The following is a 48,121-nucleotide window of genomic DNA, read 5'->3' on the forward strand; positions in this document are numbered from 1 at the left end:
GCCGAAAAGGTCGTTGTCGATGGTGCCCGGCGCGCCAACTGTCGGGATGCCGAACTCGTCGTAGAACAGTTTGGCCCCGGTAAAGGATCCGTTGCCGCCTATGGCCACGAGCCCTTCTATGCCGAAGTTCTGCAGTTGCTGAAAGGCTTTTTCCCTTCCTTCGCGTGTCATGAACTCTTTGCTTCTGGCAGACTTCAGAATGGTGCCGCCCCGCTGTACTATATTGCTGACAGAGGAAGACTCCATTTTGAAAATCTCCCCCTTGATCATGCCATTGTAGCCACGTCTGATGCCGTAAACCTCTATGCCTTTGTATACAGCTGCACGCACTACCGCCCTGATGCAGGCGTTCATGCCGGGCGCGTCGCCTCCAGATGTAAAAACTCCTATTCTTTTCATGGGAGAAACGATTTAGTATTTAATAAATATGGTTGGTGAAGAGGAGGTGGTCTCTTTAAGTTAAGACAGCAATTTGGTGAAAAATATTAACAGAAGTAAATATCGCAAGCTTTTTTTAAATCTACCCAAAAAAGGTGCGGGCAGGGAGCTCCAAAAATCAATAATCGCCGTATGAGAAGGCTGTCAGGACTTATTGACAACAGCTTATCCGGATAACAGGTTTCCTGGCAGCTACTAAATCAGTGATTATTCTCGGTGTTAAATAAATTGGGTGACATGATTGTCGTGTCATTTTTGTATACTAGTAGCCTGAAACACCACTAAAGGAGCGAGATATGTTTGGTTTTTTTGAAAGCGATGAAACAAAACGGTTAAAGAGCCACATTAAAAATCTGGGTGCTCTGGCAAAAGTCGACGGGCATGTAGACCCCGACGAAATGAACTACATCGTCGCCATCGGAACAAGGCACGGGCTGAAGGCGCACGATGTAAAGCAGATCCTCTCGAACCTGGACCGGATAGAAGTAAAACCACCTGCCAACGACACCGAGCGGTTCGACCAGATTTACGACCTGGTGGAGATGATGCTGGCCGACGGCATCATAGACGAGAAGGAGATGGAGTTTTGCACCAGCATGGCACTCAAGCTGGGCTTCCGGAAATCAATTGTGGGGGTGCTGGTGCGCAAGATCTCTATTGGTGTAAAAGATGGCATGCCGCGCGAGATGATCCGGGAAGAGGCGCAGGCATTCTTTTATTAATCCGAAGCGTAATGAAAAAAGTCCGTATCCCTATCTCCGTCATTATTTCGACCTATGCAGTTGTGCTGCTGCTGCTTGCGGCCGGGTTCCTGATGCGCGACCAGGGCATACACCGTTTGCAAAGTACGGTGCCGGTTTATTTTCTGTTGAGGTTCTGCACCTTCTGGTTCATCAGTTTTATTCTTGCGGTTATTTTTTACCTGGCTAACCTGAATCTCAATTACCTGGGCACCACCGAAACCGAAAAGAAGTACAGCCTGCAGGTGGGTTTCCTGGCCCTTGGAGCAGGCACGCTGTTGCTGCTGCTGGCGCTTCTGCTGATTATGTACCTTAACCTGTAAAGCCCGGAGGCACGGCTCTGAAGGAACAAGAACCTGTTGTGTTTTTCCACTTCTTGGTTAGTGGCGGCAGAATGTCAGGCGTGCAATGTAGTGCCGGGCGACCGTTTTTTATTAGGCTCTGATCATCTGTTTCCCCATCAACATATCCATCCTTAAATCAATTGTTTAACAGGTCGCCGCCAGATTCTTCTAATGAAAAAGGCCCTCCGGAGCCTGCTGCCGCCTGTCTCTACTCTGCCTCTTCGTAAGCCGTAAAGGCCCCCGACTCATAAACATAAATGGTGGCACGGTCGTCTATGGCTACCGCAATGGCATCGGCTCTTGTCTGTTCCGGCTGATAATCCTCGGTGTTGCGCACGGTGGTGCCTGCCTCTGCCAGATAAAGATAATAGAGGCTCTTCAGGTTGCCACGGTCGTTAAACAAAATATCTCTCTGGAGTTCATGCAGCTGCCAGGCAGCGTCCTGCTGCGTAAAGGCTAGCATGAGGACCTGCTCCCTGTACCGTAACTGCAGGGCCAGGTCCTGGTTGTTGTCGCCGTCAAAATCGGCTTTTACCAGAAACGGGCCCTGTTGCTTCTCGCGGGCATGCTCGTGTGCCTCCTCCGCCAGCACAGGCTGCTGCCAGCCAGGGTATTGCTGCGTTAACAGCGAGATCACCGCCTGTGGCAGCACCAGTTCCGGGTTCTCGTCTGTCCGGGAGGTGGCCGTGCCATCTGTGGGGGTAGTCAGTAAGGTGTCTGCCGGCAGGTTACCGGGGTTTATGCGCTCCGCTGTCACCTCATCTGATTTAGGGGTGCAGGCAAAGACGAGCAGCAGCGCGGCAGGAATTATTTTCTGTAGAAACGGCATGGCAGATCTGGTTTGAGATTACATACTTCTGTTTCCGGGTTGGTGTTACAAAGGCCAGAACACCGGCACCAGCACAATAATGGCGGCCAGCAGCAGGAGGGTAAGCGGAGAACCTATTTTGATGAAGTCCATGAACCTGTACTTGCCGGGGGTATACACCAGGATGCAGGCCGGCTCAAAAGGTGTGACAAGCGAAACCGAGGCCGCCAGCATAATAGCGATAGCGAAGGAGCGCGGATCTGCATCCATCTCTAATGCCGTGCGTATGGCAACTGGCACAATTACGAGGGCTGCGGCCGCATTAGACATGGGCTGGGTGAGTATGACCGTGAGCAGCACAAAACCGGCAAGCACCGCTATCTTGCCCCAGGAGCCAAGCAGATCCACAATGCCTGTAGCCAGAAAATCGGCTGCACCAGAGTTTTCCATGGCTGTTCCGAAAGCCGACATGCCCCCGATCAGGATGAGCAGGCGCCAATCTATGGCCTGGTAGGCTTTGCTGCTGCTGATGCAGTTGAGCAGGATGCTGATGATGGCCGCCGACAGAAAGGCGATGGAGAGAGGCAGCAGCTCCAGCGTGCCAGCCAGAATGGCCAGTACAAAGCAGGCAATAGCCAGGATGCCTTTTCGTTTCTTAAAAAGAACAGGTGCGAAGGAATTGAGCATGGCCAGGTTGCGTGAGCCGCGAATATTCTCCAGCCGGTCTGTGGCGCCCTGCACCAGCAGCACATCTCCCAGTTTCAGGTGTATGCTCCCGATCTTGCTTCGCAGGGTTTCGCCGTAGCGCGAAACCGCCAGCACTACCAGGCCATAGCGGCGCAGAAACTCCGACTCCTTCACCGTTTTCCCTATCAGGTCCGACTGCCGGGTGATCATGGCCTCCGCCAGGTTGACATCGTCCGTCACCAGGTCTCTTTCCAGTATCACATCCGCCATAATGTCTATGCCCTTGGTTTCCTTCACCTTCATCAGGTTCTCGATTTCTCCTTCTACCAGCAGGATGTCGTTCTCATTGATGCGGGTACGGAAGTCTGGCAGGAAATTGTCTTCGCCCCGTATCACGTTTATGATCCTGAAGTTGAGCGAAGCAAGATCGGAGGCATAGATCAGCTGGCCTACCAGCGGCGAGTAGGGCCTTACAACGATTTCCGTCATGTATTTCTGCAGCATGTACTCCTCGGTAAGTTGCTGGTCGGCATGGTCGGGGAGCATGCGTTGCCCTATGGTCATCATATAAACCACCCCGATCAGAAAAATAACAGAGCCGATAGCGGTAATTTCGAACAGCCCCACTGGTTCCAGGCCAGCCTTTACGATATAGCCGCTCACCGCCACGTTGGTGGAAGTGCCGATAAGGGTACAGGTGCCCCCCAGAATGGCCGCGTAGGCCAGAGGCATCAGCAGCTTGGAAGGGCTCATGTTTATTTTTTTCGACAAGCCGGTGAGGGGAGTCACGAACATGGCCGTAACCGTGGTGTTGTTCATAAAAGCAGACACGAGGCCAGTTACCATCATAATTACGAAGAGCATCAGGTTGGTGCTCCTGGTAGCCAGCCGCACCAGCTTTACCACCACAAAATCCAGGATGCCAGTCTCCTCCAGGGCGGCACTCAGGATAAAGATAGCGGCAATGATAATGATGAAGTCGCTGCTGAAGCCGGCAAAGGCCTCTTCCGGCGTCACGATGCGGGCAGCCGTGAGCACAACCAGCATCAGGAGGGTCACAATTTCCACCGGCAGCTTTTCGGTGGCAAACAAGATCACCGCAATCAGGAGCAGTGAGAGCACAAGGGCTATTTCCATAAAAGCGATAAAAGTATGGCGATGCTAGGGTTTACCCATACAGGTGTAGCTTGGGCTTTTACGTACACTTGCGCCACAAGATTGCCTTCTGCCGCAAATTTATCCAAAGGTCATGCTGCCAGGTGCAGCAGCACCGGCCTGTTAGCCTTTTTGAATGGAAGATTTGGTTCATGTGCTGATGTGCCAATTGTTAAATGGTTAAATAGTTGATTTGGAAATTTGAAGCTGAATGACAAGAGAAGGCTAGCAATTGCATTTAACCTCTCACTCCACTAAAACTAAACGCTGAAAAAGTCCTGTGTTCTGCGTCCTTTTTATGCAGCACCAACAACAGCAGATACTCTGGAGGGCCGTTTTCATTAGAATAATTCAATAAAAGAGACCTCCTGCACGAGCCGCGCAGCTAAAGGGCTCCGTCAATTAATTTTTGGAAAATTCAGGTGACGTTACAAAAGTTTCAAACAGGCCAGAGGCCTTGGGAATAGTCGTCATGGCGCGAGGACGCCCACGCCATGACAATTTCTAATTTGAAGCGCCCTGGTAAGGTTCTCGGAACCTGGCCAGGGTGCTATCCTACTGCTTCTTGTACTGATTGGAGAATAAGGGTGCAGGCGTCTTTTATCTGGTCTTCTGTAATGGTGAGGGGCGGGGCAATGCGCATGGAGTTGTCGCAGAACAGGAACCAGTCGGTGAGCACACCGTTCAGGATAGCCTGGTCTATCACGGCTTTCAGCACCTCAAACGACTCAAACTCTGCCGCCATCAGCAAACCGCAGTTCCGGACCTCTTTTATGCGCGGGTGCACCAGCAGGCTTTTAAAGAGCTCTGCTTTCTGCTGCACACCAGTCGTTAGCTGCTCTTCCAGCACCACCCGGATGGTGGCCAGCGAAGCCGCGCAGCTAACCGGATGACCGCCAAAGGTGGTGCAATGGCCCAGGATGGGGTTGGTTTTAAAGGCTTCCATAATTTCCTGCGGCGCAATAAAGGCGCTGATCGGCATGCCGCCCCCCATGCCTTTGGCGCACACCAATATGTCCGGCTCAATGCCGAACTGCTCGAAGGCCCAGAAGGTGCCGGTGCGGCCAAAGCCACACTGGATCTCGTCCAGGATCAGCAGGGTGCCGGTTTGGTTGCATCGCTCGCGCAGGTGCCGGAGGTACTCGTTTTGTGGCACCCTAACGCCAGCCTCGCCCTGCACGGTTTCTATGAGCACGGCGGCGGTGCGCTCCGTAATGTGCTGCAGGTCCTCCAGCGCGTTATACCGTATGTGGCGCACATCTGGCAGCAGCGGCCGGAAAGCGTTCTTAAAACTCTCGCTGCCGTTCATGGAGAGGGAGCCCTGGGTGGAGCCGTGGTAGGCGTTGTAGCACGAGATAAGCTCTGTGCGGCCGGTATGGCGCTTGGCCAGCTTCAGGGCTCCCTCCACGGCCTCAGATCCTGAGTTCAGGAAATAGGTGTTGTTGAGCCGCGCCGGCAAAGTCTGGCTCAACGCCTGCGCCAGCTGCGCCTGAGGCCCCTGCACAAACTCGCCGTACACCATCAGGTGCATGTATTTGTCGAGCTGGTCTTGTATGGCGCGCACCACGCGCGGGTGCCGGTGCCCCACGTTGCTCACGCCTATACCCGAAATCAGGTCCAGGTACCGTTGCCCCTCAGAGCCGTACATGTACACGCCCTCTGCCTTTTCTATCTCTATCATCAGGGGGAAGTCTGATGTCTGCGCTACATGCTGCAGAAACAATTGCCGCTGTGAAACCATGCCGCAAAGATACTTAATTGCAATGACATACAGGAGCCGGTGCTGCGCAAGGGATGTACGACAAAGTGCCCGGTGGCTTAGTTACTTTCCTGCTTGGCTCAGAATGTAATTATTCTAATGAAAAAGCCCCTCCAGAGGCTTTTTAGAAGGTAGCTGGCAGATGCTGAATATAGTTAGTGACACATTATATAGGCATTTGTTTCACCTATCCTTTTGATACAATCAATAAAATGTCGTGTGTCGTTTAGCGCGAGGTGATGCCATGCACGGTTCCGGAAAGTTAAGTCGATGTCTATAATGGATGTTAGATTTTTTTGACAGAGGCTTATAGAATTCCTGCCGCAGGTTTACAGGATGTAGGGATTCTCATGCTGGTCGCAGCATGAGAGGTACCATGCTTTTGTAAAGATCATTTTCTGGGATGAGGTTTGTCATTTGCAAAATGATAAGAACCTTTCAAATTGCGTACGCTACATTGGGCGCAGTGCAGGGGCAAATGCTGCCTATTACCAGAGTGGCTGTAGCACCAGCCACCTGGTTCACCTCCTATAACCACGGGTTCCGCAAATGGCAGTTACGCTGCTTTAATTCAGGGTTAAAATCTTCAACGTAGCCTCAGAATTCAGGCAACAAAATTCCAACGTTAAATTATTATATAATGAATGTAACAGAAGAAAAGCGAACGGGTAACAAGATCATGCACAAGGAAAAGCAATACGACTGGCATCATCTGGAAGTTGCCCAAGCCCTGGATCTGCTACAGGTTTCTCCTGACAAAGGGTTGGACCAGGGCGAGGCGGAGGGGCGGATAGCAGCGTACGGCCGCAATGTTATGACTCCCAAAAAGAAGCAGAGCGCTTTTATCCGGTTTCTGCTGCAGTTCCATCAGCCACTGATTTATATCTTGCTGGCTGCCACCGCGATCACACTTTTCATGCAGGAGTATATCGATGCCGCTGTCATTTTCGGGGTGGTGCTCCTCAATTCCATTATCGGCTATATACAGGAGTCGAAGGCCCTGGAGGCAATAGATGCCCTGGCTAATAGCATGACGGCCAGAGCGCATGTGATCAGAGCCGGCAGAAAGCAGAACATCGATGCGCAGGAACTGGTGCCGGGCGACGTGGTCCTCATTCAGTCGGGCGATAAGTTCCCGGCAGACGTGCGCCTGGTGCAGCAGCGCGACCTGAAAGTAGATGAGTCGGCCTTGACTGGGGAGTCGGTGGCAGTGGAGAAAAATACCGATACGGTGCCTGCCGATGTCGTGCTCGGTGACCGGCTGTGTATAGGCTTTTCATCTACGGTAGTAACCTATGGCCACGCCAAAGGCGTGGTGGTGGCTACCGGCGATCATACAGAGGTTGGTAAAATCCAGCAGTCGATCGCCAGCGCCCAGGATCTGGAAACACCGCTTGCCCTTAAGATTAAAGCTTTCAGTAACCTGCTGTTGTGGGTAATCTTAAGCCTGTCGGCTATTGTTTTGGTAATAGGGCTGATGCGGGGCATTCCATTCGAAGAAACATTTATGATAGCCATAGCGCTGGCAGTGAGTGCCATACCCGAGGGGCTTCCGGTTGTTGTGACCATTATGCTGGCCTTGGGCGTTTCTAAAATGGCCAAGCGGAAAGCCATTATCCGCAAGTTGGTGGCTGTGGAAACCTTGGGAAGCACCAGTGTGATATGCTCTGACAAAACAGGCACGCTTACTGAAAACCAGATGACGGTGCAGCAGGTCGTAGCCGGGGGCAAGTTTTACGAAGTGAACGGGCTAGGGTATCGCCCTCAAGGGCAGGTACTGGAAAACGGAAAAGCAGCAGACCTGGCCAATAACAGAGCGCTAGAATTTTGCCTGAAAGCCGGGATGCTCTGCAGCAACAGTGCCATTCTGGAAAAAGATGGCCAATGGATAACGGAGGGCGACCCTACAGAAGGCGCCATGATCGTCACAGCACGCAAAGCAGGCTTCGAAGAGAAACAGCTGGAGCGGGAGTACCCGCGGCAGGATACGATCCCGTTTGAGTCGGAGTACCAGTACATGGCAACCCTGCACAGAGGCGATGACCCGGTGATTTTCCTGAAAGGCTCGCTGGAAGCGGTGCTGGAGCGTTGTTCTGAGGCCCTGCAGCCTGACGGCAGTACCACCAGCCTGGAGAAAGAAATAATCCAGACACAGGTGGAGGAAATGGCGGCAGAAGGCCTTCGTGTGTTGGCTTTTGCTATGGCAGAAGCACCGGAAGGGAAAGATAGCATCGAACATGGCGACACTAAAGCGGGCATGTTTTTCCTGGGAGTGCAGGGCATGATTGACCCGCCGCGCAAGGAAGCTGTGGAGGCCGTAAAGCTGTGTCAGAAGGCAGGCATAGAGGTGAAGATGATTACAGGCGACCATGCCACCACAGCCTCTGCCATTGCCAGCCAGATAGGCCTGAAGGGCCGGAAGGAGAATGGGAAACTAGTGGCCGTAGCCGGGCGGGTGCTGCAGCAGATCGAAGACAAGGAATTAGAGGAAGTAGCCGAAACCACCTCTGTTTTTGCCCGCGTATCGCCCGACCAGAAGCTCCGGCTCGTGAAGGCGCTGCAGGCCCGCGGCAAAATAGTGGCCATGACCGGCGACGGAGTGAACGACGGCCCGGCGCTGAAGCAGGCCAACATCGGCATCGCCATGGGTATTACTGGCACAGACGTGGCCAAAGATGCCTCAGACATGATCCTTACCGACGATAACTTTTCCTCTATAGAAGGGGCGGTGGAAGAAGGCAGAAGCGTGTTCGACAACCTGATTAAGTTTATTGTCTGGACCTTGCCAACCAACCTCGGCGAGTCGCTCATTATTATTGTAGCCGTTATACTGGCTTCGCAGCTTCCGGTGCAGCCAGTACAGATACTCTGGATAAACATGACTACCTCTACGTTGCTGGGCCTTACGCTTGCTTTTGAGCCCAAGGAGCCCGGCATTATGGATCGCCCGCCCCGCCCTGCCAACAGACCTATTCTCACACAAGGGCTCATCATGCGCTCGCTCCTGGTAGGCGTGGTAATGCTGACAGCCGCCTTTGGTTTGTATCTTTACGAATTGGACAGGGGGGCCACGTTGGCAGAGGCCCAGACCGTAGCAACCACTGTGTTTGTGGTATTAGAATCTTTTTACCTGCTAAACTGCCGCTCTCTTGTAAAATCTATACGGGCCATAGGGTTCTTCTCCAACATGTGGGTTTATTATGGTATCGCCGCCATGTTTTTGGTGCAAGCCCTCTTTATTTATGTACCTGGCATGAACACGCTGTTTCACTCCAGCCCACTGGATGCCATGCAGCTGCTCCGGATATTCGGTGCCGGGGCGGTCTTGTTCATCATCGTGTCGGTAGAGAAATATATTCGGTCCAGGATCAAAACGCGCAGATAGAGCAAATGAAATTACAAAATGCCTAGCGCAGGCTGAAGTTAGTAGAATAATTAGAAGAGGCTGCCCAAAAGTGGAGCAGCCTCTTCTTTTATGGAATAATACCACTATTGCTTCATTTGTTCGTCTCTATCCACAGAGCTGTCCCCTGACAGACCTTTCTTTGTATGCACCAGACCATAGTCGTCAGGCTAAGCAAAATGCTTTCATACTGTTATTCCAGAAAAAGCCGCACCACTGGCCTTTTTGGGGCATTTTTCAACAACAAGCACAGCGGCTGCTCAATATGCAAAAATAATATATAAGCGCCTGACGGCCTTTCTCCTACTTAGCCTGACCGGTATGATGAACAGGCCAATTGCTGACTCACCCCAAGTACACTGTCAGGGGGGGCAGCGCACGAAAATTTAAAGCCCAGAATCCAAATGAGAATGGCAGAAGCAAGAAAATAAAAAGTCCTGTGCAGCCTCAAACACTGATAGTGCCCGTAATTACTCCCTTTTAGAGTGTGCCCTTGCAACTCGTATTTTCATCCCTCTGACTTTTCAGAACTGGCGATAGCAGCTTGTCAAGGATTGGCTTTTGAAACTCTGTAATCAGCAACAAATGGCTCCAGCTGCAGTCCCGCACCAGCGCGTCCATTTTATCGAGTTCTCTTCCTGAAATTATTCTAATGAATAAGCCCCTCCGGAGATTCTTTCTGCTGATGCTGCATCTCTTATGAGTAAATTGACATTTAAGCCCCGATAAATAACAATATCTGGCATATATATTGCAGCTCTAATATCCATTGGCTAAGTCCTACATCATAATCATATAAAACTATGAAACTACGCTTTACCCTATTGCTGCTGCTCAGCAGTGCAGGGGCGCTGTTTGCTCAAAGCAGGCATACCATCAGCGGGTACGTGCGGGAGAAGGGGAGTGGCGAAACGCTGCTCGGGGTGGTGGTGTACCAGCCGGGCACCAGCGTTAGCACCACCACCAACACCTACGGCTTTTACTCCCTTACCTTGCCCGCCACAGACTCTCTGGCACTAACCTATGCAATGGTTGGCTACCTGCCCGAGGTACGGAAGGTAAGCCTGAAACAAAGCGTGGAACTGAACATAGCGCTGCAGTCAGGCGCCTCCCTCAAAGAGGTGGAAGTGGTGGGGAACCGGGTGCAGCGGGTAAGTGAGTCGGTGCAGATGAGCTCGATCGACATCCCGATATCGCAGATCAAGGATATCCCGATGCTGCTCGGTGAGAAGGACGTGATGAAGGTGCTGCAGCTCATGCCGGGTGTGCAGAAGGGCAGCGAAGGCAACAGCGGCATTTATGTGCGCGGTGGCGGCCCAGACCAGAACCTGATCATCCTTGACGATGCCACTGTATACAACGCCTCGCACCTGTTCGGTTTCTTCTCGCTTTTCAACGGCGATGCGCTGAAGAGTGTGGAGCTGACAAAAGGCGGCTTCCCGGCGCGCTATGGCGGGCGGCTTTCTTCTGTAATAGAGCTCAACATGAAAGAAGGGAACAAGGAGGAACTGCACGGCGAAGGCGGCATCGGGCTGATCTCATCGCGACTGATGCTGGAGGGGCCGATCAAAAAAGGCAAATCTTCTTTCCTGATCAGCGGCCGCCGCACCTATGCCGATGTGATCGCCCGGCCTTTTATGAAACTGGAAGATGGCACGGCCGGCTACTACTTCTACGACCTCAACACCAAACTAAACTACGATTTCGGGCAGAAGAACAAGCTCTACTTAAGCGGCTACTTCGGGCAGGACCGCTTTTATTACAACGACAAGTACGAGGACAGCAAGATGCGCGGCGGCCTTGATTGGGGCAACGCCACCGGTACCCTACGGTGGAACCACCTTTTCAACGACAAGCTCTTTGCAAACACCTCCCTTATCTTTAGCCGCTACCGTTTTAACATCGCAATAAAGGAGGAGCATACAGGAGGAGACAAATATGAGCTGCAGTACTTCTCGGGCATCCAGGACCTGTCTTTAAAGTACGATGTGGACTATATGCCCAACCCGCAACATGCAATCCGGGTTGGCTTTCAGTCTACGCTCCACCGGTTCCAGCCGAGTGCGCTGGTGGTAAAGGATACAGAGCTGGCGCAGAACGACCGCCGTGTCAAGAACATAGATGGTGTGCAGTCGGCGGTGTATATCGAAGATACGTTTAAACCGATGCCGGGGCTGCGACTGAATGCCGGTTTCCGCCTGAGCCATTTTGCTGCTAAAAGCAAAACTTACCTGATGCCGGAGCCGCGCTTATCGGCCGCCTATAACATTCGTGACGATTTTGCCATGAAAGCCTCTTACGCCCAGATGAACCAGTACGTGCACCTGCTCAGCAATACCGGCATCGGGCTGCCAACCGACTTGTGGGTGCCTACCACCGACCTGGTGGCGCCACAGCAGTCGCGGCAGGTGGCAGTGGGATTTGCCAAAGATTTTAAGGAAAAGGATATTGCCCTGACAGTGGAAGGCTACTACAAAAAGTCGCGGAACATTATCGGCTACAAAGAGGGCGCCAGCTTTATGACGATAGATGACCCGGAAACGGCCGAGGAGGTGAAGTGGGAAGATAACGTGACCAGTGGCCAGGCCTGGTCTTATGGGGCAGAGTTCCTGCTGCAGAAGAAGGTGGGGCGCTTCTCAGGCTGGATCGGCTACACCCTCTCCTGGACCCAACTGCAGTTCGACTCCCTGAACTTCGGCCAGAAATTCTACGCCCGCTACGACCGCCGCCACGATTTGTCTTTGGTAGGCATCTATAAACTCAGTGATGCCATTACCCTGTCGGGCACCTGGGTGTATGGTACCGGCAACGCGATTACGCTACCGGTGGGGCATTTTAACAGTGACCCCAATCATCCTTCTAGAAACAGCCATGGGGGCGGTATGTACTGGCAGCAGGCAACGGAGTATGGTGAGCGGAATGGGTACCGCATGGCACCATACCACCGCATGGATGTGGGCGTACAGTTCCACAAGGCCAAGCGTTGGGGCGAGCGCACCTGGGAGGTAAGCTTCTACAATCTTTACAGCCGCAAAAACCCCTTCTTCTATTACCTGTCTGAAGAATACAACGGGGGACAGACCTCTGAGACCAAGCTGAAACAGGTATCGCTGTTTCCGATTATTCCATCAGTTAGTTACGGATTTAAATTTTAGTGGCCGCACCTTATCCTGTACCTCATGAAGACTAATTATTTAAACAGAAACCGTATTCCGCAGCTCGTGCTGCTCCTGCTCACGCTGTTTGTGCTGCCAGCCTGCGAAGACGATGTGACCAACATCAGGAACCTCGACGTAAGTCCGAAGCTAGTGGTAACCTCATTCATCTCGCCGCAAGACACTTTTCTGGTAGCAAAGCTCCAGACCTCCCAGCCAGCCATAGGCAAGATGCTGAGCGAAGAACAACGCAAGGTGAAAGATGCTGCCGTTACCATATCGGATGGCTTAACAACCGTGACGCTGCCGTACAATGCCGACCTTAACAGCTACCAGACAGAAGCCGTTAACCTGCCTCCTGTGGCGGGCAAAACCTATACACTTAAAGTATCCACGCCTGCCGGCGCTAAAGCCGAAGCCTCCTGTGTAGTGCCTGCTGTCGACAACATCGAAATTACGGAGATCAACTATACCGCCACCCGGGATGATGAGGAATATCACCACAACTTCTGGCGCTATGACCTCAGCTATAAATGGATAGATGCCCCCGGCGTAACCAACTATTACCATGCCCTTGCTTATATGAAGTACCAGGTAGAGGTTTGGCCGAACAAACTAACCATGTTCAATGATATCTATCCTACGCTGGATAAGGGGAACCTGGTTAAAGATGAGAGTGCCGTTAATAATGTGCTGCAGTCTCCCAAATTTACACAATATGGCAACGACCTGGGGCCGGTGCCCAGGCCGTACACCTTGTATGCTTACCTGATGGTAACAGAAAAGCACTATTACCTGTACCACCGGTCTGTGCTGGAGCAGCAGGAGGTAAGCGGCAACCCTTTTGCTGAGCCGAAATTCATTTACTCTAATATGGCAGGTGCGCTGGGGGCTTTTGGCGCCTACAACCGGCTGGAGGCGGTAAAGGAGATAAAGTAGGGAATAATGTTCCGAAAGCAGGAGCTGGGCCTGTTTTGGTAAGAGCCATGCACATAGTTTCGCTGCTTAAGATCATCTGGGAAATTTGTTCTCGGGGAAGATTCATGGGCAGGACTCTGCTATTTTTAAAAAATAATTGTAATGATGCGGTCAATTAATGCGTAATAGCTTATTGGTACTCACCTGCTGGTCCGGAACATGGAGGCAAAAGCAGGAAGCAGCATACTGGTTTAAGGTATTATTAAAATCTAAATTAACGAAATATGGCAACCGGCACCTCATACAACGACTTACTAAACACCAGGCAGAAGAAACTGGCTTTCTTCCAGAACATTGTTTTACTAGCCATAGCCGACAGGCATGTGGATGAGCAGGAAAGTGATTTTCTGGTAACGATAGGAGACCAGTTAGGGCTTACGGAGAAGGATACACAGCCAATCACGGATAATTTGTCGGTGCTCAGTTTTATAATGCCCGAAGATGGGATGCAAAAAACCATGGAACTGCAGACGCTGGTTTTGATGATGTTGCAGGATGGCGAGCTGGAAGAACGGGAATACAACCTCTGCCTGGAGTACACCCGCCGGATCGGCTACAGCAAAGAAATATTAGATGACCTTATTACGCAACTTACGAAGAGCTGAAAGGGAAAAGCAGGAGGGGGACATCAGGATGTCCCCCTCCTGCTTTTCCTGCTAATGTGCAGCCGTGTGTATTAAGCAGGCAGCAAATCCTGAAACCAGAATCCTGTGTCGTACCCTGCTGTTTCATCAGCAGATACACCATACTGCTTCAGCACCCGCTCCCCAAGCGAGTAATTGACAGGAGCTTTAAAAATCGGCCCATCGAACACGAAAGAATGGAACTCTCCATTTTCGCCGCAGGGATCTACGCCGGCAGGTAAATCATCAAGGAACGACTCGTCCAGCAGACGACCTGCAAAAGAAGCATTCAGGAGGCGGGCGTTTACGCTAACCACCACCGCCTTAAAACCAAGTGCGATAAACTCCCGCACCAACTCATCGGTAGGCTGCTCCCACAAGGGGAAGACGGCTTTTAGCCCCACCTTTGCCAGCTGCTGCTCCCGGTAATCGCGTAGGTCCTGCAGGTTTATGTCGCCGAAAATGGCATGGCTGATGCCTTCCTGCTGTAGCTGTTGCATGGTGGTGGCCATCAGGTGGTTGTAGGCTTCCATGCCGGTATTGTCTGGCAGGAGCATTTGCTGCAGCGGCAAACCGATTTGCAGGGCCTGTTGTTCGAGCAGTTCCTGCCGCACACCATGCATGGTAATGCGCCGGGTGGCATTGCTCAGGGTTGTCAGTAATCTGTCTATTATATAAGTGCTATCCTGCTGTGTGCGGTGCAGGCAAAGAGCCGAGTCTTTTCCGCCGCTCCAGTTAAACACGCTTTTCATGCCGTGGACGTTTAGTTTCTGTTCAGGAATTAGGAACTCAAATTTACCTTATTAATTCGGGCGGCAGCCATAGAAGCGGAGATACTTTTACCGATTTAGTACCCTGCGTGGCACCATATTCGTAAATAGAGAAGGAGCCGAAGGTCGGCTTGCAAAGAAAAATACGCAACTTAACGAAAGGAGATACTATGCCACAAGGAGATAAATCGGCTTATACAGACAAGCAAAAGCGCAAAGCCGAGCACATAGAAGAAAGTTACGAGAAGAAAGGCGTCAGCCACGAAGAAGCTGAGAAACGAGCCTGGGCCACTGTGAATAAACAAGATGGCGGTGGCAAAAAAAGTGGCTCCGGCAGAGCCAATCATAAGAAAGACTAATTGAAGTCAGAAAGTTGGGGTATTGTTATAAAAGTAAGGAGTTTAGTATTAGCCATATTTGTGTCCTGAACCTTTTATCTATTTATTGGTACTCCTTAAATGATAACGGGGCCTGAAGGTTGATTTCAGGCCCCGTTATTTTATGGGTAATTATTTGTGTAAGCATTCGGGTTATCCTCTTCTATCGTGACAGCAAAAGGAGCACCAGAGGTTGGCCTGTTATGGTAAAGAACTTTTTTGCGGGCCTCAGCCTTGTTTCGCTGCTTGTTCCAGAGCAGTAGGGCAATACCCGTCGCTGATAAAATCCCGGCGGCCAGCAGGGGGGTGGCAACGGGGTTCTTAACGGGAGGCGGCACCATGACCACGCCCTGCTCATTGGCAATAGCGGGTTGTGCCACATAACGTCCGTGTGCGGGCACAGCCATTTCCCTGAAATTGCGGGTAAGGGCGTTAAGCTGTTCCCTCAGTTCCCGGCCCTGCATGGGCAGGCCATGACCTGTGGCGGCCACATTTGGTTGGAGGTTCGCCAGTTTCTCGACCGAGCGCTGGGCCCTGGTCCAGTCTGGTGTAAAATAGGCTGGTGGCCCATGCACCTCCTGCTTCTGCGTTATCACCGCCAGCATAGACTCGCCGTGCCGGGTAACAAAGGCATCGCCTGCCAGCAGCACCCTGTCCCGCTCCCTGAAAAAAGAGACATGGCCTGGCGTGTGCCCAGGGGTTTCGAGCCAGTGCCAGTCCGGCAGTCCGGGTATGGTGCCGTCGTCGGGCAACAGCTCAATGTTAGAGGTAATATCGATCGGCTTCTTGGGGTACATAAACGACAGGTAAGACATGCCCCCTCCGCCCACACTGGGGTCTGGCGGCGGGTAGCTCGAGAGCCCGGTCAGGTATGGCAGTTCCATGCGGTGGGTATATACAGGCACATCCCATTCAATGGCCAGTTCTTTCAGAGCGCCAACATGGTCGAAGTGGCCGTGCGTGAGCAGAATAGCTTTGGGCCAGTTATATTTCCCAAAGAGCTCTTCGGCGGCCTGCTTTATTTTTCCGGCGGAGCCGTAAAGACCTGCATCCACCAGTACCCAGGGAGTAGTTTCGTCTGCAACCGCCTCGCCCGCAATAAAATAGAGGTTAACTAATACAGTTTTTAATCCCCATACGCCCGGGGCCACATAGAAGGTGTGTTTGCTACCTGTAGGAGTCAATTCTTCGTTAGTTTGCATGAGAATTTGTCTTTTAATAATTAATTTATTGAACCGCAGCGGCTTTTTATTACGGTTATGGAGCGAAAGTGGCTACGTCTTTGGCAGGTTCTGACCTAAAAGAGCCAGGAATATTTTTTAGTGTAGGTACTTTTATATGTAATTAATTTTTCGTAAATATCAGTTGTAAATCAAATTAAAGCATAAAAGCCCGCCAGCAGATCAGGTTCCAACGTCAGGATCTTTTATCGAGGCACAGTATTTGAGCGGTTTATTTCTACAGGACTTACAATTTAATCCGGCAACATTTCCTGCCTTGCAGGAATTTTTTATCTTTCTGAAAAGTTGAATAGACATGGTAAACTTATTTGTACCCCCAAGCTATATGATGGTTTACGCAAAATGCGTAGATGCGTCGCGACCAACATTCGAACCAGAGGAGTGGATTGAGGAAGGCAAAGTATACCCGGTAAAGCATTTTACGGAACCAATTAACCAGGGCGAAGGATTTGCTGTAACTATACTGGATGAAGATGGCGTAGAAATTCACCCGTCATCGTCTCACTGGAGTTTTGCTTCGCACCGGTTCGAGCTATACACCCTACACCTGAACTAAATCAAAATCAGGATATCATCGTTTAACCTAAAAGGCTGCTCCGGCAGCCTTTTTTGATATAGACAGGGAAGAGCCTGCCCGGACCATTGGCAAGCCAACTGAGGCGGGTGCCTTGTCAGCATGTTTTTTCACTTTGTTTTTAACTGATACGGGCAAGCCTATAGAAAATTTTATACTTATGTTTAATGCAGAAGATTTTAACAACCTGCCCCCTTTGGTGCAGGCAGAGCTGGTGTTGAATGAGGGACATTATCTGCATCACCGCATTAAAGGCTGGTGCAAAATAGATTTGTACTGGCTTTATGACTTTTATGTGGAGCTATGGTTTTTCTATGACCTGAAGAGCATCGGCCTGGTTCGCGCCCTCACCAGCCACCAGGCCCTGGAGCCCTACCTGGAGACCATCCACTTAAAGGTGAAGACATAGTTCTTCGTGCGCCAGACGCGGGGGGATGGCTTTTTGGCTTAATGGTTAAATGGTTGATTTGGAGATGTGAAAATGGATTCCGGCCTCATTTCAACCAGAGGAGTTCTGGCGGGGTGGTATTAGAAGAAGCGTTAGGGCAGATGATCAAATTATTCAAATCAAAACTGCCCTCCGGAGTTATTTTCTGCTCCTGTTCCGGCTTTTAGCCTACAAAAGTGTTGATAATTGCACTTCTTGCAGCATATGCGGTTTTTGTCGGTTCTCGGGTAATTATTCCAATGAAAATGCCCCTCCAGAGAAATTTCTGCTGCCAAAGACCCGGCCGATTACTCTTTATACTACACGAAGCTCTAATTATGGATCAACTCATAACGCATAACTCATAACCCCCTCATCCTGATTCAGCCAAAAAAAGCTAACTTGCGGCATTATTATATTTTAGAGCATGAGCAGAAATTTATTGTTGGTAAGCACCTCTACTACCCACGGCACCGGTTATCTGGAGCATTGTGAGGAAGAGATGAAGCAGCTTTTTGAAAGTAAAACGACCGTCCTGTTTATTCCGTTTGCCCGGCCCGGCGGCATTTCGCACAGCGCCTACACGGCCAAAGGCAAAGAGGCTTTTGCCCGGATCGGCATAGAGCTGAAAGGAATTCATGAGTTTAATGATCCTGTAGCGGCCGTGCAGCAGGCAGAGGCCATGTTTATCGGAGGTGGTAATACATTTTTGCTGCTCAGGCAGCTTTACGCCCAGCAGCTGATAAAACCGATACAGGAGCGCGTACTGAAGGGGATGCCTTATATGGGCACCAGTGCGGGTACCAACGTGGCAGGCCGCACCATCGGCACCACCAACGATATGCCCATTGTGTTCCCTAAAACCTTCGATGCCCTGCAACTCGTGCCGTTCAACCTCAACCCGCACTACCAGGATCCGGAACCAGACTCCACGCATATGGGTGAGACGCGCGAAACACGCATCCAGGAGTTTCATGTGCACAACACCCAGCCAGTGGTTGGGCTGCGGGAGGGGAGCATGCTGCAGGTGAAAGGAGATAAGATGAAACTGCTCGGACCTCTAAGCGCCCGCGTTTTTCTGCAGGGCCAGAAGCCACAGGAGTTTAAACCCTCCCACGATGTTAATTTTCTGCTGGATTCCGTATAGCCGTTCCATCTGAAACCAGAAACGGCTGCCTTTTTAAGAAGGCAGCCGTTTCTGGTTTCAGATGAATCCGAATTACGGATTGTGCGGTTTGTGGTCGAGCTTGCGGAGCAGCATTTTAGTGAATTCCCGCTCGCCCCGGTAAAGCTGGGCCAGCTGCCTGGGCGAGATGATGCGCTGGTATTTGGCTGCATACTCCTGCTCCAGGTTCAGTTCCTTCTGCTTCAGCACAAATATGCCGTCCAACATGGCTTTTACTTCCGGGTCGCTCAACTCATCTATCTTTTTGCGATAGCTCCCTTTGTGGGCAGCATAAATTTCACGACGTTTCGTTTCAAATTCGTGGTATATCGGCCAGAATTTTTGCGCCTGGTCGGGTGTCAGGGCCATTTTATCTGTCAGGAAAGCGACTTTGGCGCTCTCCACATTTTCCCGCCGGCTTTTCTCTTTGTCTGTTTGGGCCATGGCCGTGCCAGTGGCCAGGCAACAGATAAAGAGAAGTAAAAGGGTGATGTAATGTCTCATGGGTGTACTAATATGTTAAATTGCTTAGTTGGTAGTACTCTAGTTCCTCTTCTGCCACTTCCGGGCTAATATTCATAAAGTCGGAGGTTATTTCCTGCTCCGTCAGATTCAGTTCCTCAAAGTCTGATGGCTCCAGGTGCACATGGGAGGCGCTAAGGTAGGTGAGGATCTCGGTTTCGCCGAGGCGGGAGGCGTATGATTGGAAGTCACTCTGCTGTGGCTGCTCTTTTACATTCAGGAAATAGACGCCTACAAACACGAGCAACAATACCAGCGGAGCAAACGCCAGCCGCACAGGTTTCCAGATAGAAAACCCGGAGCTCGCAGCGCTTGTTCCCCGCGAAGCTGTCCGCTCCATTATCTGCCTAGGCAGGCGGTCGAAGTAGCCATCAGGGGCCTTGTAAATGTTCTTTTTTGGTATCTCGTTTAGCTTCATCTCTCCTCACGTTATCATGCTCTGTTAGTTAGATAGAAAAAGGTTGTAAAAGTTTAATCATTTTTTAAGAATTCCTCTATTTTTTTTGCAGCTAGGTGATAAGAGGCTTTCAGAGCGCCTACTGAAGTGCCCAGAATCTCAGATATTTCTTCGTACTTGAGCTCATCGTAATAGCGCATGTTAAATACCAGGCGCTGCTTGTCGGGCAAACGGAGCAATGCTTTCTGAAGTTTTATTTGGATCTCCTCTCCGGATATATCGGAGGAACTGTCTATTTTATCGGCAAGCTCTGCCGTGATATCGCCGATGGGCAGAAAGAACTTTCTTCTTTTACTGGATAAAAAAGTAAGGCACTCGTTAGTGGCTATCCGGTACACCCAGGTGTAGAGCTGTGCATCCTGCCGGAAGTTCTCCAGGTTTTTCCAGACCTTGATAAAAACCTCTTGCGTGAGGTCATCGGCATCGTCGTGGTCAATAACCATTTTCCGGATGTGCCAGTAAATTTTCTGCTGGTACTTCCGGATAAGCTGGTTAAAGGCCAGATTGCGGCTATCGGGGCTGGCGAACTTCTCTAAGATCTCTTTGTCTTCCACGGGGCGGCAATTCTACGAAGAATACAGTAGGTTTTTCTGTTTTAATGGATTTAGTAATAATCTTTCTTTTATCCTGATTTCGGGAAGCATTAATCTTACTCCGGTTGTGTGGTAGTATGTAGCCTTCTAACCACGCTTTCCTCCTGCAAAGATCTTGTGGGCGAGAGGCAACAGCAGAAGCTATGGGCAATTTTTGTCTGAGTTAGCATAGCTGCTGGTACAGCTGTGACAGCGGAGTAAAGCTGTTTCATTGCCGGAGTCTTTGTTTTTTTTGTCTTGATACAAAAAGAACCAAAAAAATCAAGACGCGAAAAACTCGCTGAACGCTCAGACAGTTTAGCGTCAATTGGTGCACCGGGCAACCGATTTCTGCTTTGTTGCTACCTGCCGCAATACATAATTTCAGATGGCTGCTACCGCACAACTGAAATTATTCTAATCAAAACAGCCCTCCTGAGCATTCTGCGCTTGCTGATGCTGCTCAAATATATGCCTAAGCAGGTCCTTAGGCTTTTATTCATGCTCGAAGAACAAAAAAAGGCTGCACTTGTTAGGGTACAGCCTTTTTCTGCTTACGCTTGTATTGTCTATGCCTTTTTGCGCGCTATCACACGCTCTGCAGCTGCTACAATATCATTCTCAGATAAGCCGTATTTTTCCATCAGTTGCTCTGGCGTGCCGCTTTCACCGAAGGTATCGTCGGTGGCAACGTACTCCATTGGCAGCGGCGTGTTGCGCACGAGCAGCTGCGCGATGCTATCGCCCAGCCCGCCCAGGCGGTTGTGCTCCTCAGCCGATACCACGCAGCCTGTTTTAGCCACTGAAGCTAAGACTGCGGCTTCGTCGAGAGGTTTAATGGTGTGGATATTTATAATTTCGGCATTGATACCTTTCTCTGCCAGAATATGGCCTGCCAGAATCGCTTTCCATACCAGGTGACCGGTGGCGAAAATACTTACATCAGTACCTTCGTTCAGCATCACGGCCTTGCCAATTTCAAACTTCTGGTCGGCAGGGGTGAATACCGGAATAACCGGGCGGCCAAAGCGCAGGTATACCGGGCCTTCGTAGTCGGCAATGGCAATGGTGGCGGCTTTGGTCTGGTTGTAGTCGCAAGGGTTGATCACGGTCATGTGCGGCAGCATCTTCATCATGCCGATGTCTTCCAGGATCTGGTGCGTGGCACCGTCTTCACCCAGGGTAAGGCCGGCATGCGAGGCGCAGATTTTTACGTTCTTGCCGGAGTAAGCGATAGACTGGCGGATCTGGTCGTACACGCGGCCGGTGGAGAAATTGGCAAAGGTTCCGGTGAACGGAATTTTACCGCCTATGGTAAGGCCGGCTGCAATGCCCATCATGTTGGCTTCTGCAATACCGATCTGGAAAAAGCGCTCCGGGTTCTCCTTGATGAAGTCGGCCATTTTAAGGGAGCCAACCAGGTCGGCGCAAAGGGCTACTACATTCGGGTTCTTCCGGCCGAGCTCCAGCAAACCTGCCCCAAATCCGGAACGGGTGTCTTTTTTCTCTGAATAAGAATACTCTTTCATCTGTATGATTTTTCTTAAAGGTCAGATGGAATTTGCATGTCGTCGTGGCTCATCTTTTTACAGCTGATGTTCAGAACATGCGCCTTTCATTTATCTGTTGAAAATTTTTACGGTTGTTGTTGCGCCTGATCTAATCGTGAAGTCTTTCACATCGGTAAATTTACTCGCATGGGCGGACTTCATACGGTAAACCAGTCTATAGTTTCCCGGCTGTAGGGCCAGGGTTATTCTGCTGCTCTGCTCCGGCAGGTTGTGCAGCCAGCGTTGCGTGCCGTCTTCCTCCAGGCTATAGATGCTTCCGTAGCCCTGCAGGTCCGATGGTATGTTCAGCTGGCCTGGTTGCGGTATGGTGATCGGCGTAGGCTGTCCCTGCTTTATCTCCACACCTTTCATATAAATGCGGGGCAGGGTCAGCAACTCCAGATCGTATTTGCCAACCAGATACTTGTGCCTGCTGCCAAAATTCTGCACCTGCAGCGTTTGCTCTGAGCCCTGCTGCCTTACAATGGCGGCCAACTGCCCATAAGGTGACGGGCCGTCCTGGCGCAGGTGCAGCTCACCCTGCGGGGCCGTTACCGGAAACACATTGTGCCGGCCAGGCTTGATACCGAGGCTGCGGGCCACTACCGGGGGTGTGGTATGCACCACCAGGTCGTAGGGCAGGAGCGCATCGATATCCAGTTTGTCGGCCTTGCCGCTGGCATCTTTGTAATGCACAAAGTTGTACTCCGGCTGTCCGGTGAGCGCGTTCAGGAACGTCATGTTCACGTTGCTCTCTACGGGTTTGCCACTGCCATCCACCAGTTCCACGGATACCGTGGTAGGGGAGAGCGTCTGGAGCACAATCTCCGTGAGCACCTTCTGAAAAGTGCGCACATCGGCTGCGTTAAAATATTGCCCGATACAGTTCAGTTCTTCCACCTGCCCCGCCTCTATACCAATACCGATCACGAACGGGCGCAGAAAGATACGCTTGCGCTGCAGGGCCAGGGAAGTGGCACAAGGATCGCCTTTGCACGACTCCAACCCATCGGTAATCAGAATGATGACATTGCGGGCACCTTTCTCATCCGGAAAATCGTTCGCCGACTGCTCCAGCGAATAGGTAATGGGGGTGTTGCCCCGCGGCACGATCTGCTCCAGTTTTTTCTGGATCGCCTCCTTGTTATTGGCGGCGAAGGGTACTTCGAGCCGGGTGTCTTTACACTCGTTTCGCTCCCGCCCGAACTGGTGTCCATATACCCGCAGGGCCACCTCCAGGTGCTGGTACTGCTCCAGCGAGTCTGTGAGCCCGGCCAGGAGCTTTTTGGCTACTGCCATGCGGTCGCTTTCTTCCCATTTGGCCAGCATGCTGCCAGAGGCATCGAGCAGGAACAGAATGCGCGTAACAGGCTGCTTTTGCCTGGCCTCCTGGGCAACAGCAAGCCTTCCTGCTGCGAATAGGAGCAGAAAGCAAATCAGAGCGGTTATGCTGCACCAGTGTTTCATGCTGCCATTTCAGGACAAGTAAAGCATGGTAAGCCAAGCGGCCCAGAGGCGCAACTGGCTCGGCAACTTGAATCTAGTAATCAGAGGCTGCCTCTACAGAGAGTTGCTGCAAGGCGATCTGCAACTGCTCGTCGTTAGGAGCAATGCCATGCCATTTGTGCGAACCCATCATAAAGTCAACGCCGAAACCCATTTCAGTATTCATCAGAATAAGCACGGGTTTCCCTTTGCCGGTGGCTGCTTTCGCTTCTTCCAGCGCTGGTAACAACGTTTCGAAGTTGTTGCCGTCTGCTTCCAGCACATGCCAGCCAAAGGCATCAAATTTCTTGCGCAGGTCGCCATGTGCTAACACTTCATCGGTGGAGCCGTCGATCTGCTGGCCGTTCAGGTCTACCGTAGCGATAAGGTTATCTACTTTGTTGTGCGGGGCAAACATAATGGCTTCCCACACCTGACCTTCGTCCAGCTCGCCATCTCCCATCAGCACGTATACCAGGTTGGGATCGTTGTTGAGTTTTTTGGCAAGTGCGGCACCAATGGCAACCGATAAACCCTGGCCCAGTGAGCCGGAAGCTACGCGAATGCCTGGCAGGCCTTCTTCGGTGGCCGGGTGGCCCTGCAACCTGGAGTTCAATTTACGGAATGTGGCCAGTTCGCTTACTTCAAAGAAGCCGGCTCGTGCCAGGGTGCTGTAAAATACAGGCGAGATATGGCCGTTGGAGAGGAAGAAGAGGTCTTCGCCCTGGCCGTCCATCTTAAAATCGGTGCTGTAGTTCATTACCTTAAAGTACAGCGACACGAAATAGTCTGTGCAGCCGAGCGAGCCGCCCGGGTGGCCGGAGTTCACGGCATGTACCATTCGCACGATATCACGACGCACCTGTGACGCAATCTGCTTTAGTTCTTCAGTGCTTTTGTTGTGTGGATTCACTTCGTTAGATTTCGTTAAAGATTATTAGTGTCTAAAATACAAATAATATTGTAAAGTGCTAGAGATGTATATTAAAAAGAGTTGCTGGCAGGCCCATGTCTCTATCCTTTACCGATAGCTGCGCTAACCTGCGTTAGGGTGGTAAGCTTGCGCAGCTATTTATATTGCCGGTTAAATATCTGAATAACTTTGATTACCCACAATCATAAATACAAAACTCTTCAAAACTTTATAGGCTAACCGCTAAAATATCTTCCAGGTATTCAGGTTGTTTCCGGAAATACGGCGTTGTGCAGGTAAGTTCGGTGTTCTGCGGAGAGGCCTGCCGCACTACCCCCAAATTATGTGAATGAAAATGCCCCTCCGGAGGTAAAAAGAGACGCAAGGCACTGGACTCTTCTAAAGTTAAGAGTTGGTTTGTGTTTTCCGGTTTACCTTTAAAGCTCCCCATTAACCATTCAACAAACAGCAAGCAGCAATTATTTGAATGAAAATGGCCTTCCGGAGGCTTATAGGATCATGAAAGGTTAGACCCCATAAGCCGTGGAAACCCAGGAGTTACTTGTTCAGGATCTGGGCGGCGTGCTCGGCCGTTTTTACTTTGGTGATGATGTCCTGGATCGTGCCCTGCTCATCAATTACAAACGTGTAGCGCATGGTGCCCATGTATTTGCGGCCGTACATCGACTTCTCCTGCCAAACGCCATAAGCCTCCACAATTTTCTTGTCGGTATCGGCAATTAGGGTAAAGGGCAGATCGAATTTTTTGATGAACTTCTGGTGCGATGCCTCATCGTCTACACTCACGCCCAGCACTTCGTAGCCTTCGCGCTGCAGGTCGCTGTAATTGTCGCGCAGGTTGCAGGATTGGGCGGTGCAGCCGGGGGTGTCGTCTTTCGGGTAGAAGTACAAAATCACTTTTTTGCCCCGGTAGTTGCTGAGCCTTACGGTGTTGCCGTTCTGGTCTCTGCTTTCGAAGTCGGGGGCCTGGTCTCCTGTTTTCAGTTCCATAGTCTGGGTTAAATAGTTGTTTTATAAATAGCTTCGTTTCCGGCGTTATCTCTTACGGTCAGAATTACCTCGCCCGACAAAGGTATGCTTTTGTCGAGCTTCTCGGAGTAAATGGTGGCCGTTTTATGCTCGTACTTCATCAGCAGCCATTCTCCGTTTATGTAGGCATTAAATGAGCTGAGTCCGGAAAGATCGTCTGATATTTTGAACTTGATCTGCACTTTGCTCTTGCTCAGAAGCCTGATAACCGGCGGCTTTTTGTCTTCGAGTACTTTGAATTTGCCCATGTTGCGGGTAGTAAAGGTGATGGCGTTGCCATCCCAGGTGCCGCCTGCCAGGCCTCTGCCGCGGCCAAGCCCCAGGTAATACACAAAGGCCTTCGACTTGTCTATAACAGGGGTAGAAGGCGTGATGGTCACCTTAACTGGCTGGTGCAGGGGCGTGAAATAATCGCCGATGGTATATACATCATCTTCCAGGTTCGTTTCCAGATACAGCGTGTCGTAGAGCGACTCTTTCGCAAATTCTATTTTAGCGTAATCGTTTTTAAAGTCTACTGCTTTGCCGGACGGAATTACCTGCTGGAAACCAAACGGATATGCAGTGCCGCAGAAGTTCATAGAATCAGGGACGCCAGCCCGCAGGTCGTAGAGGTTCACCGATACGGAGTTGCGGGTATAGCTCGGCACCAGCACCAGTTTGCGGTTGCCTTTGTAAAGCTCCACATTGCGGGGCGTGGCCGAGGTGTCGGTGGCGCTAATCTTCAGGATATTGCCGATAACCTCATAGTCTACTTTAGGCTGTTTTACCTGCTTCGACAGCGTTTGGGAGAATTCCGGCTTCTGGCCTTTCAGCACAAAGCTCAGGGTAGAGGTGTTGTCGTAAGAGTCTTTGGCTACTAGGCGGACCTGGTACGTGGAGTCGGGGTGCACGTTTATACGGCCACGGTTTTGGAGGGCGGTATAAATAGGCAGTTCGTTGCCATAGTCTACAAATATTTTCTGAAACGAGCGTCCGTTGCGCCGGAATACGTGGTAGTTGATGTGCTGCGACAACTGCCGGTTCAGCGCAAAGGGAACCTGGTCGATGTGGTGTTGATAGGTCAGTTTGTTGTTGATATACACTGTTACTTCCTGGGTGCCGTTCCTGTTATCGGCCCCGTCGAGCCGGTCGATCGTCTGCAGTTCCAGCCCCAGCAGGCCATGGCCATACACGGTATCCTGCAGCACAAAGTTGCTGCCTGTTTTCTTTGTCCGGAACTCCGCTCTGCCAAACTCCTGGTTTACGCGGGCATAAATATTAAGGGTATTAATACCTAGGGTGTAGATTTCCGGAGGCGTGGTGTCTATGACTTCGGAGAACTTCCACCTGAGCGGGTTATACAGTTTGTCGGTTGTGTCGCGTATCTCAAAGTGCAGGTGCGGGCCTCCCGAGCCACCCGTGTTGCCCGACAGAGCAATAACATCGCCTTTCTTTACGGGAAACTGGTTTTTGTCCGGAAACAGCTCCAGTTCAAAGGTTTTGCGTTTGTACTGCTCCTGCAGCACATGCTCCGCCAGCGGGTTGTAGAACGAGAGCAGGTGCGCATAAGTCGTTACCAGGCCGTTAGGGTGGGTAATGTAGATGATATTGCCATACCCGTAGGTCGACATCTTTACGCGCGAAATGTAGCCGTCAGCGGCGGCATGCACATTCAGGCCTTCCCGTTGGTCGGTCTTGATATCGATGCCGCCATGGAAGTGGTTGGAGCGTATCTCGCCCATCGTCCCCGACAGGAAGTTCCGCTGCCCAGGCTTAATCGGGAACATGAAGTAGCCCGGCTGCACGGTAGGCTGTGCCAGCAGGACCAACGAAGAAAACGCAAAAATTATAAAAAGGAGGAGGTGTTTACTTAACTTCAAAATCGAGTAATTTTTTATCTTCAATGTAGCCTTCTAATTTGTCGCCGATCTGTACAGGGCCAACACCCTCTGGTGTTCCCGTAAAAATCAGGTCTCCGGTCTTTAAAGTGATAAATTTGGAGACATATGCCAGCATGCTGTCGAAGGTGTTGAGCATCATGCTGGTGTTGCCTTTCTGGCGCAGCTCCCCGTTTATGTGCAGGCTGAAGGTAATATTGCTCAGGTCGGGGAACTGGCTCAGCGGCAGGAATTCGGAGATGGGGGCAGAGCCGTTGAAGCCTTTGGCGATGGTCCAGGGCAGCCCTTTGGCCTTCGCCTTTGCCTGAATGTCGCGGGCCGTAAAGTCGATGCCCAGCCCGATGGCGTCGTAGTATTTGCCGGCAAACTTGCTGTCGATGTTCTTGCCCTCCCGGCAGATGCGCAGCACAAGCTCTATTTCGTGGTGGATGTCCTGAGAGTAATCGGGGTAATAGAAAGGCTCATTGTTGCGCAGCACGGCCGTGTCGGGCTTAAAGAAAATGACGGGTTCGTCTGGCACTTCGTTCTTCAGTTCTTCTATGTGAGCCGCATAATTGCGACCTATGGCTAGGATCTTCATAAATACTGTCCGGGGTTTTCTACTTCCAAAATTAGCCTTTCTAACGTTCCAATTCAGGAAAAAATATTAGAAATAAAGAGAAAGTTTGGTGCTATGAAAGGAAAAGCAGAGAATGTTGAATTTAAATCGGTAGGAGGGTGGGTAGAGGTATTATAGGCGAATTGGAAGAGCACAGGCACCAGCAGCGGCAAAACCCTCTGGAGGGGCATTTTCATTAGAAAAATTTCAGAAACTATTTTACAGCAAGCGCAGTAGTATGCTTCTGTTGTAGCAGAACTCCTGCTGCAGCGGTAGCAGGGGCCCGGGCCGAAACAATGGAGATTACCACCCGATGCAGCCTCTTACGCGCAAGGCCATGCAAATGAGTGATTGTATTTTAAAACTCTTTGTAGCCTGCGTCTCGTATAAACGAACAGTTATATTGTACTATAGGTAGTGCCGGTTAAGCACGTAAAATGTGCCCGGGCGCTGTTTTTCTGATACATTTAAAAACTTGTATATAATTAAAAAAACGGTTTCGTAGATTTGGTTCAAAATTTGAAATAGCGAGCTTAACCGTTAAAAATTTAAAGAAATGATGAAGCAAATAATCACGTTTACATTAGCTGTTGTGATGTTGGTAGCCTGTACCACGGTTCCCATCACCGGCAGAAGGCAGTTTTCTCTGGTGCCTGATTCGCAGATGATGGCCCTCAGCTACGACGCCTACGACCAGTTTCTGAAAGAGAATAAACTGTCTAACGACGCTCAGGCGACCGCCATGGTAAAGCGCACCGGTCAGAAAATACAGCGGGCAGTGGAGCAATACATGGCCCAGAACAATATGTCGGATCAACTGCAAGGGTTTAAGTGGGAGTTTAACCTTATTCAGGACGACCAGGTGAATGCCTGGGCGATGGCAGGGGGTAAGACGGTGGTGTATACCGGCCTGTTGCCAGTGGCTCAAAACGAGACAGGCTTAGCGGTGGTAATGGGCCACGAAATTGCCCACGCCATTGCCAAGCACAGCAGCGAGCGCATGAGCCAGCAACTGGCGCAGCAGTTCGGTGGCATGACCCTGCAGGCACTGGCCAGTTCGCAGCCACAGGCCACACAGTCTTTAATTAATACAGTGTATGGTGTTGGTTCTGGTGTCGGGTTGTTAAAATACGGCCGTACACAAGAGTCTGAGGCAGATCACCTGGGGCTGATCTTCATGGCCATGGCAGGCTACAATCCGCAGGAGGCCATCCCTTTCTGGGAGCGGATGCAGGCCAAAGCAGGAGGCGCCTCACAACCGGAGTTTTTGTCCACTCACCCAAGCTCCGAGACACGTATCAGTAACCTCCGCAGGCTAATGCCAGAGGCGCAGAAGTACTATAAAGGCAGCTGAGCCCTTGTTGCAGCAAGAAGGCAATGGCACTTTTGCCACGTTTTAAAAGGCCAGCCCTGAAGAGCAGAGCATTTTCAAGAAAAGTCCGTGAAAGCGGTTGCGGTAGTCATACTTTCGGCTGTGTAACAGCTGATAAAGCAATATCAGAACTACTGCAGCCAGTTTCCCGGACTTTTTAGATTATAATGAGAAATAATCTAAAAAGAATAAAAAAAATGAACATATTGCAATATGTAAAAATCCATAGCATAATTCATGAATTCCTTTTCCTTATATCACTATATTTCCTCCGCTTTAAACTTAAGAGCGGTTTTATTAGGTCTTTTGGGCCTGATGATAACTGCCAGTTCCTGCACCAATAGCGAAGGAATTCCGGAAGAAAGCGACACCGATTTTGTAGATAATATTGAGGCTATGGCCCCGGCCGATACTACAGCGGAAGCAGAGATAGCGCTGCCCGAGAAAAAGTACGACGGCCAGCTACTGGCACAAGTGGTGTTCGACTCGGTAGATTATATTGTGCCGAGGGAGCAGTTGCTGCAGCCTTTTATTCTCGAGTTTGGAGACGGCACCGTGGTGGACAAAGTGATGATCCGAAAGGTGCAGGAAGATAAAGCCAGCGAGCCGGCTTATTATGTTGTAGGAATCGGTATGCTGAATGGAGCCTTCCGGTCTATGGCCCTGCAACTGGATGTAGCCTCTGATAACAGTCTGTACCTAAGCTCTCAGGCCACAAAGTTCATATGCAATGGCAATGCGACCTGCGGGTTCTGTTATTTCAATTTTAAAGGAAACAAGATTGTGGGCTGCTCCTGCGAATCCGGCCAGTCTGCAGACAGCAGCGATTGCAAGCAGCAGGTCAGCGAAGGAAACATGCTGCTCAAGCGGGGTGTAAAGCTCCGGAGATACCGGGAGCTGGAAGAAGGGTAGCAGCAGCCTAAAACCAAATTATTCTAATAAAAAAGGCCCTTCCGGATCTTGGAAGGGCCTTTTTTATTAGAATAATTACGATCACCTTTACATGCCGGCAGCATTCCGGCCCATAACGCAGGGCCAGAAAATCATTCTAGGAAAGGCTGCTCTGCAGGCTCCGCAGCCGGATGCGGGTCAGCACTTTTTTGGTATAGAGCGGGAAATCGCCTTTCATCATCCAGTCGTAGTAGCTCGGCTCCTTCTTCAGCACTTCCGCTACCGGCACGTTGCGGTGCTTCCCGAAGTTAAAGACTTCCTCGCCTGCCTGGTTGTAGATGATGCGCCCCGAGAGGTCGGCCGTTTTCTGGAACGTGAACTTGTGCAGCTGCGCCATATCGTTCTGCACCGGAAATTCCTCTACGCCTTCTTTTGTTTCCAGGGGCGTGTTTTCGTAGCGGTCCAGCTGGGCCATCAGAATTTTGTAGGTGGCTACGGTGTCGGCTTCGGCGCTGTGGGCATTTTCGAGTTTCTCGTCGCAGTAAAACTTGTAAGCGGCTGAGAGCGTGCGCTGCTCCATCTGGTGAAACACGCGGCAAACATCCACGATATGGCGGTTCTCAATGTCGAAATCGATGCCAACCCGCAAAAACTCCTCTGCCAGCAACGGAATATCGAACCGGATCAGGTTGTATCCGCCCAGGTCACAGCCTTTCATAAACTGGTCGAGGTCGCGTGCGATCTGCTGAAAAGTAGGAGCGTCCTTCACGTCCTCATCATAGATATGGTGAATCAGGCTCGACTCCAGCGGAACGGGAATGGTGGGGTTCACCCGTCGGGTCTTTAAAATTTCTTCGCCATCGGGTTTAATTTTCAGCATGCTGACTTCCACGATCCGGTCTTTGCAGATGTCGGTGCCGGTGGTTTCGAGGTCGAAGAAAATGATGGGGCGCTTGAGCTTCAGTTTCATAAGGGAGCCTTAAGGGTATTTACAGAATTGCTGTGGTAAGCGCCTCCAGGTTTAAATTATTAAAAGTGCCTGAGCTCATGAGCAGCAGGTTGGTATTAGTCCAGTTTACGTTTTGAAGCTCCTGCTGCAGGGCCTCCGAGTCGGTGAACACACGTATGCTGGGGTTACCGAAGCAAGTCTTAATTTCGGCCTCGCTTAGCCTCTCCATGCGCTTGTGCGCAATGGTGGCCGGGTTAAAGTACACCAGCGGCACATCGGCCTTGTTGAGGGCGTCTTTGTACTGCGGCAGAAACGCTTTGTTCAGGCTGCTGAACGTGTGCAGCTCCAGGCAGGCTACCAATTGCCGCTTCGGGAACTGCTGCTTCACTGCTTCGGTGGTGGCCTTTACTTTAGACGGCGCATGGGCAAAGTCGCGGAAAATAACCGACTGGGCGCTCTCACCGATCTTTTCCAGGCGCCGGGCGGCTCCTTTAAAGGTGCGCAGCGTCTCATAAAAATCGTGCGCCTTCACGCCTAGTTTTTTGCAGACTTCTTTTGCCGCGCTGATGTTCCGGAGGTTATGCTCCCCAAACAGCTGTATCTCCACATCACCTTCTTTTTTGGTGTGCAGGATGGTTTTGCCCTGCCGGATAGAATACTCGTGCACGCCATAGCCGATATAGTCAACCGTTTCGGGGTTGCGCGGAATGCTCACCAGCTGCGCCTGCTCATCGTCTTTGTCGTAGATAAGGGCGCCGGCTTTGGGTGTCATCTCCGCAAAAATGCGGAACTGCTCCCGGTACACCTCTGGCGTGGGGAACACATTGATATGGTCCCAGCTAATGCCGCTGATGACCCCGATGTGGTGGTGGTAGAGGTGGAATTTTGGGACTCGCTTGATGGGGTCAGAGAGGTACTCGTCTCCCTCAATAATTATAATGGGAGCGTCGTCGGTGAGTTTTACCATCCGGTTAAAACCTTCGAGCTGAGCACCCACCGCGTAGTCGAACTTGCGGTTGAGGTGTTGCAGCACGTGCAGGATTATGGAAGTAATAGAGGTTTTGCCATGGCTGCCCCCGATCACGATGCGCTGCTTGTCTTTAGACTGCTCATAAATGAACTCCGGAAAAGAAAAGATCGGGATACCAAGTTCCTGCGCCTTCAGCAGCTCCGGATTGTCGGCGCGGGCGTGCATGCCCAGGATCACGGCATCCGGGCGCTGGTTGAGCTTTTCCGGGAACCAGCCTTCCTGCTCCGGCAGCAGCCCGGCTGCGGCCAGCCTGCTTGTGGCGGGCTCAAAAATTTCGTCGTCAGAGCCGGTCACCTTCAGGCCCTTGTCGTGCAGGGCCAGGGCAAGGTTGTGCATAATGCTCCCGCCCATCGCGATCAGGTGAATAAAATTGAATTCCTTTCTCTCCATATGTCGTGCAGGTATAATAGCAATCTCACAAATTTAGAATTCATTCCCTAAATAAAAATAGGGGGAAGGTAATATGTTGATATCTTGCCCATGAATGTGGATTACTCTGGCGGCTTTGTGGATTAATAAAAAGCGCAGATGGTTAAATTTGTGAGTATGGAGGAGATGAAAACGAATGTGAGGCCGGCTACCAACCGGAACAACTGGACGAAAAGAGCACCAGCTGTGTCGGAGCTTGGCAAGATGCCCCCACAGGCCATTGACCTGGAGGAGGCAGTGTTGGGGGCGCTGATGCTGGAAAAAGACGCCCTGACGACAGTAATTGATATCCTGCGTCCGCAAAGCTTTTACAAAGAATCGCACCAGCGTATTTTCAAAGCCATCCTGGCCCTTTTCGATAAATCGGAACCCATCGACATTCTGACGGTAACGCAGGAACTGCGCGAGATCGGGGAGCTGGAGCTGGCTGGTGGCGCTTATTACGTGACGCAACTCACCTCCCGTGTTAACTCGGCTGCCAACATCGAGTACCACGCCCGCATTATTTCGGAAAACTCCATTAAGCGCGACCTGATCTCCATTTCGTCTGAGGTACTCACCAGAGCCTTTGAAGACACTACCGACGTATTTGATCTGCTGGACAGCACCGAGGCGAAGCTCTACGAAGTGTCAGAGTCGAACATCCGGAAAAACTTCGACGACATGCGCTCGCTCATGCACCAGGCCCTGAAAGAACTGGAGGAGAAGCGCAAGCAGGAAGATGGCCTGACCGGTGTGCCGAGTGGCCTGACGGCGCTGGACCGTGTTACCTCTGGCTGGCAGAAATCGGACCTTATTATTCTGGCTGCCCGCCCCGCCATGGGTAAAACGGCCTTCGTGCTTTCGTGCCTGCGCAATGCCGCCGTAGATTTTAAGAAAGGCGTGGCGATCTTCTCGCTCGAGATGTCGTCGCTGCAGCTGGTTAACCGTTTAATTTCTTCCGAAGCCGAGCTTGACTCTGAGAAGATCAAGAAAGGAAGCCTGGAGGAGTACGAGTGGGCGCAGCTGAACCATAAAATTTCCAGACTCACCGAAGCCCCCATTTTTATTGATGATACGCCGGGCCTTTCTATCCGGGAGCTACGTACCAAGTGCCGCCGCCTGAAGGCGCAGTATGACATCCAGATGATCATTATTGACTACCTGCAGCTGATGAGTGGCAACGCCGATGGCAAGGGTGGTGGTAACCGGGAGCAGGAAATCGCCTCTATCTCGCGGGCGCTGAAGATGCTGGCCAAAGAGCTGAGTGTGCCGGTAATTGCGCTCTCGCAGTTGAGCCGCGCCGTGGAGACGCGTGGTGGCGATAAACGCCCGATGCTATCCGACTTACGTGAATCGGGCTCTATAGAGCAGGACGCCGACATGGTGCTCTTCCTCTACCGCCCCGAATACTACGGGCTCACCGAAGATGAGATGGGCAATCCGACTGCCGGCATCGGCGAAGTAATTATAGCCAAGCACCGGAACGGCTCGCTGGAAAACGTGCAGCTCAAATTTATAGGCAAGTACACCAAGTTCACGAACCTCGACAATGACTACAGTGGTGGCGATGGCGGCTTCAACGCCCTTCCGAACAGCACCTTCGATGCAGAATCGCCTGGCTCCATACGCCTGGGCAGCCGCATGAACGATGGCGGCAACAGCGGTGGAGGCTTCCCGGCATCTAACTTCGAAGAACCTCCTTTTTAGGATATTAGATACTAGATTTTAGATTCAAGATCTTTTAAGTTGAGCATTCGAAACTCAGGGATATAGATAATTATCTGATAGTTCTTCAGCTAAGGCAACAGAAGAGCCGCTGCAGGATGTGCAGCGGCTCTTCTATTTTAGATTATTCGAATGGTTTAGGCCCTCCGGAGCTTTCTGCTCCTCCTGACGCTACTGCTGTCAGAATCAGGATTTACAGGATATTAGGATGTGCAGGATGGTTCTTGTCATAATATTTTTATGGAGCCCTAACCTAAATAATTTACAGAATTAGATAATTTTCAGAGTAAGAATTCTCTAATTCACTCTCGCCTTAATCTATTCACTCATTCAAAATTCACACCTCCTACATCCACTGCACCTTTTCTTCCAGGGCCACCGTTCGTTTGCCAGTTGGGGCGGGTTTGTCGGTGTAACCGAGGTAGAGGATGCCGAGCACCAGGTCTTCTTCGCCAAGCTGGAGATATTCTTTCATGGCGGGTTTGTACGCCATGCCGCCGGAGCCCCAGTAGCTGGCAATTCCTAAAGCCGTAGCGCCCAGCAGCACGTTTTGTATGGCGCAGGAGGTAGCGGCAATTTCTTCGAGCGCCGGTATTTTGGGTAGGTCGCCACGCTGCATGTAGGCTACGATCAGGTGCGAAGCTCCGTCGCCCATGTGCAGTAGCTTTTCGTATTTGAAGAGCTGGTAATCTTCTTCTCTGGTGTTAGATTTATATAGGTCTGCGTGTGCCTGACAGAAGTCTTTTACTTTTTTACCGGTATATACCCTGAATCGCCAGGGCTCTGTGTGCCCATGGGTGGGGGCCCAGTCTGCCAGTTGCAAGAGCTGCTTTACCTGCTCATCGGGTATCTGTTGCCCGTTCATCTGGGCGGGCTTTATGGTTCTGCGGTTGCGGATTACCTGGGCTATCTCTAAGAATGTATCGCTCATTTTAATCTTTCAATGTTTGTGCAAAGATAAGGCCTTTCTGAATGTTATAGGACAGAAGATTTTTCCGGACAGCAGCAACAGCCATTAGGCCTCCGGAGGGGCTATTTCATTAGAATAATTTAGCTGTGGCAGCGGCTTGCAGTTTTCACGGTAAGGGTGAGGGTAATTCATGGGTAGATTTGTGTCATAACAGCGCGATTCTCTTCACCACCATCCCGCGCTCCGTCCGGATTGCCACCAGGTAAACTCCCGCAGCGTTTGCCGACAAGTCTATTTCCAGTTTGTATGACAGTCCGGAGTTCAGTAGCTGGTCATGCACCAATCTTCCTCTTACATCATAAACCTGCACGGCCTGCACATCAAAATCGGCTTTAACAAAGTCTATGGTGATGTGGCCGGAGCTGGGGTTTGGATAAACCTCTATAGCCTGCTGCGGGGTGAGGGGCTCCAGCTCGAAATCAGCCAGGGCGCGTCCGCCGCTGCCTGCCACCATTACCTTGCCGGTTGCCGCGCCACGCGGAACACGTACTTTAAAGGAGGAGGCAGAGGAACTGAGGATGACGGCTTCCATGCCACTGAAGCTTACCGTATCCTGACGGCCCAGCGTCAGAAAGTGCTGCCCCTTCAACTCCACTACAGTGCCTACGCTGGCCCTGGCTGGGTGCACGGTTATAATAAGAGGTGCTGGTATCACTTCAAATGCTGTAGAAGTTGTGCCGCCGGGCGTGGTAACACTGATGGTACCTGTCTGCGCTCCTTCCGGCACCCGTACCTGGAGCACCTGCTCCCCGGCCTGCAGCACCTGTGCCTGCGTAGTGCCAAATTGTATTAAGTTTCGGGAGGCTTCACGTGAAAAGTTCTCTCCATATAACGATACTCTACCACCTACCCGCTGCATGGCGGTATCTGTAGAGGTGATCGCCGGGGCGTACCACACTTTGTACAAACCACTGCTCGCTGCCGTACCGCCTTTGGTATGTATGATGAAAGCTCCGGACACTGCTCCTACAGGTACTTTCACCATGATTTCATTCTCGCTAGTGCGGATCACTTCGCAGGTATGGGAGCCAAGCTGTACCTGTTCCAGCAACTCTTGCGACCAGTGACTACCCTGCAGCACTACCTCTGAGCCCACTAAGCCCTCTGCAGGACTGAAGCCGCTTACTACCGGCGGCTGGTACACCGTAAAGGCTGCACTGCTGTTGGCTCCTCCATTGGCTGTAATTACTTTGAGCGTACCAGTGCTGGCACCAGCCGGTACTCTCACTTTCAGCGATACGGCATCACCCTCTACTACCTCTGCCGGTATTCCGTTGAAGTAGACTTTATTGTCCTGCGCATTGCCTGAGAACTTGGCTCCTGTAATGACTACCTCTGCTCCAAATCTGCCTGCTGCAGGTGTAAAGTTTGCTATTGCCGGAGTCATGATTACTTCTTCGGCTATAATCCGGTTCTCCTCTATTATCTCCTGTGGCATATCATAGATGCGGTTCACCGTCACGTTGGTGCGGATGGGAGAGTTGTAGTCGAAGAAAATGTCGGCGAAGTTCTCCACAGCTGTCTTTTCTGGCAGCTCTGCCTTTGGTTTGATGCTGAACTGGATATAGCCGTGGCTGCCGGGCTCGTTGCTGGTGCTGTCGGGCAGCAAGATGTTGTTGAAGGTCCAAGTGAGTACCGGCTGCCCTTTGCCGCTCACGCTAAAGTTGTAGTCATGAGAAGCGGCTCCCATTTGCAGGGTAGCTATGTCCAGGTGCTGCGAGAGGGTATCTACTACTACAACCTTATAGGCCACGTCGGTGCCGGTGTTTTGGAATCGGATCTTGTACTTGAGCGGTGTGTTGGTGGGGGTGTAGTTCTCCTCTGTCAGCCCTGTTGGCAACACCAGCTTGTCGTTGGGGTCGTAAGAGTCGATAATCGGCAGGCATTCTTCGGCTACCTCAGCCTCCTCGTCATCGGTAGGTAAGGCATTCACAAAGTTGGTGCTGACAGCGATGCGGGAGGCAATTTCGCGGCAGGCTTCCACCGTGGCGCTGGCAAGGGTGTTGTCGCCGTTCTCGTCCGGCTGATCTGCCTCCAGCCTGACAGTTCTTCCGCTGGCAGGTATGTGCAGCACCATGCTGTCGCCGGCGGCAAGTTGGTAACCTTCCACTGTGGCCAGTTGCCCATCCTGGTAAATTCTGAACTGGCTCTCTGAGTCCATGTCTGCCTGACCGGTGTTTCTGATCACGAACCGGATGTGGCCGGTGGCATAATTGCAGACTCCTGTTATGGTGGTGGTCGCTTTTCCTTCTGCAGACTGGTTGCCTGGCGTTATCCAGGCTTTGGTGCAGACGGTGAGGCCACGGATGCTTTCGTTTCCGCAGATTACCGAGTCCTGTATGGTGATGGTTCCTTTCTGTCCTATTGCTAAGGTTCCTGCCTCGAAGGCATAGGTGCCATTTGGCAGGCGGGTGTAAGGTTTGTCTGCAGACTTGAGCACCACATATTCTGGCAGTTGCAGGTACACGTTGGCATTTGCGGCTGAGGCAAAGCCGGTGTTGCTGTAGGAAATGGTAGTGGTGCCGGGGAAGCAGCGGCGGCGGCGCGTGGAGGAAACGCTGGCGCTGAGGTAGGGGGAGAGGGTGGCTTGGTTGGCGAAGTTGATGTTACCTGTTGTACCACCACCAGAATTGAAAAAAACTGTGTGAGTTCCTTCCGCTGTAGGACACACCTGCTCAATTTCGCGTATGACAGACTTTTTTGGCAGAATCTGCTTTATAGAAAATTTACCCTCGCCTACTTCCAGAGAATAGTTACCCGAATTATCTGTTATACCATAAAAAGGACCGGGCAATGCCTCTACCACCATGCCTGCTATGCCTTGTTCATTATCCTTTAAACAATTGTTATTAGTATCATTGAAAATTGTTCCTGAAACTTGATTTGAGGCTACTTGATCAGGGTCTGTGCCATCACTAAAACAAACGACACTATTAATGCCTGCCACAAAGGCTCTGGAGCCTGAGCTGTTCACGCTAATACCACCGTCATGGTAATTATCGTCTCTCGCTATCAGAAACGGGTGATAGGAGCTGATGCCCAACATAACTTTTGTAATAGGGTCATATTTTATTATACGTCCCCGCTGCGTTATGTAAATGTTGTCAAGTCCGTCGAACGCAATACTGGTAGCTTTAATTTCTACATTCTTATCATCGACCAAGTGCCCCAAGAAATTGCCATCCAAATCATGTTTCACAATTTTTCCATCCGATAATAAAGTATAAATAAGCCCGCTGTTATTTATCGCAATAAAAGCAAATTTGGTATACTTATCGTCAATGAATATTAATGAACTGCCAGTATCGTTATCGTTTAAAAATAATCTTCCAACAAAGTTTCCTTGTGGATTATACTTGTAAATACATCTTCTATCTTTTAAATAGATATACCCATTGTGGTCTAAAGCAAGTTGATCGGGATTTGCAGGAGCAGTATCATTTGAAATATTATTTTCAGCGTAAGTTGCAAATCTGGTAATGAAATTTCCGCTTGAACTAAACTTTTGTACATCGCCGCCCCTGTAGTCCCCAGCCATCACAAATAAATTGCCTTCCCTGTCTGTTGCCATATCCTGAATCGGATATTGAAACTTGCCATCATCAGAACCTTCCCCCCCGAAAGAGAAAAGAAGGTTGCCGTCTTTATCGTACTTATTTATTATCCCAAGGTGTTTGTGGCAAATAAAGAAGTTGCCGATAGCATCTGATTTAAACAGACCTACTGAACCAGACAAAGCCTCTGGTAAAGCTTGTATAAAAGTATTGCCATACCCAAAGCTCAGGAGGTGCTTGCCTTCCGGGGAAAATTTTTGTATACGTAGCGCCTCGTCTCCCTCCCCTACAAAGATGTTTCCTGTGGCATCAACAGCAATCGTGAGCCTGGCTTCCATAAAGTGGCCTGTCATAAACTGCCCATCTCCCCAACCCTCTGTTCCAAAGCTTCTTACTAAGCGGTTATTACTGTCAAAAACCAGTACGCGATATGCTGCAACATCTGTAACATAAACATTCCCTTGAGCATCTACTGCAACATCGGAAGGTATTAAATCAGGAAAAGATTCTTGTCCGCCAATTTGCTTTATAAACTTGCCTTCTTTATTAAATACCTGTATTCTTTTGTTTCCAGTATCGGTAACATACAGATTGCCATTTGCATCAAGAGCCAAGTCAGTTGGAACAGAAAACTGCCCCTGCTGATGGCCCAGTTCGCCGAACTCAAGAATCAATGTTCCCTGTGGGCTAAATTTCTGTATTTTATGTTTTCTGGAATAAGCTATGAAAATATTGCCATCATTATCTACAACTATTCCCTTAGGAGTATAAGGCACTTCATCATGAGTGTCGATAGTTAAAATTATCTCTCCAGAAGGACTTAACTTTTGGATAGTGCCTTTAGGCTCTGTTATCAGATACACATTCCCATCCTTGTCTCTGCTAACCCGAAAATCACTTCTCGGATCCCTAATGTTTTCTTTGGTGTAGTACTCTTTTTTGAAATTCCCTGAAGTGTCGAATACCCGGGTAGAATGGCCATCGGCTACATATAGCAAACCATCTTGCCCCATAACGATATCCTGTGGGTAAAGCAGGCTTTTTCCTACTATATAGGCAGGTGTATAATTGGATGTCTGTGCAAAAATGGCCGATACATAAGCGAGGCACAAGAAGAAAAGCAATAAACCGGTTCTCATAGAAGGATAATATCCAGGCGTTGGCAATTCCAAGGAAAATCCATGCCTCTTTTAATATTTTTCCAATATATGAATTTATTAACTTTGTTTAGTTAGAATTCCTTTTCTTGAAAAACTTTTACAAGATTTATATAGGTTGCAGAAATCAAATGAATTGGTAGTTGCCAGGAAACAGTTTAACTAAGTTTGGAGACCGCAATCAGTTTCAAAAAAAGCAGCCTGTACCGCACGAATAGCGACACAGGCTGCGTATGAAAAAAATGTTAACTACTTACTTCAGTTTCAGATCAGTAATAATCTGCTGAATCTTCGCACTCAGCTGCTCATTTACCTTGTCATATTCTGCAGCCGAGGCAAGCGGCTCTTTTACGCTGAAATAGAACTTGATCTTTGGCTCGGTGCCGGACGGACGGGCAGAGATTTTGCTGCCATCTTTGGTCAGGTACTGCAGTACGTTGGAGCGCTCCAGGTCTACAGTGGTTTCTTCGCCGGTCTGCAGGTTTTTCTGAACGCCTGTTTTGTAATCAGTGATGAGCACGACCGGCGATCCGGCGATGGTTTGGGGCGGGTTGCTGCGCATGTCGGCCATCATCTGCTGAATTTCTTCGGCACCGCGCATGCCTTTCTTTGTAATCGAAATCAACTCTTCTTTGTAGAAGCCGTGCTGGGTGTATACTTCCAGGAGCATCTCGAACAGCGTCTGGCCTTTGTCTTTGGCTACGGCAGCCATTTCTGCAATCAGGGCGCAGGATGAGATCGCATCCTTGTCGCGTACAAAGTCACCAGCCAGGTAGCCGTAGCTTTCTTCGCCGCCGCCAATGTAGGCCTCTTTGCCTTCCAGCTGCTTTATCAATTCGGCGATGTATTTAAAGCCGGTCAGGGTTTCGTACATCTTCACGCCATAGCTGTCAGCCAGTTCCTTTATCAGGTCGGTGGTAACGATGGTTTTTACCACAAACTCCTTACCAGTGAGCTTACCCGCTTTTTGCCAGGCCAGCAACAGGTAGTTAATCAGCAGACTGCCGGTCTGGTTTCCGTTCATCAGCACAAATTCGCCTTTGTGGTTTTTGACGGCAATGCCCACACGGTCGGAGTCCGGGTCGGTGGCTAGCACCAGGTCGGCATCAATTTCAGCAGCTTTCTGCATGGCCAGGCTCATGGCTTCTTTCTCTTCCGGGTTTGGGTACACCACCGTCGGGAAGTTGCCGTCAGGCTTGGCCTGCTCCGCTACCACGTGCACATTTGTGAAGCCGTAGCGCTTCAGAATTTCAGGAACGAGCGTAATGCCGGTGCCATGAATCGGGGTGAAAACTATCTTCAGATCGTTCTGGCGCTTAATGGCATCCTGCGAAATAGAAAGGCCCAGCACCTCGTTCAGATAAGCCTCGTCCACTTCGGCTCCGACCAATTCGATGTTCTCCGGCTTCGGCTCGAACTTTACGTCATCAATCGAGGTGATTTTGTTTACTTCGGCAATAATGTTTTTATCGTGCGGGGCTGTTACCTGGCCTCCGTCGTTCCAGTAGGCTTTGTAGCCGTTGTATTCTTTGGGGTTGTGCGAAGCCGTGATAACCACGCCGCTCTGGCAACCCAGGTGGCGAATGGCAAAAGAAAGCTCAGGCGTGGGGCGCAGCGCCTCGAACAGGTACACCTTAAAGCCGTTGGCAGAGAAAATATCGGCCGTGATGCGGGCAAACTTATCGGAATTGTTGCGGCTGTCGTGGGCGATGGCCACCCTCACCTGCTGGTCCGGGAAATTCTGCTTCAGGTAATTGCTCAGTCCCTGCGTAGCCATGCCCAGCGTGTAGCGGTTCATGCGGTTGCTGCCAACTCCCATCAGGCCGCGCAGGCCACCTGTGCCGAATTCCAGGTCTTTGTAAAAGGCGTCGGCCAGGGCCTCTTCCTGGTTGTTGTGCAGCAGTTGCTGTATCTCGTTTTTAGTGGCTTCGTCGTAATTCCCGTTAAGCCAGGCATCTACTTTCTGGCGGATAGCTGTTTCCATGTTTTATCTTAAATATGCTTTATGTTCTTTCGATTACTGGCGCCGGGCCCAAGGGCAGGCGCAAAAAAATCACACCAGTTGCGGGCGCACGAGCTGACTGGTGTGATGCGAATGACAGTTCAAAGTAAAGAAAATCTGTTTTAATTAACAGCCCGATACTTTAATTTTTGACTAAAGGTTGCCGCGAAGCTCCTGTTCCCGCTCAATTGCCTCAAATAAAGCCTTGAAATTGCCTTTTCCGAACGAACGGGCCCCTTTGCGCTGAATGATCTCGTAGAATACCGTCGGCCTGTCTTCTACGGGTTTGGTGAATATCTGGAGCAGGTAGCCTTCATCGTCGCGGTCTACGAGTATGTTCTGCGCTTTCAGGGCCTGCATGTCTTCGTCTATCCTGCCTACACGCTCAAACAGATCTTCATAGTAAGTTTCGGGCACGTACAGGAACTCGATGCCCCGGCGGCGAAGCTCCGACACGGTGTGCAAGATATTGTCGGTGGCAAGGGCGATGTGCTGCACGCCGGCTCCCCGGTAAAACTCCAGGTACTCATCTATCTGCGATTTTCTGCGTCCCTGCGCCGGCTCGTTTATCGGGAACTTAATATAACCGTTGCCATTCGACACCACTTTCGACATCAGGGCCGTGTATTCGGTGCTGATGTCGCTGTCGTCGAACGTGACGAGTAGTTTAAAGCCCATCACTTTCTCGTAAAATTCCACCCACTCATTCATCTTGCCTAACTCCACGTTGCCAACACAATGGTCCACGTACTTCAGCCCCACCGGCTCTACCTGCAGGGGTGAGCTGCGGGCTACAAAGCCGGGCATAAACGGGCCGCTGTAGTTGCGCCGCTCCACAAAGGTGTGGATGGTGTCGCCGTAGGTGCGAATAGAGGCCAGCTTCACTTCGCCGTGCTCATCTTTTAGCGTTTCGGGCTCCCGGGCTGGTGTGGCGCCCCTGGCTACGGTGTCTTGGAAAGACTTTTCGGCATCGTCGACCCAGAGCGCCAGCACTTTTACGCCATCGCCGTGCTGCTGCACATGCCGGGCAATGTCGGAGTCGGGGAGGAGCGAGGTGGTGAGCACCAGCCTTACCTTTTCCTGGGCCAGCACATAGGAGGCGCGGTCGCGCAGGCCTGTCTCGGGGCCGGCGTAAGCTACCAGCTTAAAGCCAAAAGCAGACTGGTAAAAATGGGCGGCCTGCTTGGCATTTCCGACATAAAACTCGATGTGGTCGGTGCCGTTCAGAGGAAGGATATCGGTAGACATAGCGTTTAGAGTTTGTGCAGTGGTTGTAAATTACTAGTTTTACGCAGCATGCCAGGTGAGTGTGGCAGAAATCAAATTATCATTCTGAATATTTGCAATTTCTGAGGCATGTTCACAACTTTGTAAAAAATCACGAATAACTATGAACGCAACTGCCCTGAATAACTCCCTTGTGGCCATTATACAGAAGAAGGAGGAGCTGAACGCACTCGACTACAACGATGCGCGCTACGATGACATAGAGGAGGAACTGCACGACCTGGAGGATGACTTTAACGAAGAGTTCGGCGATTTCCTGGAGGATGTGCTGGAGGACGTGCATGGCAAACTGAAATCGGACACCGATATTTTGCTGCCGACGGCCTACCTGGCCAGCTCGCTGAACGGTGGCATGGTAAATCCGGATGGTGAGAAAGAAGGCGTTTGGGTAGAGTCTGATGAATTTCCGGGTGTGGACATGCGCCTGCTACTGGTAGCCAACCCTGCCCGCTTTATGGTGCTGATCGGCGATCAGGCCCGTGAGCTCTGGAAAGCGGAATAAAAAGAGAAGATTCTTCAAACCAAAAAAGCCGCACGCCCACCTGCTTTGCAGAGGAGCGTGCGGCTTTTTGTTTGCAGCACCTGCAGGGCTGAGGCGCCGCTTCTATGGGTTGGGAAACAAAGTCATCAGCAGATAATGCCTCTGGGGGGCCTAATTCATTAGAATAATTGCTTCCCGGGCCCATTAGGATTGTGTAAAAGAAATAGCGCCCTGTGTCGTACACGCAATTATTCTAACCCAAGTTGTGCGGTAGAGAGCCTTTCTGACTTAGTCCCTTTGTCCTCCTGAAAGGATCTTGTGGGCGAGAGCCTAAGGCAATGGCCACTGGCCTGGGGTTAAGTTAGCATAGCCGCTTGTTAAGACTTTTTGGTAGAAGCAGCTTGTTTCATGGCCCGTGTCTTTGTTCTTTTTGTCTTGATACAAAAAGAACCAAAAAAATCAAGACGATTTTGAACTCGCTGAACGCTCAAACAAAAATCGTCACTCTTTGCACCTGGCAACTGTATCTGACTTGTAGTTACCCGCCGCACCACATTATTTAGGGCTGCTACCGCACAACTTGGGTTATTCAAATAAAAAGGCCCCTTCAGACCTTTCTGCTCCTTTTGCTGCTGTTCCTCAAAATGCAGGTCCTCTACCTGCGGCACCCCGCTGGCGAAACGATGGCATGGCACCTGCGCAGTCAGGGGGGCAAGGCTACCCTACATTATTTTTTATGCTCTTGCCAGTTGATTTGGAGGCTGAAAATTAGATAACAAAACATATATCTAAAGAAGGAATGTTATTGACAAAACTGTATATATAAATAAAAGTTGGCAAGAAACAGCTGCAAGGCAAAAATCACGATATTCCTCAGGTAAACAGGGGGAAACACCTACGCACATAGTGCTGATAAGCGTATGTCTGGGAAGTTATTACTGTTATCTGCTAGTTAGGGGTTATTAGAATATGAAGATTTACAACGAATACAAATCAGAGTTTATAGAAATAATAAGGAATTATTCCGAAGATTACTATTACCCAAGTGTCAATATTGAAATAAAAATAAAAACAGGAATCATTGAGGCAATTATTGATAGCATTTGGATAGAACGTGAGAACATTGAAGCTTTTATTGATAGCCTAAAACTTCTTGATGAAAGTAGAAAAGGCAGAGCCATTTTAGAAGGAATGTCACCTGAACGCTTTAAAATGGAATTAATTGGTATTGATGATTCTGGACATCTGGGGATAGGAATCAGAATTGAAGATGAAAACTTTTCAGGAACTGGCTATAATAATGTGATTCAGACGGGGTTTACAACTGATTCAGGTCTTATTCCTATATTGATTTCAGACTTGAAAAGTATAATAACGAACCACTAACCACACCTAAAAAACACTAAAGCGCTTTTTAGGCTAATCCGTTAGTGGCAACCTTAAAGAACGACACCGTAGAAAAAAATGACTGACATTGTAATAAAAAAAGTAGCGCTTAACGACATTGACCAATTGCAAAAAATTGGCAGACAGACTTTTTTTGAAACGTTTTCAGCAGGAAATTCCGAAGAGAATATGACAAAATATTTAGACGAAGGATTTTCCGCTGAAAAACTGACGACTGAACTTAGCGACAATAACGCAGAATTTTATTTTGCAACACTTAACGACAGTGTAATTGGTTATTTAAAATTAAACTTTGGACATTCTCAAACAGAATTACAGGACGACAAAGCACTTGAAATTGAACGTATTTATGTTTTAAAGGACTTTCACGGAAAAAGCGTTGGACAAATCCTTTACGACAAAGCAATACATATCGCAAGACAGAAAAACGCTGATTATGTTTGGTTAGGTGTTTGGGAAGAAAATCCGAGAGCAATAAACTTTTACAAAAAAAATGGTTTCGTAGAATTTGACAAACACATTTTCAACTTAGGCAATGACGAGCAGACCGACATTATGATGAAACTAAAATTGAACAACTAATGCGGACGACAAGAAAGGCAGCCACTAACACGGGTTTTGCGTCAGGCAGGGTGACGTGCAAACTTGGAGCTTTGTGCTTCTACAGAACTTTAGAAATAAATTGAACCTTTGTGCCCCGAAACCCGCCTTAACGTAAATTCCCACAACGTTAATAGCATCACCAAAAAACAGGAAGCTTCGATAAGGAACTATAGCGATTAAATCATCGCAGGCTGTAAGCTCTTTTGCCTGCTGCCTGCTTCTCCAAAACCTTTTATTGAAATTTCTGTTTTTGATCCGGGAGCTACTTTATGTAAATATCTGATACCCCCTTTGCTATGAAAATCTTGTTAACGGGTGCCAACGGATATATCGGAAAAAGACTATTGCCTTTGTTGTTGGAGCAGGGGCACGAGGTGGTATGTTGCGTGCGGGATGCCAATCGGTTTCCGAAAGAGGGCCTGTTCAGGCACCCCAGCATTTCTGTTATTGAAATAGACTTTTTAAAAGACCTCGCCGTTTCTGCCGGCCTCCTCCAGAATATCGACGTAGCTTATTACCTGATTCACTCCATGAGCGATAATTCGTCGAGCTTTGAGCAGCTGGAAGCATTGTCGGCCCAGAACTTCCTGAAGCTTATGCAGCAAACCCAGGCGAAGCAAATCATCTACCTGGGCGGCATCATCAACGACGAAAAGCTTTCCAGGCACCTGACCTCCCGCAAAAAGGTAGAAGAGATACTGCGTTCTGGCTCAGTTCCGGTAACTGCCCTCAGGGCCGGCATCATTGTAGGTTCTGGTAGCTCCTCGTTTGAAATTATTAGAGACCTGACCGAAAAGCTCCCGGTCATGATCACGCCGAAATGGCTCAACACCAGAACGCAGCCTATTGCCATCCGAAATGTGCTCGAGTACCTGGTAGGCGTGTTGCTCCGGCCCGAAACCTTCCATCAGTCCTACGACATTGGAGGGCCTGATGTGCTCACCTACAAACAAATGCTGCTACAGTTTGCCGAAGTGCGTGGCTTAAAGCGGTTCATCTTCACCATACCTGTCATGACGCCCCGACTTTCGTCGTACTGGCTGTACTTTGTGACCTCCACTTCCTATAAACTAGCCGTGAACCTGGTTAACAGCATGAAGGTGGAGGTAGTGGCTACACCCAATAACCTGAGCCAACTGCTGCATGTTAACCTGATCAGTTACAAAGAGGCCGTAGCGCTTGCTTTTCAGAAAATTGAGCAAAACAGTGTTGTTTCCAGCTGGAAAGATTCGCTCATATCGAGTTACCGCGGCAATTCGCTGCTCGACCATATCCATGTGCCGACAGATGGCTGCTTTCTGGACCTCCGCCTGAAGCCGATTACGGCCCATGATGCTGCTGTGCTCGAAAATATCTGGTCTATCGGCGGTAAACGCGGCTGGTATTATGGCAACTGGCTCTGGTCGATCAGGGGATTTTTAGATAAAATGATGGGAGGTGTAGGTTTGCGCAGAGGCAGAACCAACGTCACCTCCCTCAACTCCGGCGACTCCCTGGATTTCTGGCGGGTACTGGTGGCCGACAAGCTTACTAAAAGGCTGCTGCTTTATGCCGAAATGAAACTGCCTGGCGAGGCCTGGCTGGAGTTTAAGATTATCGAAAAGGAGGGGAAATCATTTTTGCAGCAAACCGCCACTTTCCGGCCTAAAGGAGTATGGGGCAGGTTGTATTGGTACGCGGTGCTGCCGTTTCACTACTTTGTGTTTGATGGCATGGCAGCCAATATTATTAAATTCAAATTGTAGCCTGGCAGGCAAACTTCCGCACCGGAACCTGACCTGCCAAAGCAGCAGAAGCCAGGTACCTGCTCATCTGGGCAATTATTCTAATAAAAACAGCTCTCAAGAGCCTACTGCGGCTGTTCCTCATAAGAAAAGCGGTAGCTCCTTTTTGACACTCGTGGAGCGGCGGATGTACAAATAACCCGAGGCACTTACTGGCCAATCATGTTTTGCGATGTGCCTGGGCCTTGGTTCGAGGCAGCGTGCCAGGCAGCATATATCTGAAAGAAGGCTTAGCAGCAGTAGCTCCGGAGGGGTAATTTAATTCAAATAATCCATGCTGACACTGGGCCGTTGCGCCACCGAAAGCGGCATCTGCCCCGGAAATGCTCCGGGACAGATGCCTATGCTCTGAAGTCTGTGCTGCCGAAATTACAGCAGTCAGCGGTATGCTGCCGAAGTAGAGGCGTTATCTTTTCTGGACCTTTACTACACTTGCCTGACCATTGCTTTGAATGATCCTGAGTATATAATAGCCTGGGCTATAGTACTTCCCTGCCAGGTGGATGGTATACGCATTGCCCGACAAGGGGATACTGCCTGTTCTTTTGTACACGATACTCCCTTTCATGTCGTAAAGCATGACGGATTGAAGCTCTTCCACGTCTTCTGTAAAAGCAATAGTGAGTTCTTCGGTAAAGGGGTTCGGGTAGGGCACCACCTCCGCACCTGCTTTTTTGGCGTTGGCGCTAACCAGCGCACTGCTTATAAGCGAAGCGCCCTGCAAGTAAGGAGATAGTCTCTTGCCGGGCACGGGCCGCTCCAGGGTGCCGGAGGGCAGCTGCCATCCCACCGAGAGGTTGTCGCCGCCGCCCTGCTCCTTGTGCACT

Annotated in this window: 39 protein-coding genes (1 of these 39 only partly in view); 17 read left to right on the forward strand and 22 right to left on the reverse strand. The window is 50.3% G+C overall.

Annotated elements, in window-relative coordinates; all coding sequences use genetic code 11:
* Positions 1-399: the beginning of a 6-phosphofructokinase gene (gene pfkA, locus FJM74_RS07505; protein ID WP_187261971.1), read on the reverse strand. It extends 573 nt beyond the left edge of the window; only the first 399 of its 972 coding nucleotides appear in the window; the start codon lies at positions 397-399; the stop codon falls past the left edge of the window.
* Positions 400-734: 335 nt separating this feature from the next.
* Here pfkA and FJM74_RS07510 point away from each other — a divergent pair, with 335 nt between their 5' ends.
* Entirely contained in the window at positions 735-1,160 is a 426-nt protein-coding gene (locus FJM74_RS07510; RefSeq protein WP_187261972.1) for a tellurite resistance TerB family protein, read from the forward strand.
* A gap of 11 nt (positions 1,161-1,171) precedes the next feature.
* Positions 1,172-1,501 (forward strand): hypothetical protein, encoded by a 330-nt coding sequence (locus FJM74_RS07515; RefSeq protein ID WP_187261973.1) that lies wholly within the window; start codon positions 1,172-1,174, stop codon positions 1,499-1,501.
* A 229-nt stretch (positions 1,502-1,730) separates the two neighbouring features.
* On the opposite strand, the gene FJM74_RS07520 is transcribed toward FJM74_RS07515, so the two are convergent.
* The 3 genes from FJM74_RS07520 to FJM74_RS07530 form a co-directional block, all read right to left on the reverse strand.
* A complete protein-coding gene (locus tag FJM74_RS07520; RefSeq protein WP_187261974.1) occupies positions 1,731-2,351 on the reverse strand; it encodes a hypothetical protein in 621 nt (206 codons plus the stop codon).
* A gap of 45 nt (positions 2,352-2,396) precedes the next feature.
* Positions 2,397-4,154, reverse strand: a complete 1,758-nt coding sequence (locus FJM74_RS07525) for an SLC13 family permease (RefSeq protein ID WP_187261975.1) — start codon at positions 4,152-4,154, stop codon at positions 2,397-2,399.
* Between the two features lie 568 nt (positions 4,155-4,722).
* Complete coding sequence (locus FJM74_RS07530) at positions 4,723-5,913, reverse strand: aspartate aminotransferase family protein (protein ID WP_187261976.1); 1,191 nt, start codon at positions 5,911-5,913, stop codon at positions 4,723-4,725.
* 658 nt (positions 5,914-6,571) lie between these two features.
* On the opposite strand from FJM74_RS07530, the gene FJM74_RS07535 reads away from it, so the two are divergent.
* The 4 genes from FJM74_RS07535 to FJM74_RS07550 all read left to right on the forward strand — a co-directional run bounded on the left by FJM74_RS07535 (position 6,572) and on the right by FJM74_RS07550 (position 14,072).
* Positions 6,572-9,316, forward strand: coding sequence for a cation-transporting P-type ATPase (locus FJM74_RS07535; protein ID WP_206684012.1), 2,745 nt, complete (start codon positions 6,572-6,574; stop codon positions 9,314-9,316).
* Positions 9,317-10,137: 821 nt separating this feature from the next.
* Positions 10,138-12,489: a TonB-dependent receptor gene (locus FJM74_RS07540; protein ID WP_187261977.1), complete on the forward strand. Its 2,352-nt coding sequence runs from the start codon at positions 10,138-10,140 to the stop codon at positions 12,487-12,489.
* 24 nt (positions 12,490-12,513) lie between these two features.
* Entirely contained in the window at positions 12,514-13,428 is a 915-nt protein-coding gene (locus tag FJM74_RS07545; protein WP_187261978.1) for a DUF4249 domain-containing protein, read from the forward strand.
* A 263-nt stretch (positions 13,429-13,691) separates the two neighbouring features.
* Complete coding sequence (locus FJM74_RS07550) at positions 13,692-14,072, forward strand: hypothetical protein (RefSeq protein ID WP_187261979.1); 381 nt, start codon at positions 13,692-13,694, stop codon at positions 14,070-14,072.
* A gap of 71 nt (positions 14,073-14,143) precedes the next feature.
* On the opposite strand, the gene FJM74_RS07555 is transcribed toward FJM74_RS07550, so the two are convergent.
* Positions 14,144-14,842 carry a Dph6-related ATP pyrophosphatase gene (locus FJM74_RS07555; protein WP_187261980.1) on the reverse strand — a complete coding sequence of 233 codons (699 nt, stop codon included), beginning with the start codon at positions 14,840-14,842 and terminating at the stop codon, positions 14,144-14,146.
* Between the two features lie 188 nt (positions 14,843-15,030).
* On the opposite strand from FJM74_RS07555, the gene FJM74_RS07560 reads away from it, so the two are divergent.
* The gene (locus FJM74_RS07560) at positions 15,031-15,219 is read left to right on the forward strand and encodes a hypothetical protein (protein WP_187261981.1); all 189 of its coding nucleotides are present in this window, start codon (positions 15,031-15,033) and stop codon (positions 15,217-15,219) included.
* A 140-nt stretch (positions 15,220-15,359) separates the two neighbouring features.
* On the opposite strand, the gene FJM74_RS07565 is transcribed toward FJM74_RS07560, so the two are convergent.
* A complete protein-coding gene (locus FJM74_RS07565; protein WP_187261982.1) occupies positions 15,360-16,439 on the reverse strand; it encodes an MBL fold metallo-hydrolase in 1,080 nt (359 codons plus the stop codon).
* A gap of 364 nt (positions 16,440-16,803) precedes the next feature.
* On the opposite strand from FJM74_RS07565, the gene FJM74_RS07570 reads away from it, so the two are divergent.
* From FJM74_RS07570 to pepE, 3 genes are all read left to right on the forward strand, one after another.
* Entirely contained in the window at positions 16,804-17,034 is a 231-nt protein-coding gene (locus tag FJM74_RS07570; protein WP_241738986.1) for a hypothetical protein, read from the forward strand.
* A 178-nt stretch (positions 17,035-17,212) separates the two neighbouring features.
* Entirely contained in the window at positions 17,213-17,461 is a 249-nt protein-coding gene (locus FJM74_RS07575; protein WP_187261984.1) for a hypothetical protein, read from the forward strand.
* Positions 17,462-17,906: 445 nt separating this feature from the next.
* Positions 17,907-18,626, forward strand: a complete 720-nt coding sequence (pepE, locus tag FJM74_RS07580) for a dipeptidase PepE (protein ID WP_187261985.1) — start codon at positions 17,907-17,909, stop codon at positions 18,624-18,626.
* A 72-nt stretch (positions 18,627-18,698) separates the two neighbouring features.
* Here pepE and FJM74_RS07585 read toward each other — a convergent pair whose 3' ends face one another.
* The 9 genes from FJM74_RS07585 to FJM74_RS07625 form a co-directional block, all read right to left on the reverse strand.
* The gene (locus FJM74_RS07585; RefSeq protein WP_241738987.1) at positions 18,699-19,148 is read right to left on the reverse strand and encodes a Spy/CpxP family protein refolding chaperone; all 450 of its coding nucleotides are present in this window, start codon (positions 19,146-19,148) and stop codon (positions 18,699-18,701) included.
* Positions 19,149-19,155: 7 nt separating this feature from the next.
* A complete protein-coding gene (locus FJM74_RS07590) occupies positions 19,156-19,584 on the reverse strand; it encodes a hypothetical protein (RefSeq protein WP_187261986.1) in 429 nt (142 codons plus the stop codon).
* 53 nt (positions 19,585-19,637) lie between these two features.
* The gene (locus FJM74_RS07595) at positions 19,638-20,177 is read right to left on the reverse strand and encodes an RNA polymerase sigma factor (protein WP_187261987.1); all 540 of its coding nucleotides are present in this window, start codon (positions 20,175-20,177) and stop codon (positions 19,638-19,640) included.
* Between the two features lie 587 nt (positions 20,178-20,764).
* On the reverse strand, positions 20,765-21,724 hold the full coding sequence (locus tag FJM74_RS07600; protein WP_187261988.1) for a transketolase family protein: 960 nt from the start codon (positions 21,722-21,724) through the stop codon (positions 20,765-20,767).
* Between the two features lie 90 nt (positions 21,725-21,814).
* Positions 21,815-23,212: a vWA domain-containing protein gene (locus tag FJM74_RS07605; RefSeq protein WP_187261989.1), complete on the reverse strand. Its 1,398-nt coding sequence runs from the start codon at positions 23,210-23,212 to the stop codon at positions 21,815-21,817.
* 73 nt (positions 23,213-23,285) lie between these two features.
* Positions 23,286-24,143, reverse strand: coding sequence for a transketolase (locus tag FJM74_RS07610; RefSeq protein ID WP_187261990.1), 858 nt, complete (start codon positions 24,141-24,143; stop codon positions 23,286-23,288).
* Positions 24,144-24,701: 558 nt separating this feature from the next.
* Positions 24,702-25,154: a thioredoxin-dependent thiol peroxidase gene (gene bcp / locus FJM74_RS07615; protein ID WP_187261991.1), complete on the reverse strand. Its 453-nt coding sequence runs from the start codon at positions 25,152-25,154 to the stop codon at positions 24,702-24,704.
* Between the two features lie 8 nt (positions 25,155-25,162).
* Complete coding sequence (locus tag FJM74_RS07620; protein WP_241738988.1) at positions 25,163-27,055, reverse strand: M23 family metallopeptidase; 1,893 nt, start codon at positions 27,053-27,055, stop codon at positions 25,163-25,165.
* Positions 27,042-27,653: a fumarylacetoacetate hydrolase family protein gene (locus FJM74_RS07625; protein WP_187261992.1), complete on the reverse strand. Its 612-nt coding sequence runs from the start codon at positions 27,651-27,653 to the stop codon at positions 27,042-27,044. The genes FJM74_RS07620 and FJM74_RS07625 overlap by 14 nt, the downstream gene beginning before the upstream one ends.
* Before the next feature lie 574 nt (positions 27,654-28,227).
* On the opposite strand from FJM74_RS07625, the gene FJM74_RS07630 reads away from it, so the two are divergent.
* Positions 28,228-29,025: a M48 family metallopeptidase gene (locus FJM74_RS07630; RefSeq protein WP_187261993.1), complete on the forward strand. Its 798-nt coding sequence runs from the start codon at positions 28,228-28,230 to the stop codon at positions 29,023-29,025.
* Positions 29,026-29,358: 333 nt separating this feature from the next.
* A complete protein-coding gene (locus tag FJM74_RS07635) occupies positions 29,359-29,955 on the forward strand; it encodes a hypothetical protein (RefSeq protein ID WP_241738989.1) in 597 nt (198 codons plus the stop codon).
* A 136-nt stretch (positions 29,956-30,091) separates the two neighbouring features.
* On the opposite strand, the gene FJM74_RS07640 is transcribed toward FJM74_RS07635, so the two are convergent.
* Both FJM74_RS07640 and FJM74_RS07645 read right to left on the reverse strand, forming a co-directional pair.
* Positions 30,092-30,904 carry a 3'-5' exonuclease gene (locus tag FJM74_RS07640; protein ID WP_187261995.1) on the reverse strand — a complete coding sequence of 271 codons (813 nt, stop codon included), beginning with the start codon at positions 30,902-30,904 and terminating at the stop codon, positions 30,092-30,094.
* A 19-nt stretch (positions 30,905-30,923) separates the two neighbouring features.
* Positions 30,924-32,303, reverse strand: coding sequence for a UDP-N-acetylmuramate--L-alanine ligase (locus tag FJM74_RS07645; RefSeq protein ID WP_187261996.1), 1,380 nt, complete (start codon positions 32,301-32,303; stop codon positions 30,924-30,926).
* Positions 32,304-32,459: 156 nt separating this feature from the next.
* On the opposite strand from FJM74_RS07645, the gene dnaB reads away from it, so the two are divergent.
* Positions 32,460-34,031, forward strand: a complete 1,572-nt coding sequence (gene dnaB / locus FJM74_RS07650) for a replicative DNA helicase (RefSeq protein ID WP_187262013.1) — start codon at positions 32,460-32,462, stop codon at positions 34,029-34,031.
* Between the two features lie 364 nt (positions 34,032-34,395).
* Here dnaB and FJM74_RS07655 read toward each other — a convergent pair whose 3' ends face one another.
* The 4 genes from FJM74_RS07655 to hppD all read right to left on the reverse strand — a co-directional run bounded on the left by FJM74_RS07655 (position 34,396) and on the right by hppD (position 42,980).
* Complete coding sequence (locus FJM74_RS07655; protein ID WP_187261997.1) at positions 34,396-34,980, reverse strand: nitroreductase family protein; 585 nt, start codon at positions 34,978-34,980, stop codon at positions 34,396-34,398.
* Between the two features lie 184 nt (positions 34,981-35,164).
* Entirely contained in the window at positions 35,165-39,712 is a 4,548-nt protein-coding gene (locus FJM74_RS07660; RefSeq protein ID WP_187261998.1) for a DUF7619 domain-containing protein, read from the reverse strand.
* Between the two features lie 271 nt (positions 39,713-39,983).
* The gene (locus tag FJM74_RS07665) at positions 39,984-41,714 is read right to left on the reverse strand and encodes a phospho-sugar mutase (protein WP_187261999.1); all 1,731 of its coding nucleotides are present in this window, start codon (positions 41,712-41,714) and stop codon (positions 39,984-39,986) included.
* Positions 41,715-41,885: 171 nt separating this feature from the next.
* On the reverse strand, positions 41,886-42,980 hold the full coding sequence (gene hppD, locus FJM74_RS07670; protein ID WP_187262000.1) for a 4-hydroxyphenylpyruvate dioxygenase: 1,095 nt from the start codon (positions 42,978-42,980) through the stop codon (positions 41,886-41,888).
* 142 nt (positions 42,981-43,122) lie between these two features.
* On the opposite strand from hppD, the gene FJM74_RS07675 reads away from it, so the two are divergent.
* From FJM74_RS07675 to FJM74_RS07690, 4 genes are all read left to right on the forward strand, one after another.
* Complete coding sequence (locus FJM74_RS07675) at positions 43,123-43,521, forward strand: hypothetical protein (RefSeq protein ID WP_187262001.1); 399 nt, start codon at positions 43,123-43,125, stop codon at positions 43,519-43,521.
* Between the two features lie 948 nt (positions 43,522-44,469).
* Positions 44,470-44,886 carry a WapI family immunity protein gene (locus FJM74_RS07680; protein WP_187262002.1) on the forward strand — a complete coding sequence of 139 codons (417 nt, stop codon included), beginning with the start codon at positions 44,470-44,472 and terminating at the stop codon, positions 44,884-44,886.
* 78 nt (positions 44,887-44,964) lie between these two features.
* A complete protein-coding gene (locus FJM74_RS07685; protein WP_187262003.1) occupies positions 44,965-45,489 on the forward strand; it encodes a GNAT family N-acetyltransferase in 525 nt (174 codons plus the stop codon).
* Between the two features lie 317 nt (positions 45,490-45,806).
* Complete coding sequence (locus tag FJM74_RS07690) at positions 45,807-47,255, forward strand: SDR family oxidoreductase (protein ID WP_187262004.1); 1,449 nt, start codon at positions 45,807-45,809, stop codon at positions 47,253-47,255.
* 445 nt (positions 47,256-47,700) lie between these two features.
* Here FJM74_RS07690 and FJM74_RS07695 read toward each other — a convergent pair.
* A partial coding sequence (locus tag FJM74_RS07695; RefSeq protein WP_187262005.1) for a T9SS type A sorting domain-containing protein occupies positions 47,701-48,121 on the reverse strand: 421 nt, incomplete at its 5' end.

Origin of the sequence: Pontibacter beigongshangensis, assembly GCF_014332515.1 — a bacterium.
Lineage (GTDB): Bacteria > Bacteroidota > Bacteroidia > Cytophagales > Hymenobacteraceae > Pontibacter > Pontibacter beigongshangensis.

What these genes read in the sequence shown, in the direction of transcription:
- FJM74_RS07510 (WP_187261972.1), top strand. Translation starts at nt 735, where the DNA reads ATGTTTGGTTTTTTTGAAAGCGATGAAACAAAACGGTTAAAGAGCCAC.
- FJM74_RS07515 (WP_187261973.1), top strand. Translation starts at nt 1,172, where the DNA reads ATGAAAAAAGTCCGTATCCCTATCTCCGTCATTATTTCGACCTATGCA.
- FJM74_RS07520 (WP_187261974.1), bottom strand. Translation starts at nt 2,351, where the DNA reads ATGCCGTTTCTACAGAAAATAATTCCTGCCGCGCTGCTGCTCGTCTTT.
- FJM74_RS07525 (WP_187261975.1), bottom strand. Translation starts at nt 4,154, where the DNA reads ATGGAAATAGCCCTTGTGCTCTCACTGCTCCTGATTGCGGTGATCTTG.
- FJM74_RS07530 (WP_187261976.1), bottom strand. Translation starts at nt 5,913, where the DNA reads ATGGTTTCACAGCGGCAATTGTTTCTGCAGCATGTAGCGCAGACATCA.
- FJM74_RS07535 (WP_206684012.1), top strand. Translation starts at nt 6,572, where the DNA reads ATGAATGTAACAGAAGAAAAGCGAACGGGTAACAAGATCATGCACAAG.
- FJM74_RS07540 (WP_187261977.1), top strand. Translation starts at nt 10,138, where the DNA reads ATGAAACTACGCTTTACCCTATTGCTGCTGCTCAGCAGTGCAGGGGCG.
- FJM74_RS07545 (WP_187261978.1), top strand. Translation starts at nt 12,514, where the DNA reads ATGAAGACTAATTATTTAAACAGAAACCGTATTCCGCAGCTCGTGCTG.
- FJM74_RS07550 (WP_187261979.1), top strand. Translation starts at nt 13,692, where the DNA reads ATGGCAACCGGCACCTCATACAACGACTTACTAAACACCAGGCAGAAG.
- FJM74_RS07555 (WP_187261980.1), bottom strand. Translation starts at nt 14,842, where the DNA reads ATGAAAAGCGTGTTTAACTGGAGCGGCGGAAAAGACTCGGCTCTTTGC.
- FJM74_RS07560 (WP_187261981.1), top strand. Translation starts at nt 15,031, where the DNA reads ATGCCACAAGGAGATAAATCGGCTTATACAGACAAGCAAAAGCGCAAA.
- FJM74_RS07565 (WP_187261982.1), bottom strand. Translation starts at nt 16,439, where the DNA reads ATGCAAACTAACGAAGAATTGACTCCTACAGGTAGCAAACACACCTTC.
- FJM74_RS07570 (WP_241738986.1), top strand. Translation starts at nt 16,804, where the DNA reads ATGATGGTTTACGCAAAATGCGTAGATGCGTCGCGACCAACATTCGAA.
- FJM74_RS07575 (WP_187261984.1), top strand. Translation starts at nt 17,213, where the DNA reads ATGTTTAATGCAGAAGATTTTAACAACCTGCCCCCTTTGGTGCAGGCA.
- pepE (WP_187261985.1), top strand. Translation starts at nt 17,907, where the DNA reads ATGAGCAGAAATTTATTGTTGGTAAGCACCTCTACTACCCACGGCACC.
- FJM74_RS07585 (WP_241738987.1), bottom strand. Translation starts at nt 19,148, where the DNA reads ATGAGACATTACATCACCCTTTTACTTCTCTTTATCTGTTGCCTGGCC.
- FJM74_RS07590 (WP_187261986.1), bottom strand. Translation starts at nt 19,584, where the DNA reads ATGAAGCTAAACGAGATACCAAAAAAGAACATTTACAAGGCCCCTGAT.
- FJM74_RS07600 (WP_187261988.1), bottom strand. Translation starts at nt 21,724, where the DNA reads ATGAAAGAGTATTCTTATTCAGAGAAAAAAGACACCCGTTCCGGATTT.
- FJM74_RS07605 (WP_187261989.1), bottom strand. Translation starts at nt 23,212, where the DNA reads ATGAAACACTGGTGCAGCATAACCGCTCTGATTTGCTTTCTGCTCCTA.
- bcp (WP_187261991.1), bottom strand. Translation starts at nt 25,154, where the DNA reads ATGGAACTGAAAACAGGAGACCAGGCCCCCGACTTCGAAAGCAGAGAC.
- FJM74_RS07625 (WP_187261992.1), bottom strand. Translation starts at nt 27,653, where the DNA reads ATGAAGATCCTAGCCATAGGTCGCAATTATGCGGCTCACATAGAAGAA.
- FJM74_RS07630 (WP_187261993.1), top strand. Translation starts at nt 28,228, where the DNA reads ATGATGAAGCAAATAATCACGTTTACATTAGCTGTTGTGATGTTGGTA.
- FJM74_RS07635 (WP_241738989.1), top strand. Translation starts at nt 29,359, where the DNA reads ATGATAACTGCCAGTTCCTGCACCAATAGCGAAGGAATTCCGGAAGAA.
- FJM74_RS07640 (WP_187261995.1), bottom strand. Translation starts at nt 30,904, where the DNA reads ATGAAACTGAAGCTCAAGCGCCCCATCATTTTCTTCGACCTCGAAACC.
- FJM74_RS07645 (WP_187261996.1), bottom strand. Translation starts at nt 32,303, where the DNA reads ATGGAGAGAAAGGAATTCAATTTTATTCACCTGATCGCGATGGGCGGG.
- dnaB (WP_187262013.1), top strand. Translation starts at nt 32,460, where the DNA reads ATGGAGGAGATGAAAACGAATGTGAGGCCGGCTACCAACCGGAACAAC.
- FJM74_RS07655 (WP_187261997.1), bottom strand. Translation starts at nt 34,980, where the DNA reads ATGAGCGATACATTCTTAGAGATAGCCCAGGTAATCCGCAACCGCAGA.
- FJM74_RS07660 (WP_187261998.1), bottom strand. Translation starts at nt 39,712, where the DNA reads ATGAGAACCGGTTTATTGCTTTTCTTCTTGTGCCTCGCTTATGTATCG.
- FJM74_RS07665 (WP_187261999.1), bottom strand. Translation starts at nt 41,714, where the DNA reads ATGGAAACAGCTATCCGCCAGAAAGTAGATGCCTGGCTTAACGGGAAT.
- hppD (WP_187262000.1), bottom strand. Translation starts at nt 42,980, where the DNA reads ATGTCTACCGATATCCTTCCTCTGAACGGCACCGACCACATCGAGTTT.
- FJM74_RS07675 (WP_187262001.1), top strand. Translation starts at nt 43,123, where the DNA reads ATGAACGCAACTGCCCTGAATAACTCCCTTGTGGCCATTATACAGAAG.
- FJM74_RS07680 (WP_187262002.1), top strand. Translation starts at nt 44,470, where the DNA reads ATGAAGATTTACAACGAATACAAATCAGAGTTTATAGAAATAATAAGG.
- FJM74_RS07685 (WP_187262003.1), top strand. Translation starts at nt 44,965, where the DNA reads ATGACTGACATTGTAATAAAAAAAGTAGCGCTTAACGACATTGACCAA.
- FJM74_RS07690 (WP_187262004.1), top strand. Translation starts at nt 45,807, where the DNA reads ATGAAAATCTTGTTAACGGGTGCCAACGGATATATCGGAAAAAGACTA.